General features: G+C 71.8%; 46 protein-coding genes (2 of these 46 cut by a window edge). 23 read left to right on the top strand and 23 right to left on the bottom strand.

What is annotated here, in order from left to right:
- On the top strand, nt 1-89 hold the end of the coding sequence (locus VD659_RS04755) for an MFS transporter (protein ID WP_423259968.1). 1144 nt of this gene lie to the left of the window's left edge; 89 of the gene's 1233 nt are visible here — the last part of the coding sequence; its start codon lies beyond the left edge, outside the window; the stop codon is at nt 87-89.
- A 16-nt stretch (nt 90-105) separates the two neighbouring features.
- Here VD659_RS04755 and VD659_RS04750 read toward each other — a convergent pair whose 3' ends face one another.
- Genes VD659_RS04750 through VD659_RS04740 form a run of 3 tightly spaced genes read right to left on the bottom strand, consistent with a single transcriptional unit; the run spans nt 106 to nt 6675 of the window.
- Complete coding sequence (locus VD659_RS04750) at nt 106-1992, bottom strand: S9 family peptidase (protein WP_423259967.1); 1887 nt, start codon at nt 1990-1992, stop codon at nt 106-108.
- A 16-nt stretch (nt 1993-2008) separates the two neighbouring features.
- Nucleotides 2009-3793 (bottom strand): N-acetylglutaminylglutamine amidotransferase, encoded by a 1785-nt coding sequence (locus VD659_RS04745; RefSeq protein WP_423259966.1) that lies wholly within the window; start codon nt 3791-3793, stop codon nt 2009-2011.
- The gene (locus VD659_RS04740; RefSeq protein WP_423259965.1) at nt 3793-6675 is read right to left on the bottom strand and encodes a glutamate--cysteine ligase; all 2883 of its coding nucleotides are present in this window, start codon (nt 6673-6675) and stop codon (nt 3793-3795) included. The genes VD659_RS04745 and VD659_RS04740 overlap by 1 nt, the downstream gene beginning before the upstream one ends.
- 307 nt (nt 6676-6982) lie before the next feature.
- Here VD659_RS04740 and VD659_RS04735 point away from each other — a divergent pair, with 307 nt between their 5' ends.
- Nucleotides 6983-8137 (top strand): helix-turn-helix domain-containing protein, encoded by a 1155-nt coding sequence (locus VD659_RS04735; protein WP_423259964.1) that lies wholly within the window; start codon nt 6983-6985, stop codon nt 8135-8137.
- Nucleotides 8138-8174: 37 nt separating this feature from the next.
- Here VD659_RS04735 and VD659_RS04730 read toward each other — a convergent pair whose 3' ends face one another.
- From VD659_RS04730 to VD659_RS04720, 3 genes are all read right to left on the bottom strand, one after another.
- Entirely contained in the window at nt 8175-9251 is a 1077-nt protein-coding gene (locus VD659_RS04730) for a cell wall-binding repeat-containing protein (RefSeq protein WP_423259963.1), read from the bottom strand.
- 677 nt (nt 9252-9928) lie between these two features.
- A complete protein-coding gene (locus VD659_RS04725; RefSeq protein ID WP_423259962.1) occupies nt 9929-10696 on the bottom strand; it encodes an IclR family transcriptional regulator in 768 nt (255 codons plus the stop codon).
- 5 nt (nt 10697-10701) lie between these two features.
- Nucleotides 10702-12225, bottom strand: a complete 1524-nt coding sequence (locus VD659_RS04720) for an APC family permease (RefSeq protein ID WP_423259961.1) — start codon at nt 12223-12225, stop codon at nt 10702-10704.
- Nucleotides 12226-12552: 327 nt separating this feature from the next.
- Here VD659_RS04720 and VD659_RS04715 point away from each other — a divergent pair, with 327 nt between their 5' ends.
- The 5 genes from VD659_RS04715 to deoC all read left to right on the top strand — a co-directional run bounded on the left by VD659_RS04715 (nt 12553) and on the right by deoC (nt 19479).
- Nucleotides 12553-14067 carry an APC family permease gene (locus VD659_RS04715; protein WP_423259960.1) on the top strand — a complete coding sequence of 505 codons (1515 nt, stop codon included), beginning with the start codon at nt 12553-12555 and terminating at the stop codon, nt 14065-14067.
- 131 nt (nt 14068-14198) lie between these two features.
- Nucleotides 14199-16286: a primary-amine oxidase gene (locus VD659_RS04710; protein ID WP_423259959.1), complete on the top strand. Its 2088-nt coding sequence runs from the start codon at nt 14199-14201 to the stop codon at nt 16284-16286.
- A gap of 139 nt (nt 16287-16425) precedes the next feature.
- Complete coding sequence (locus tag VD659_RS04705; RefSeq protein ID WP_423259958.1) at nt 16426-17304, top strand: hypothetical protein; 879 nt, start codon at nt 16426-16428, stop codon at nt 17302-17304.
- Between the two features lie 130 nt (nt 17305-17434).
- The gene (locus tag VD659_RS04700) at nt 17435-18505 is read left to right on the top strand and encodes a Gfo/Idh/MocA family protein (protein ID WP_423259957.1); all 1071 of its coding nucleotides are present in this window, start codon (nt 17435-17437) and stop codon (nt 18503-18505) included.
- 266 nt (nt 18506-18771) lie between these two features.
- Nucleotides 18772-19479: a deoxyribose-phosphate aldolase gene (deoC, locus tag VD659_RS04695; RefSeq protein ID WP_423259956.1), complete on the top strand. Its 708-nt coding sequence runs from the start codon at nt 18772-18774 to the stop codon at nt 19477-19479.
- Nucleotides 19480-20050: 571 nt separating this feature from the next.
- Here the strand turns inward: deoC and VD659_RS04690 are convergent.
- Together VD659_RS04690 and VD659_RS04685 are read right to left on the bottom strand one after the other, a co-directional pair.
- Nucleotides 20051-21166, bottom strand: coding sequence for a methyltransferase (locus tag VD659_RS04690; RefSeq protein WP_423259955.1), 1116 nt, complete (start codon nt 21164-21166; stop codon nt 20051-20053).
- Nucleotides 21167-21288: 122 nt separating this feature from the next.
- Nucleotides 21289-21774, bottom strand: coding sequence for a glutathione peroxidase (locus tag VD659_RS04685; RefSeq protein WP_423259954.1), 486 nt, complete (start codon nt 21772-21774; stop codon nt 21289-21291).
- Nucleotides 21775-21860: 86 nt separating this feature from the next.
- Between VD659_RS04685 and VD659_RS04680 the strand changes: the two genes are divergently transcribed.
- Nucleotides 21861-22478, top strand: a complete 618-nt coding sequence (locus VD659_RS04680; RefSeq protein ID WP_423259953.1) for a TetR/AcrR family transcriptional regulator — start codon at nt 21861-21863, stop codon at nt 22476-22478.
- A 75-nt stretch (nt 22479-22553) separates the two neighbouring features.
- Here the strand turns inward: VD659_RS04680 and VD659_RS04675 are convergent, their stop codons facing one another.
- Nucleotides 22554-23747 carry a MarP family serine protease gene (locus tag VD659_RS04675; RefSeq protein ID WP_423259952.1) on the bottom strand — a complete coding sequence of 398 codons (1194 nt, stop codon included), beginning with the start codon at nt 23745-23747 and terminating at the stop codon, nt 22554-22556.
- A 67-nt stretch (nt 23748-23814) separates the two neighbouring features.
- Nucleotides 23815-24561, bottom strand: coding sequence for a DUF4232 domain-containing protein (locus tag VD659_RS04670; RefSeq protein WP_423259951.1), 747 nt, complete (start codon nt 24559-24561; stop codon nt 23815-23817).
- Between the two features lie 172 nt (nt 24562-24733).
- Here VD659_RS04670 and VD659_RS04665 point away from each other — a divergent pair, with 172 nt between their 5' ends.
- On the top strand, nt 24734-25165 hold the full coding sequence (locus VD659_RS04665) for a VOC family protein (protein ID WP_423259950.1): 432 nt from the start codon (nt 24734-24736) through the stop codon (nt 25163-25165).
- A gap of 87 nt (nt 25166-25252) precedes the next feature.
- Here the strand turns inward: VD659_RS04665 and VD659_RS04660 are convergent, their stop codons facing one another.
- Both VD659_RS04660 and VD659_RS04655 read right to left on the bottom strand, forming a co-directional pair.
- The gene (locus tag VD659_RS04660; RefSeq protein WP_423259949.1) at nt 25253-25540 is read right to left on the bottom strand and encodes a hypothetical protein; all 288 of its coding nucleotides are present in this window, start codon (nt 25538-25540) and stop codon (nt 25253-25255) included.
- A 171-nt stretch (nt 25541-25711) separates the two neighbouring features.
- A complete protein-coding gene (locus VD659_RS04655; protein ID WP_423259948.1) occupies nt 25712-26347 on the bottom strand; it encodes an Ig-like domain-containing protein in 636 nt (211 codons plus the stop codon).
- 116 nt (nt 26348-26463) lie between these two features.
- Here VD659_RS04655 and VD659_RS04650 point away from each other — a divergent pair, with 116 nt between their 5' ends.
- A complete protein-coding gene (locus VD659_RS04650; RefSeq protein WP_137838511.1) occupies nt 26464-26970 on the top strand; it encodes a DinB family protein in 507 nt (168 codons plus the stop codon).
- A gap of 28 nt (nt 26971-26998) precedes the next feature.
- On the opposite strand, the gene purQ is transcribed toward VD659_RS04650, so the two are convergent.
- The 3 genes from purQ to VD659_RS04635 form a co-directional block, all read right to left on the bottom strand.
- Entirely contained in the window at nt 26999-27697 is a 699-nt protein-coding gene (purQ, locus tag VD659_RS04645) for a phosphoribosylformylglycinamidine synthase subunit PurQ (protein WP_423259947.1), read from the bottom strand.
- Entirely contained in the window at nt 27694-27987 is a 294-nt protein-coding gene (purS, locus tag VD659_RS04640; protein WP_137838509.1) for a phosphoribosylformylglycinamidine synthase subunit PurS, read from the bottom strand. Before purS ends, purQ begins: the two co-directional genes overlap by 4 nt.
- An 82-nt stretch (nt 27988-28069) precedes the next feature.
- Nucleotides 28070-30580: a LuxR C-terminal-related transcriptional regulator gene (locus VD659_RS04635; protein ID WP_423259946.1), complete on the bottom strand. Its 2511-nt coding sequence runs from the start codon at nt 30578-30580 to the stop codon at nt 28070-28072.
- 357 nt (nt 30581-30937) lie between these two features.
- On the opposite strand from VD659_RS04635, the gene VD659_RS04630 reads away from it, so the two are divergent.
- Genes VD659_RS04630 through VD659_RS04615 form a run of 4 tightly spaced genes read left to right on the top strand, consistent with a single transcriptional unit; the run spans nt 30938 to nt 34867 of the window.
- Nucleotides 30938-31642 carry a SipW-dependent-type signal peptide-containing protein gene (locus tag VD659_RS04630; RefSeq protein ID WP_423259945.1) on the top strand — a complete coding sequence of 235 codons (705 nt, stop codon included), beginning with the start codon at nt 30938-30940 and terminating at the stop codon, nt 31640-31642.
- Between the two features lie 38 nt (nt 31643-31680).
- Complete coding sequence (locus tag VD659_RS04625) at nt 31681-32313, top strand: signal peptidase I (RefSeq protein WP_423259944.1); 633 nt, start codon at nt 31681-31683, stop codon at nt 32311-32313.
- Nucleotides 32314-32325: 12 nt separating this feature from the next.
- Complete coding sequence (locus tag VD659_RS04620; protein ID WP_423259943.1) at nt 32326-33108, top strand: hypothetical protein; 783 nt, start codon at nt 32326-32328, stop codon at nt 33106-33108.
- A 1-nt stretch (nt 33109) separates the two neighbouring features.
- The gene (locus tag VD659_RS04615; protein WP_423259942.1) at nt 33110-34867 is read left to right on the top strand and encodes a choice-of-anchor G family protein; all 1758 of its coding nucleotides are present in this window, start codon (nt 33110-33112) and stop codon (nt 34865-34867) included.
- 23 nt (nt 34868-34890) lie between these two features.
- On the opposite strand, the gene VD659_RS04610 is transcribed toward VD659_RS04615, so the two are convergent.
- Genes VD659_RS04610 through VD659_RS04600 form a run of 3 tightly spaced genes read right to left on the bottom strand, consistent with a single transcriptional unit; the run spans nt 34891 to nt 38008 of the window.
- Entirely contained in the window at nt 34891-36180 is a 1290-nt protein-coding gene (locus tag VD659_RS04610) for an ABC transporter permease (protein WP_423259941.1), read from the bottom strand.
- Entirely contained in the window at nt 36177-36956 is a 780-nt protein-coding gene (locus VD659_RS04605; protein ID WP_423259940.1) for an ABC transporter ATP-binding protein, read from the bottom strand. The genes VD659_RS04610 and VD659_RS04605 overlap by 4 nt, the downstream gene beginning before the upstream one ends.
- Entirely contained in the window at nt 36953-38008 is a 1056-nt protein-coding gene (locus VD659_RS04600; RefSeq protein ID WP_423259939.1) for a hypothetical protein, read from the bottom strand. Before VD659_RS04600 ends, VD659_RS04605 begins: the two co-directional genes overlap by 4 nt.
- A gap of 405 nt (nt 38009-38413) precedes the next feature.
- Here VD659_RS04600 and VD659_RS04595 point away from each other — a divergent pair, with 405 nt between their 5' ends.
- The 3 genes from VD659_RS04595 (at nt 38414) to VD659_RS04585 (ending at nt 45728) form a co-directional block, all read left to right on the top strand.
- Entirely contained in the window at nt 38414-43858 is a 5445-nt protein-coding gene (locus tag VD659_RS04595) for an ExeM/NucH family extracellular endonuclease (RefSeq protein ID WP_423259938.1), read from the top strand.
- Between the two features lie 177 nt (nt 43859-44035).
- On the top strand, nt 44036-44551 hold the full coding sequence (locus tag VD659_RS04590) for a hypothetical protein (protein ID WP_423259937.1): 516 nt from the start codon (nt 44036-44038) through the stop codon (nt 44549-44551).
- A gap of 136 nt (nt 44552-44687) precedes the next feature.
- Nucleotides 44688-45728: an NAD(P)-dependent alcohol dehydrogenase gene (locus VD659_RS04585; RefSeq protein WP_423259936.1), complete on the top strand. Its 1041-nt coding sequence runs from the start codon at nt 44688-44690 to the stop codon at nt 45726-45728.
- Here VD659_RS04585 and VD659_RS04580 read toward each other — a convergent pair.
- The 3 genes from VD659_RS04580 to VD659_RS04570 all read right to left on the bottom strand — a co-directional run bounded on the left by VD659_RS04580 (nt 45725) and on the right by VD659_RS04570 (nt 50776).
- Nucleotides 45725-47086: an ion channel protein gene (locus tag VD659_RS04580; RefSeq protein ID WP_423259935.1), complete on the bottom strand. Its 1362-nt coding sequence runs from the start codon at nt 47084-47086 to the stop codon at nt 45725-45727. The genes VD659_RS04585 and VD659_RS04580 overlap by 4 nt on opposite strands.
- 331 nt (nt 47087-47417) lie before the next feature.
- Nucleotides 47418-48458: an aldo/keto reductase gene (locus VD659_RS04575; protein WP_423259934.1), complete on the bottom strand. Its 1041-nt coding sequence runs from the start codon at nt 48456-48458 to the stop codon at nt 47418-47420.
- 632 nt (nt 48459-49090) lie between these two features.
- Complete coding sequence (locus tag VD659_RS04570; protein WP_423259933.1) at nt 49091-50776, bottom strand: DUF222 domain-containing protein; 1686 nt, start codon at nt 50774-50776, stop codon at nt 49091-49093.
- Between the two features lie 495 nt (nt 50777-51271).
- On the opposite strand from VD659_RS04570, the gene VD659_RS04565 reads away from it, so the two are divergent.
- On the top strand, nt 51272-51502 hold the full coding sequence (locus VD659_RS04565) for a hypothetical protein (RefSeq protein ID WP_423259932.1): 231 nt from the start codon (nt 51272-51274) through the stop codon (nt 51500-51502).
- 227 nt (nt 51503-51729) lie between these two features.
- Nucleotides 51730-52389, top strand: a complete 660-nt coding sequence (locus tag VD659_RS04560) for a Pr6Pr family membrane protein (protein WP_423259931.1) — start codon at nt 51730-51732, stop codon at nt 52387-52389.
- Nucleotides 52390-52547: 158 nt separating this feature from the next.
- Here VD659_RS04560 and VD659_RS04555 read toward each other — a convergent pair whose 3' ends face one another.
- Both VD659_RS04555 and VD659_RS04550 read right to left on the bottom strand, forming a co-directional pair.
- Nucleotides 52548-53174, bottom strand: coding sequence for an NADPH-dependent FMN reductase (locus VD659_RS04555; protein ID WP_423259930.1), 627 nt, complete (start codon nt 53172-53174; stop codon nt 52548-52550).
- Nucleotides 53174-53980: an IclR family transcriptional regulator domain-containing protein gene (locus tag VD659_RS04550; protein ID WP_423259929.1), complete on the bottom strand. Its 807-nt coding sequence runs from the start codon at nt 53978-53980 to the stop codon at nt 53174-53176. Before VD659_RS04550 ends, VD659_RS04555 begins: the two co-directional genes overlap by 1 nt.
- Nucleotides 53981-54175: 195 nt before the next feature.
- Between VD659_RS04550 and VD659_RS04545 the strand changes: the two genes are divergently transcribed.
- From VD659_RS04545 to VD659_RS04530, 4 genes are all read left to right on the top strand, one after another.
- Complete coding sequence (locus VD659_RS04545; protein ID WP_423259928.1) at nt 54176-55441, top strand: CaiB/BaiF CoA transferase family protein; 1266 nt, start codon at nt 54176-54178, stop codon at nt 55439-55441.
- Nucleotides 55434-56219: a citryl-CoA lyase gene (locus tag VD659_RS04540; RefSeq protein ID WP_423259927.1), complete on the top strand. Its 786-nt coding sequence runs from the start codon at nt 55434-55436 to the stop codon at nt 56217-56219. The genes VD659_RS04545 and VD659_RS04540 overlap by 8 nt, the downstream gene beginning before the upstream one ends.
- A 107-nt stretch (nt 56220-56326) precedes the next feature.
- Nucleotides 56327-57223, top strand: a complete 897-nt coding sequence (locus VD659_RS04535) for a hypothetical protein (RefSeq protein WP_423259926.1) — start codon at nt 56327-56329, stop codon at nt 57221-57223.
- Nucleotides 57220-57383, top strand: the 5' portion of a protein-coding gene (locus VD659_RS04530) for a hypothetical protein (RefSeq protein ID WP_423259925.1). Its footprint extends 211 nt past the window's final position; only the first 164 of its 375 coding nucleotides appear in the window; the start codon lies at nt 57220-57222; the stop codon falls past the right edge of the window. Before VD659_RS04535 ends, VD659_RS04530 begins: the two co-directional genes overlap by 4 nt.

Here is a 57383-nt window from a genome sequence, read left to right as displayed (position 1 = left end):
TCCTGATGGCGGCAGCCTCGCTCTTCGCCGTGCGCATGCCCGCCCGCCGGCCCGGTCGCCTCCCCCAAAAACAAGGGGATTCTGCGTGACACGCCGCGCCGGATCCTAGCTGGGCCGGAGTGTCGCCAGAATCTCCTTGTTTTTGGTGGGGGTGAGGGACGCCGTCAGGAAGTCGACGAGGGTGTCGATGAGGAGCACCCGTGACGCGGCACGGCGGTACTCGTGCCCCTCGCCTGCGAGCTCGAGGTAGGAGACCGGCCGGCCGAGCTCCTGCAGTGCCGCCACGATCCGGTGCGCCTCGCCGATCGGCACGTTCGTGTCGAGCTCGCCGTGCACCACGAGCAGCGGCACCGCGATGCGTGCAGCCTCCTCGAGCGGCGAGATCGACCGAAGGAAGGCCTCGTCGTCGACCGGATGCCCGTACTTCGTCACCGCGGCCGCCGCGATCCACGGTTCGGTCTCCTCGTAGAAGTGCAGGAGGTGCGACATGCCGCAGATGTCCACCCCGGCCGCGAACACCCCAGGGGTGAACGCGAGCGCCGCAAGCGTGAGGTAGCCGCCGTACGACCGCCCGGTCACGGCGATGCGGTTCGGGTCGGCCACTCCGATCTCCACGAGGAAGCGGGCCGATGCAGTGACGTCGTCGAACGCGCCCTGCCGTCCGCGCACGTCGTCGGCGTGCCCGAACTCGCGCCCGAACCCCGAGGACCCGCGCACGTTCGGCGCGAACACCGTGATGCCCGCGGCGGCGGCCGCTTGGTGCTGTGCGCTGAAGGTGGGCCGCTCCTGCGACTCCGGACCCCCGTGCAGGTGCAGCATCGCCGCTCCCGGCCCGGCGAGCGCGTCGTTCGCGGCCTCGTCGGCGGCCCGGTACAGCCAACCGGTGATCTCGAGCCCGTCGAAGGAGGTGAAGCGCTCGAAGGTCGGCACCACGAGCCGCTCGGGGGGCAGCTCCGGCACGGCGGTCACGCGGGTCCACGCGAAGCCCGCGGTGTCGAGCCGCCACAGCTCGCGCGGGCGCTGAGGCCCCTCCACCGAGAGCAGCACGCTCGACCCGTCGCGGCTCAGCACCGGGTTCGTGGCCACGGCGCCGGGCAGCCCCGGCACGGGCTCGAAATGGCCCGAGTGCGTGTCGTAGAGCTCGAGCTCGCTGCGCCCGGCCACGTTCCAGACGAGCAGCAGCAGGCGCCCGGCGTCGTCGGCGTCGAGTGCCTCGAGCTCGGCGTCGGCCCGCTCGGCGAGCACGACGGTGGGCCGGCTCCAGTCCGCGGGGTCGACCGGGTAGGCGATCAGCTGCCGCCGGGGCAGCCCCACCTCGGTGGCCGCATAGACCACCGCCGGTGCCGACTCCCCGGGAGGCGAGGGCCGGATGAACGCCACCTCGGTCGCGCCCCGCGCCGGGTGCGGCATGACCGGGTGGTCCTCGTCGGACGCCAGATCGACGACCACGCAGAATTCGTGCCCGCGCTGCCCGTCGCGCATGACGAGCATCCGCTCGCCCGCCGAGACGTCGAGCACGTGGATGAGGGAGCCCACCGCCAGCAGCTCGAGCGACCCGGTCACGGGGTCGGCCAGGTAGGCGCGGGTCGGCTCGCCGGGCTCGGATGCCGGGATGCTCACCACCACGCGATGCCCGCTGCGCGTCCACGGCCCGAGTTCGGCGTGCACGGCGGGGTCGCCGGAGATGCGGCGCGCATCCGTCCCGTCGGGCCGCACCACCCAGACTTGGCTGCGCACGCCGCCGTCCGTCGCCACCGCGCAGGCGAGCCACGCGCTGTCGGCCGACCAGCTCACCGAGATCACCGGGTCGTCGCAGAACGACACTCGCCGCGCCTCGGGCAGCTCGACGGCGCCGGGCGCGGGCACGTCCTGCACCCACACCTCGGGCGAGCCGCCGCGGTCGCTGAGGAAGGCGACGCGCTGCGCATCCGGGGTCATCGACGGGCCCCAGCTGCCCCAGGCTCCGACCAGGGAGTCGACGAAAGCACTCATGGTCGCCTCATCCCCCTCACCGGATCCCCCGCTCCTGCAACCACATCTCCAGCAGCGCGAGCTGCCACAGGGCGTTCGAGCCGAGAGTGGTGCGTGTCTCGTTGGGCGCGGAGAGCATCCGTTCGACGACGGCGGGTTCGAAGAGGCCCCGCTCCCGGGCGGCCGGGTCGGTGAGAGCCTCGCGCACGCGGGCGAGGTAGGGCCCCTCGAGCTGCCGGATGGCCGGCACCGGGAAGTAGCCCTTCGTGCGGTCGATCACCTCGTCGGGCACGATGCCGCGGCTCGCCCGCTTGAGCACGCCCTTGCCGCCGTCGGCGAGCTTCAGCTCGGGCGGGATGCTCGCCGCGAGCTCCACGAACTCGTGGTCGAGAAAGGGCACCCGGGCCTCGAGCCCCCACGCCATCGTCATGTTGTCGACCCGCTTGACCGGGTCGTCGACGAGCATCACCGTCGTGTCGTTGCGCAGGGCGGCATCGACGGCGGTGCCGGCCCCGGGCGCGGCGAAGGCGGCCTCGATGAACGTGGTGGCGGCATCCGTGCCGCTCAGCCAGCCGGGCTTCAGGATGCGCGCCAGCTCGGCCCGCGGCCGGTCGAAGAACACCCTGGAGTAGGCGGCGACGGCGTCCTCACGGGCGACCCCGGCGAGCGGCGGGTACCAGTCGTACCCGCCGAGCACCTCGTCGGCGCCCTGACCCGACTGCACGACCTTCACCGATGCCGACACGTCCTGGCTGAGCAGGTAGAAGGCCACGCAGTCGTGGCTCACCATCGGCTCGCTCATCGCGGCGATCGAGCCGTCGATGCCGGGCAGCAGGCGGTCGCTCGAGATCGGGATGCGGTGGTGGTCGGTGCCGAAGCGCTCGGCCACGAGGCTGGAGTACTCGAACTCGTCGCCCGACTCGCCGCCGGCGGAGTCGAAGCCGATGCTGAAGGTCTGCAGATCGTGCTGGCCCGCCTCGGCGAGCAGGGCCACCACGAGGCTCGAGTCGATGCCGCCCGAGAGCAGCACCCCCACGGGCACGTCGGAGACCATGCGCCGCTCGACGGCGGTGCGGAGCGAGCCGATCAGGGCGTCCTCCCAGTCGCGCTCGCTCCAACCGACGCGGTCGGGGTCGCGGTCGAAAACCGGGGTCCAGTAGACGTGGTCGTTCCAGCTGCCGTCGGCCTCGATCATCCGCACCGTCGCCGGCGGCAGCTTGCGCACGCCGTTCAGGATGGTTCGGGGCGCCGGCACGACGGAGTGGAAGGTCATGTAGTGCTCGAGCGCCGTCGGGTCGATCGAGGTGTCGACGTCGCCGCCCTCGAGCAGCGCCGGCAGGGTGGAGGCGAAGCGCAGGCGCCCCGGGCGCTCGTCGAGATAGAGCGGCTTGATGCCGAGGCGGTCACGGGCGAGCATGGCCCGGCCGGAGGCGTGCTCGACGATCACGAAGGCGAACATGCCGAGGAGGTGATCGACACAGTCCATGCCCCATTCGGCATACGCCTTGCCGATGACCTCGGTGTCGGAGGTGGAGAAGAAGCGGTGGCCTTTCGCTTCGAGCTCGGCGCGGAGCTGCCGGTGGTTGTAGATGCAGCCGTTGAACACGATGGTGAGGCCCAGCGGCGCATCCACCATCGGCTGGCCGCCCGCGGCCGAGAGGTCGATGATCGAGAGCCGCCGGTGCCCGAGCGCCACTCGTCCGTTGGCCCAGAGGCCGCTCCCGTCGGGCCCGCGGTCGCGCTGGCAGGCGGTCATGCGGTCGACCGCGCCCAGATCGGCGGAGCGCCCGTCGAAGCGCAACTCTCCCGCGAGCCCGCACATCAGGACACTCCCGCTTCGCCGGGAAGGCCCGCTCCGGATGCGGTGGGCGCGCCGTTCGCAGTCGCTGTCGCCGCGGGCGCCGTCGTCGCGGGCGCGGTCGTCGCGGTCGTCGCGGTCGGCGTCGTCTCGATCGGGCCCGTCATGGGCGCCGACGGCGCCAGGATCCAGGTGTCCTTCGCCCCTCCGCCCCGCGAGGAGTTCACCACCATGCTGCCCGAGGGCGCCACGCGGGTGAGTGCGAGATCGGCCACCGTGAAGCCGCCCGGCGCATCCGGATCGGCGTAGACGAACACCCGCAGATCGACGTGACGGGGCTCGAGCACGGTGCCCTCGCCGGCTCCGGCGGCCGAGGCGAGCCCCGCATCCGGTTCGGTGAAGGTGGGGTGCGACGACAGCGGCACGACCTCCTGCGCCACCCAGTTGGCAGGGTCGGCCGCGATCTCGGCCCGGCGGGTGGCGACGGCCGCGGCACCCGAGGCGGGGCCGATCAGCACGCCCACGCCGCCGTGCCCGTCGACCGGTTTGGTCACGAGCTCGCCCACGCGTTCCAGAACGGCCCGGCGCTCGGCCTCGTCGCTCGTGCGGTAGGTGGGCACCTGCTCGAGCAAGGGGCGCTCGTCGAGGTAGTAGCCGATGAGGCCCGGCACATTCGCGTACATCGCCTTGTCGTCGGCCACGCCGTTGCCCGGTGCGTTCGCGAGGAACACGGCGCCCGCGGCGGCCACGGCCATGATCTCGGCGCCGATGGCCCGGCCGGCCGAGTCGCGCGCGTCGGGCAGCTCCACGTCGAGGCGCACGTAGAGCGCGTCGAGCGGGCGGCCGGATGCGCGCTCCACCACGCGGTCGCCCCGCACGTCGAGCTCGTCGAGACCGAGCAGCAGCAGCCCGGCGCCCTCGGCGAGGGCCTGGTGCTCGAACCAGGCGCCGCTCGCGGGGCCCGAGCTGACCAGGGCCGCGAGCGGCTCGGTGCCACCCTGGCCCGTCCGGTTCGTGCCCCCATCTCCGGCGGTCGCGGCGTCAGTCGAGGCCGTCGCGCCGGCGTCGGGCCCGCTCGTGCCCGTGCTGCCTGCGGCGGCGTCGCCGGCGGATGCGGCACCTGGGCCGGTCACGTCCGGGTCCGGCGCCGTCGCGCCGCCCCTCGGCACCCCCGCGAGCACCGCCCGGCGCAGCACCCCGAAGGCGCTCTCCGGCGACAGCACGCCCTCGGGCCGCGGAACCTCGCCGGCCACGTCGTCCATCAGCCGCCGGATCGCCACGGCGTACGCGGCTCCGCTCGGGTTCCGCACGTTGTCCTCGAGCACCCGCCAGCCGCCGAACTCGTTGCGCACGAGGTCGAAGCCGAGCACAGCGGCGCGCGGCGTGCCCGCGGGGAGCGAGCGGGCGGCCTCGTGCCAGCCCGGCGCATCCCGCACCGCATCGCGCGCGAGAACGCCGTCGTTCAGGATGCGCTGCTCTCCGTAGACGTCGTCGAGGAAGGCCCCGATGGCGCGCGCCCGCTGCGTGAGACCGGCGGTGATCTGCTTCCACTCGTGGGCGTTGATGACGCGGGGCACGAGGTCGACCTCGAAGAGCCGGGTCTCGCCGTCGACGCCGAAGGTCAGCCCGTGCGAGCGTGCCCACTCGCGGCCGGCGCGCATCCGCTGCACCACGACCGAGGGCTCGAGCTGCTCGTAGTGCCCCACGATCTGCTCGTAGGCGGCCCGAGGCCGCGAGCCGGGGCCCACGGCCTCGTCGCCGGCGCGGGTGCGATAGGTGCGCAGTGCCGGAACCGCGGGTGGGATGCCGCCGGCCGGGCCGTGCGTCTCCTCCACCGCGAGCTTCACCACGGCGTCGAGCTCGCCGTGCTCGGCGAAGGCGGCGCGCTGCCGATCGGCCGAGTTGCCGCGCGCGAGCAGTGTCTCGGCCAGCTCGACCACCTCCTCGTGGTCGCCGAGCTCCTCGAGCTGGGGGCGCAGCCGCCGGATCAGGTGCCGCACGGCATGCGCGGCGGCGGTCGGCCGCGGATGCGGGGTGTCGTCGAGCAGGTCGCCCGTGAGTCCCGAGCGCGCGGCCTGCCACATCGCCGCGCGGTGGATGGGGGCGGCGACCGGCGTGTAGGGCCGCCCGGCGAGGATGTCGACCTCGGCCGCCCGCACGGTGGCGCGGAACAGTCCGGCGATCAGCACGGCGTCGTCGACGATGGGGCAGGCGTCGCAGACCCGCAGTTCGAGGGTCGGGGCGTGCGAGGAGGGGCGCACCTCGAAGTAGGCCATCTTGGAGTCGGCGATCACCCCGGTGGCGATCAGGTCGCTCAGCAGCTCGTCGTACTCGGCCGCCGAGCCGATGGGCCCCGTGGCGCCCGCGCTCGGCCAGCGCTGCCAGATGATGGAGCGGATGCTCGAGTAGCCCGTGTCGTGCCCGTTCCAGTAGGGCGAGCTGGCCGAGATCGCCAGCAGCACCGGCAGGTCACGCGAGACGCGCTGGGCGATCTCGACGGCCAGGTCCCGGTCGGAGACGCCCACGTGGATCTGGGTTCCGCAGATCAGCTGCTCGTCGACGAGCAGGCGGTACTGCTCCTGCATCCGGCCGTAGCGCCCGGTGGTGGTGAGCTCGAAGTCGGCGAACTCGGAGCGCGGTGCCGTGCCCACGCAGGCGATGCCCACGCCGTCGGGTGCGGCGGCGTCGATCACGCCCTTGCGGAGCCGCAGGATCTCCTTCCGAAGTCCGTCGAGGCTGCGGGTGACGTCGGTGTTGGTCTCCACCGTCGTGCGCTGGATCTCGGCCGAGTAGTTCTCCCCGGGCAGCCGGGAGAGGATCTGCGGCGCTCGCGCCGACAGCTTCCCGCTCTCGAGATCGATCAGGTGGAGCTCTTCTTCTGCCCCCAGGGTCAGCTCGGCCGCCATGGGCTCACCATACGGCGGTGCGGCGCGGTGCGGCAGAAATCGTCCGGGGTTCCCAGCTGGGCCCCGCCCGCCCCCCGCCGAAACGACGGAGATCCGGCCCCAACCTCGCCAACGACGGACTGACGTGCCTTCCTGACGCAAGAACTCCGTCGTTCCTGACGGGTGCGGCAGCGGATGCGCACCACGGCGCGGCCGGGGGCGCGCAGCCCACGAGGGCTGCTCCGCGTCGCCGCCTCCGCGCGGCTTTCAGCTACCCGCCGGACGGTATCCGGGGTCCCCGGCGGGGGCCGCGTCTAGACTGGCGCGCGTGCTGATCCGCGACGGTTTCCCCGGCCAGCGGCTGCGGGTGCTGTCGCGGCCGAGCGTGGTCGAGGCGCTCGCCGCGCCGGTCACCGGGCGGCTGCTCGTCACCGACGCCGGGCACTTCCCGCACGCCGCCGAGCACGGGCGTTCGCGGCCACGGGGCGCGGCGGAGGTGGTGGTCATCCTGTGTACGGGAGGCGCCGGGCGGGTGGAGTTGCGCTCGCGCCGGCACGAGGTGCGGCCGGGTGACGTGCTGGTCATCCCCGCCGGCGAGCCCCACCGGTACTGGGCCGACCCGCGCGATCCGTGGACGATCTGGTGGATGCACGTGGCCGGCTCCGACGCCGCGACCTTCGTGACCGCCATCACCGGCGCCGGAGCGGGCGCAGGACCGCGCACACCGGGCGCGGGCGCGGGCTCGAGAGGATCGGCGGGCACCGTCGCCGACCTGGCGGACCTGGCGGACCTGGCCGACGCGGCGGACCTGGTCGACCTGGCCGACCTGGCCATCGTCGCCGACCTCGCCGCCACGGTGGACCCGGCCGACGCCGCCGACCCGGCGGACCTGGCCGACGTCGCCGGCCTCGCCGCCCTCGCCGCCGCGGCGGACCCGGCCGATGTGGCCGCCGCATCCGATTCCGATGCCGCGGCCGAATTCTCCCCGGTCATCGCCGCGCACGACCCCTACGCCGCCCGGGCCTCGCTCGAGCACGTGCTCGTCTCGCTCGAGCGCGACGAGACCGTGGCGAGCCTGCGTTCGGCGAGCGGGGCGGCGTGGGCGCTCCTCGCGCAGCTCTCCGCCGACCGCGCGCGCGGCACCCAGGAGGCGGGAGACCCCATCCTCTCGGCGCAGGACTACCTGCGCGAGCACCTCGACACCACCACGAGCGTGGCCGAGCTCGCGAAGATGGCCGGCCTCAGCGTCTCGCACTTCGCGGCCCGGTTCCGCAAGGCCTCCGGCATGGGCGTCGTGGAGTACCACAAGCGCCTGCGCAGCGCCCGCGCCCGCGAGCTGCTGATCACCACCGAGGCCTCGGTGGCCGACATCGCGCACACGGTCGGCTACACCGACCCCTTCTACTTCTCCCGCCAGTTCCGCGCCATCAACGGCACGAGTCCCACCGAGTATCGCGCCGCCTTCCGCGGAAGCGGGGCCTAGCTGATCGGCAGGGCCTCCCCTCGCCCTGGCCGCCCATTCAGCAGGGCTTGAGCGCGGCCACCCCGGCTCCGAGCGTGTTCGGCCCGCCGACCAGCACGATCTTCGTGACGTGCAGCCCGCGCATGGTGTCGAGCGTCGCCTGGGGCACGCAGTCGGGTGCCGCCAGGAACACCCGCGAGCGCTCCTGTGCGGCCAGCGTCGTGGCCGACAGGGCATCGGGGAAGTTCAGCCCGCTCACCAGGTAGGCGGTGCTGGTGAGGGTCGGAGGCGCGAAGTACCCGTTGAGCGTGTTGAGGTTGCGGTTGACGGCGAAGCGGTCCTCGCCGCCGATCCGCGAACCGGGTCCGTCGTACTTGTTGAAACTGCCGAGGTCGTTGACCAGATTGTCCGTGATCGACGCAGGGCCGCCCACGGCGGACCCCGAGATGCCGGTGCTGAAGATGTAGCTGCGCGTGTCCGCGTCGAGCTGTTGCGCGAGACCGTCGACGAGCACCACGGGTGCCCGCCACGCCGCCGCGACCGCGCCGGACGACAGTGCGTCGGGGAAGTTGCGCCCGCTGGCGACCAGGAGGCTCTTGGCCTCCAGGGGAGTGCCGAACGCAGCCAGGTCGAGGGCTCGCGACACGGCGTAGCGATCGGCGCCGTCGATGCGGGTGGTCGTCTGCGCGAGCGGCTGGAGTTGGTGCAGAACGTCGTCGCCGACCGAGTTCCTCCCGCCGACGATCACGATCTCGCGCGGGTCGAGACGCTGGATCTCGGTGCGCACGGCAGCCGGCAGCGATCCGGGCGTCACCAGGAGCAGAGGCGCGTGGTGGTAGGCGGCGGCCGGACCGGCGCTCAGTGCATCCGGCCAATTGAGACCGTTGGCGACGTACACCTGGTCGACCCCCGGCGCGAAGCCGGCTTGCGAGGCTTCGACCGAGACATCGAACCGGTCGGCCCCGGTGAGTCGGGATGCGACAGCCACCGCATACGGGGGGAGCACCGCGTCGACTCCCGAGAGTACGCTGTCGCGTCCCACGTCGAAAGTGCGTGCCGTGCTCGGGTCGTCGCTTCCGGCGAAGGTCACCCCGAAGCGGGTGGGCGTGGAGGAGGAGTCCTGGCTGAACTTCACGATGTACCGACCGGGGTTCGAGGCCGTCGATCGTGTAGCGGCCGTCAGTGCCCGCGCGCGCGGTGGCGGTCGGGTCGCTTTGGTAGCCTGCCGCCGGATCGAACAGATAGGCCTGGGCGATGGAGTCGGCCACCGGGCCGCCGGAGGTCGTGACCGTGCCCGAGATGTGCCCGCCTTGCGGAACGGTCAGGCGGAGGCCGGTGATGTCGTGATCGGTGACCTCGATCACCGTCGCCGCGGTGCGATAAGGGGTATCGCCGTAGTACCACTCGTTCGTGTAGTCGCCGATGTTCTCGAGCCAGATCGACACGCTCAGGAGGTAGCGTCCGGGCGGCACCGAGTCGAATCCGAATCCGCCGTCGGTGCCCACACTCGCCGGATAGTCGCCCACCAGCGAACCGCCGAGCGTCGTGAGACTGGCTCCGCCTCTGGGGAGATGGCAGTTGGGATAGGGGCAGTCGGGTGCCTCGGGGAAGAAAACCGACCCGGAGATGTGGTAGCTCGTGGTCGGCCACGCGGCCTGCGCCGGGGCCGCGACGGCGGCGCTTCCGGTGACGACGGCGATCGCGGCGATGGCGGCGACGAGCGCCGTGATGATCCTCTTCATGTGTACCCCCGACGCACAGGATACTGGTCGCTCGTCGACACGTGGTGACGAAGCCCAGCCCAGCGCCCCCTCAGCGCAGCAGCGGCGCCAGCCGCCGCGCCCCGTCGGAGAGCAGCTCCAGCACGGCGCCGGGCTGCTCGATGCGGATGCGCGGGGCCGAGAGGGTGAGCCCGGCCACGAGCTCGCCGCGCGGCCCGCGAATGGGCAGCGCGAGGCATCCGAAGCCCGGCGTGAACGCGTCCACCTGCCACGAGCGCCCGGTCGCGGACACCTCGCGCCGCAGCGACTCCTGGCGTTCGGGCGAGGCGCGCAACTCCGGGCGCACCGAGGCCGGCAGCGGCGAGCCGGTCTCGAGCAGCTCCGCCACGAGCAGGCGGCCCATCGCCGAGGCGTCGAGCTCGGCGAACAGGCGCGCCTCGTCGGCGAGCGGGAAGTCGGGATCGGGGTCGACCACGCGCATCCGGTCGTGCTCGTAGCGCACGAGGTGCACCCCGCCGCGGATGCCCGACCGCAGCTCCTCGACGACGGCGACGGCGGCCTGGGGTGGCCGCACGGGCGCCACGAGGTGCGCGAGCTCCACCACCTTGCGGCCCAGGGTGAAGCCGCGGAGATCGGGCATGCGCACGAGGTACTCGTCCTGCACGAGCAGATTGATGAGCCGGTAGGTGGTGGCCCGGGGCATCCGGAGATTCTCCGAGACCTCCTGCGCGGTCACGCCGGCGCCGCACCGCGCCACCTCCTCGAGCACCGCCAGGGCGCTGTGCACGGCCTTCGGCTGCCGCGCCCGCAGATCGGCGGGAGGTGCGGGGGAGGGGAGGTGGCGCGCCTCGTCGGTCACCCGCATCAGCTCCCGGTTCGCCCGTCGCCGCCCGGCGCGTCATCGGGATGCGCCGCGCCGCCGAGCACGTCGGCCGCCACGGGCACGTCGTAGACCCCGATGGTCTCGATGAGCCACGGATGCCGGCGCCGGCGCGCGAAGTAGTACGCGCATCCGGCTGCCAGCAGCAGGAGGAACACCACCACACCGATCCAGCGCGCGCTCGCCGACTCCACCACGAGGTACACCACGACCCCCGCCGCGAGCAGTGCCGCCGCCGCGAAGGCGCGCACGGCGACGCCGGCCGTGAGCTCGCCGATGCGCCGCAGGAACACCGGGGCCGCCACGCACACCAGCACGTAGGCGGTGATGTAGCCGGCGGCGGCCACCACGATGAGCGTCTCCATCGTCTCCCAGAGTCCCCAGCCGAGAGCGATGCCGATCATCGGCACGAGCGCCACCACCGGCACGCTCACCGCGGCGGCCACGTGCGGAGTGCTGAAGCGCCGGTGGGTGGCGCCGAAGGCGGGCGGCACAACGCCCTCGCGACCCATCGCGAAGAGCACGCGGGCGAGCGCGGTGGTGGAGGCGATCGCGCAGGCGAGGAAGGAGGTGGCGATGCTCACGTCGAGCAGCAGCCCCATCCATTCGACGCCGTAGGCGCCCGCGAGGTCGTTGACGGGCGAGGCGCTCGAGGTGAGGTCGAGGCCGAGGGCGTTGAAACCCACGATCTGGCTGTAGGTGGCCACGAGGTAGAGGGAGCCCGACACGATCACCGTCCACACGATGGCCCGCGGCACCGAGGCGAACGGACGCCGGGCCTCCACGCCGAGGGTCGACGAGCTCTCGAAGCCCACGAACGCCGTGAGCGCGAGCACCGCCCCCACGGCGAAATTCGCGGGGGTCGAGCCGGCCAGGCTGAAGGCGCTCCAGTCGATCGCGGGCCCCGTCTGAACGAGCAGCGTCACCACGAGCACGAGGATGATGCCCACCGACACCGTCTCGATCAGCAGCGTGAGCCGGGTCGACAGGCGGATGCCCCGGATGATCACCACGAGCACCACGAGCGCCATCGCGGCGATCAGGGCGACGGCGAACAGCGGCGTCTGCGGGATGCCCGGCCAGACCCGCCCGAGCAGGATGGCCAGGTAGTACCCGGCGCCGGCGAGGGCGAACATCGCGATGAAGCCGTAGCCGATGAGCATCGCGCTGCCGGCCACGAAGCCCGCGCCGGTGCCGAGTCCGCGCGAGACGTAGGTGTAGAGCGAGCCGGTCGCGGCGATCCGCCGGGTGAACTGGTTCACGGTCACGGCCACGAGCAGCGAGAGCAGCATGGCCACGCCGAGCGCCCAGAGCGTGGCGCCGCCGGCCACCACCGCGACGAGCATCGGGATGGTCGTGGCCGCCGCCGAGGGCGCCACCGCCGACACCGACTGGGCCAGCACGTCGACGAAGCCCACGCTCCGGCGCTCGAGGCCGTCGACGGGCGAGCGCGTGCCGAATCCGGGAACGGGAGGGGGGTCGGCGATCGCGCGCTCAAGTGCTGTCACGGTGGGCCTCGAATCTGTGGTGCGTGCGCTCATGGTACGAACCATCCATTGCAGCGGCGCGACGGCCGTGTTTCGGGCACGTGATTTCCAAATGAGACGGCGGGCCGGAGCTGTCTCATTCGGGATGCCGTGAAGCTTCACGCGCCGGTGACAGACCCGCAACGCCGGCGGAGCAGTCTGGACCGCAACGCACCTCGCCCCGCCCCACCCCAGAATCGACGGAGCCGGACCCGCATTGCGGCCTCAGCATCCGTCGTTTTCGCCAAAGCCCCCCGATCTCCGTCGATTCGCCAGCCGCCATCCGCCCCCGACCGAAGGACCACGCTCATGTCCGTCACCAAAGACCCCGCCGCCCTCACGGGCGCACCGCATCAGCGCAGCCTCAAGGGCTCGCTCGGCGTGACCGCCATCGTGTTCATGGTGGTGGCCGCCGCCGCCCCGCTCACCGTCGTGGGCGGCGCGGCCCCGCTCGGCATCCTGCTCGGCAACGGCGTCGGGTTCCCGAGCCTCTACGCCATCTCGGCCGTGGTGCTCCTGCTGTTCGCGGTGGGGCTCGCGGCCATGACCCGGCACGTGCCGAAGCCGGGCGCCTTCTTCACCTTCGTCGGCTACGGGCTCGGAAAGCCGGCGGGGCTCGCCTCGGCCTTCCTCGCGCTGCTGACCTACACGGCCATCCAGGTGAGCGTGCACGGCTACGTGGGCTACATCCTCGAGGTGACGGTCACCGGGCTCGGCGGCCCCGACATCCCGTGGTACTTCTACTCGCTCGCCGTGATCGCGATCGTCGGGTTCCTCGGCTACCGCCACATCGACCTCTCGAGCAAGGTGCTCGGCATCCTGCTCGTGGGCGAGGTGGGCATCGTGCTCGTGCTCGTGGCGGCCGTGGTGTTCTCCGGCGGCGCCGAGGGGCTCTCGCTCGCCCCGTTCGAGCCGAACAACATCTTCTCGGGCGCCCCCGGCGTCGGTCTCATGTTCGCCATCGCGGCCTTCATCGGCTTCGAGGCCACCGCGATCTTCCGCGACGAGGCCAAGGACCCCAAGCGCACCATCCCGCGCGCCACCTACACCGCCGTGATCGGCATCGGCGTGTTCTACACCCTCGCCTCCTGGGGGCTCGTGATGGCCTGGGGCCCCGACAACGTGCTCGGGGTGGCCGCCGAAGACCCGGGGGCCATGATCATCGTCACCACCGCGAAGTACCTCGGCGTGGTGGGCGAGATCATCATCAACGTGCTGCTGATCACCTCGATGTTCGCCTGCGTGCTGTCGTTCCACAACGTCATCACCCGCTACCAGCACTCCATGTCGAACGCCGGAGTGCTGCCGAACGTGCTCGGCGACGTGCACCCGAAGCACCTCTCGCCGCACACCTCATCGCTCGTGCAGACCGTCACCGCGGCCGTGCTGATCGTGGTCTTCGCGATCATGGGCCTCGACCCCGTGTTGCAGGTGTTCACCTGGTTCGCGGGGGTGGCGACGCTCGCGATCGCCATCCTGATGGCCGTCACCTCGCTCGCCGTGATCGTGTACTTCGCCCGCACCCGGCAGGACACCCGGCTCTGGAACACCGTGATCGCCCCCGCCCTCGGCTTCCTCGGGCTGATCGGCTCGGCCGTGGTGATCGTGGCCTACTTCCCCCTGCTGGTCGGCGACGTGGATGCCGCGGGCTCGCCCGTTTTCGGAACCGTCAGCCTCGTGCTGCTCGCCCTGATCATCCTGTTCCCCGCGTTCGGGCTGGTTCAGGCCCTCGTGCTCAAGCGCACGAACCCGGCGGTCTACGCCGACATCACCGAGGCGATCAGCGACTCCTCGGCCGCCACCGTCCCGGCCGCCACCGAGTAGCCACCCTCCTCGCCCTCCTCACCCTCCCGAAACGACGGAATTCGCCTGACTCCGCGGACCCAGCCACCGTCGTCTCCTCGAAACCCTCACGACCTCCGTCGTCTCGCACCAACACGTTAGGAACCGCACCCATGACCATCACCGACACCGACCTCACCGCCGCTCCGGATGCGGGCGCCGGCTCCGCGCATCCGCTCGCCAGCCTCAGCACGGCCGAGTTCACGCGCATCCGCGACATCGTGACCGCCCAGCCCGACTTCACCTCCACCACCCGCTTCGCCTACGTGGGGCTCGACGAGCCGCACAAGCGCGAGGTTCTCGCCTGGCAGGCGGGGGAGGGCCTGCTGCCCGAGCGGCGTGCGCGCGTGATGCTGCTCGACATGGCCACGAGCCGCTCCACCGACAACGTGGTGTCGTTGACGTCGGGTTCGGTGCTGTCGACGACCGTGCTCGACGGCTCGGCCGGCCAGCTGCCGATCCTGGTCGAGGAGTTCGAGGCCGTCGGCGCCATCGTGGCCGAGGACCCCCGCTGGGTCGAGGCGCTCTCGCGCCGCGGCCTCACCGTCGACAACGTCATCTGCGTGCCGCTCTCGGCCGGCTACTACGACTTCCCCGAAGAGGTGGGTCGGCGCATCCTGCGCGTGCTGGCCTTCCGCATGGATGCGCCGAACGACCACCCCTGGGCGCATCCGGTCGACGGGCTCTCGGCCTACGTCGACGCGGCCACCCGCACGGTCACCCGGCTCATCGACGCCACCGACCTCGCCGTGCCCGAGACCTCGGGCAACTTCGACGACCCCGAGCTGCAGGGTGCGCCGCTGGCCACCCTCAAGCCGATCGTCATCACGCAGCCCGAGGGGCCGTCGTTCACGGTCGACGGCGAGAACGTCACCTGGGGCAACTGGCAGTTCCAGGTGGGCTTCGACACCCGCGAGGGCCTGGTGCTCCGTCAGCTCGCCTGGGCCGACACGCGGCCGGATGCTGCCACCGGCCTGCCGCCGGCGCCCCGCCCCGTGATCTACCGCGCCTCCATCGACGAGATGCTCGTGCCCTACGGCGACCCCTCGCCGGTGCGGTTCTGGCAGAACTACTTCGACACCGGGGAGTACCTCTTCGGCCGCTTCACGAACTCGCTCGCGCTGGGGTGCGACTGCGTGGGCGAGATCACCTACTTCGACGCCGTGCTGGCCGACGAGCTCGGCAACCCGTTCACCATCGAGAACGGCATCTGCATGCACGAGGAGGACTTCGGCACCCTCTGGAAGCACTCCGACATGTTCACCGGCTCCAACGAGGTGCGGCGCTCGCGGCGTCTCGTCATCTCGTTCTTCACCACGGTGGGCAACTACGACTACGGCTTCTACTGGTACCTCTACCTCGACGGCACGATCGAGTGCGAGGCGAAGCTCACCGGCATCCTGTTCACCTCGGCGTACCCCGGGCTGTCGGCCGACGGCTCCGACTACCCGTACGCCTCCGAGGTGGCCCCCGGGCTCGGCGGCCCGTACCACCAGCACCTGTTCTCGGCGCGACTGGACATGACCGTCGACGGCGTCTCGAATGCGGTCGACGAGGTCGACGTCGTGCGGGTTCCGGTCGGGCCGGGCAACGAGCACGGCAACGCCTTCACGAAGGGCGTGACGCGGCTCACCACGGAGGGCTCGTCGGGCCGGGTGGCGGATGCCTCGGTCGGCCGGGCCTGGCACATCACCTCCACCTCGGAGACCAACGCGATGGGCCGACCCACCGGCTACGTGCTGCTGCCGCAGGAGGCGCCGACGCTGCTCGCCGACCCGTCTTCGTCGATCGCGAAGCGTGCCGAGTTCGCCACGAAGCACCTCTTCGTGACGGCCTACGACCCGGCCGAGCGCTACGCGGCGGGCGACTTCGTGCACCAGAACCCGGGCGGCGACGGCATCACCAAGTTCATCGCCGATGACGCCTCGATCGACGGCGAGGACATCGTGCTGTGGCACACCTTCGGGCCCACGCACTTTCCTCGCCCCGAGGACTGGCCCGTGATGCCGGTCGACTACGCCAAGTTCACCCTGAAGCCCTACGGCTTCTTCGACCGCAACCCGGCCCTGAACGTGCCGGCGCCGGCCGCGGCCGAGGGGGCGCACTGCGCGCACCACGGGTCGGATGCGGGCGCGGCGGCGTCGGGGGCGGCGGCAGCGGGCGCGCACGACCACGGGTCCCACGACCACGCGGGGCACTAGCCCCTCATCAGCCGGCGAGACGTCACTCTCCGCGCCAGCTCGGGTGCTTTGGTTCGGGAAGTGACGTCTCGCCTTCACCGCTTTGCCCGGTGGTCGGGACCGGTCGCCGGGGACGGCCATCCGGGAGGAAGGAGCCCTCATGGCTGAACTTCTGCACGCGGGCGCGCTGCTGCCCGCCGCGGTGGGTGCGTGCTGCACCCTCGGTTCGGTGCGCTCGCGCCGGCTGGCGGCGGCGCTCTCGGCGATCGTCATGCTGCTCGCGATGGTCGATGCGACCACGGGCCTCCTGCGCGTGCCCCCCTTCGTCTGGACCGCCGTCCTCGTGGCCGCGGCCCTCGCGGCCGCCCTCGCGGGCCGGCTCGCCTCGGGCGCGCCGGGTGCGCCGCACCCTGGCGGAGCGCGGGCCCTCGCCCACCCGTCCGCGCGAACCGGTTGGCCCGGCCTTCGCCCCGCGCCGGATGCGGCCGTCCGGGCACGCGTTCCCGGGCGCCGCCCTGCCGCGGCCGTTCGGGCGCCGGTTTCCGGGCGCCGCCTCGCCGTGGGTGCAGCCGTTCGGGTGGCCTATGCTACGCGTCGCCCCGCCGCGGTCGGGGCCGTTGCCCTGCGCCACCCCACCGCCGATGCGTCCGGGCGAACGGGCGTGCTCGGGCGCCGCTCCGCCGCGGTCGGGGCCGCCGTGCCCGTGCCCGCTCGCCACGCCGGTGCCATGGCCGCCCACGGGAGTGCCGGGCTGCTCGTCACCGCGGGGCTGCTCGCCGCGATGGGCGGGGCGGCAGGCACCTCCGTGGCGGGGGCGAGCTGGGGTGCCGGCCTGGCGGGCTCGATGCATCACGCGGGGAGCGCATCCGGTGCTCTGCTGACGATGTGCGGGGTCGGCGCGCTCGTCTACATCGGCCTGAGTGTGGTGCTCGCGCTCCGGCTGCCGCGCACCACGCTCCGCGACCGGATGGCCGTGGCCGAGGTCGCGAGCATGGCCGCCTCGACCGCCCTCATGCTCGCCGCCGCCCTGATTCCGTAGCTCGCCGGTCGGCGGCAGCATCCGGTGCACTCCACCTCGGAGAACGGAATGAGATTCGGGGGGTTCGTGGACGAAACGCCGCCGTATCGGCCGAATCTCATTCCGTTCGACGCCGCGTATCGTGAAACCCATGGCCACCACCGCGCGCACCGCTCCCCTCCGCACCGCCGTCATCGGCTACGGCCTCGGAGGTTCGGTGTTCCACGCGCCGCTCGTGGCGGCCGACCCCGCATTCGAGCTCGTGGCCGTCGTGACCTCGAACGCCGAGCGGGCGGCGGAGGCGAACGCGCGTTACGGCGATGGCGTGGTCGTCCCGGATGCCGGCACCCTCCTCTCGCGGCCCGGCGCCGGCGAGCTCGCGCTCGACCTGGTGGTGATCACCACCCCCAACGCCACGCATGCGCCGCTCGCCCACCGCGCCCTCGACGCGGGTCTCGACGTGATCGTGGACAAGCCGTTCGCCTTGTCGGCAGCCGACGCCGGCGAGCTGGTCGCTCACGCCGAGCGGGCCGGCCGGCGCATCGCGGTGTTCCAGAACCGGCGCTGGGACGGCGAATTCCTCACCGTCCGCGCCCTCGTCGACGCCGGGGAGCTCGGCGAGGTGCGCCAGTTCGAATCGGCCTTCGAGTGGTGGAAACCGGCTCTGGGCGCCAAGAACAAAGACGTCGACCCGGCGGCCGAGGGCGGCGGCATCCTGTTCGACCTGGGTCCGCACCTCATCGACCAGGCCCTCCAGCTGCTCGGTCCCGTCGACATCGCGGCCGGAGCCGTGCACGCCGAACTCGACGCGCGTCGCGACGGCGCCGTCAACGACGACGACAGCTTCGTCACCCTCCGGCACGCGAGCGGCGCCCGCAGCCGCCTCTGGATGAGCGCCGTGGCGCCCGCGAACCGCCCGCGCTTCCGTGTGGTCGGTTCGAAGGCCGTGTTCACCACGTGGGGCCTCGACCCGCAGGAGCGGCAGGCCAAGGCCGGCATGGACGTCGGCGATCCCGAGTTCGGTGTCGACGACGTCAGCCCGACGGGGTTGCTCGAGACCCCCGACGGCTCACGCGAGATCCCGCTCGAGCGCGGCGACTACGCCGCCTTCTACCGCGGTGTCGCCGAGGCGCTCCTCACCGGAACCCCGATGCCCGTCGACCCGCACGACGCCGTGGCCGGCCTCGCCATCATCGCCGAGTGCCACCGCCAGAACCCCTGACCCCACGTCCCCGCCCCACACCGCCACCCTCCCAAAAACAAGGAGTCCGCCCAAAAACAAGGAGTACTTTTCCGACACCCCGCCGAGAGGGATGGTGACCGCGGCGTGTCGCCGCTCACCTCCTTGTTTTTGGCGAGGTGAGGCCGCGGCATCCGGGGCCGGCTGCCGGAACGCCTGGTCGGGCGGGTATTCTTGAAGGGTCTTCTTCCGCAGCGCCGCGGTCAGTGATCCCTCAGCCCATCACCCCGCCGGAAGGTCCCGCACGCATGTCCCTCACCGCCACGCCCGCTCTCGCCCTCGCGCGCCTCGTCGACCACACCCTGCTGAAGCCCGAGGCCACCGAGGCCGACGTCGCCGCGCACGTCGCCGAGGCGATCGAGCTCGGCGCCTACTCGGTGTGCGTGTCGCCGTCGTTCCTGCCGCTGGCGGTGCCCGCCGGCGCCGAGCTCAAGGTCGCCGTGGTGTGCGGCTTCCCCTCCGGCAAGCACACCTCGTCGGTCAAGGCCGCCGAGGCGGCGCAGTCGATCGCACGCGGTGCCGACGAGATCGACATGGTCATCGACCTCGGCGCAGCGAAGGCGGGCCGTTTCGATCTCGTCGAGGCCGACATCGCGGCCGTGCGCGCCGTCATCCCGGCCCCGCACGTGCTCAAGGTCATCATCGAGTCGGCCGTGCTCACCGACGACGAGATCGTGGCGGCCTGCCGCGCCGCCATGGCCGCCAGAGCCGACTTCGTGAAGACCTCCACCGGGTTCCACCCCGCCGGCGGAGCCACCCTCGAGGCCGTCGCGCTCATGGCGAAGACCGTCGACGGAGAGCTCGGCGTGAAGGCGAGCGGCGGCATCCGCACGCTCGAGGCCGTGGAGGCCATGATCGCGGTCGGCGCCACGCGCCTCGGCCTCTCGGGCACGCGCGCCATCCTCGCGGAGGCGGCAGGCCTCGCCGTCGAGCCCGAGGCTCCCGGCTCCTACTGACGGTCCTCCGCGTGCCCTCGCCCGCGGGCGACGCGGGTCGCGGATGCGGTGCGCCATCGCCCCGCGCGCCGGGAGCTCCTGCGCTTGCTACCCTGGGGTGACTCGAGATTTGGGAGACATTGATGGCTGGAGTGCTGCTCGGCGTTGTCGGTTTGATCACCCTGGTCGGCGGTGTGCTCGGCATCATGGCGCTCGTCGCGATGGTGCGATCGCCCTACAAGGGCTGACCCTTCGCGCGCTGACCTGTCGCGCGCGCTGACCTGTCGCGCGGGCAGATCCGGCCTCGCCCGTCGATCCGGCCTCGCGGGTCGATTCGGCCTCGCCCGTCGATCCGGCCTCGCCCGCTGATCCGGCCGCGCCCGCTGATCCGGCCGGCCGTCGTGCCGGAGGGCTCGCGTGCGGTCTGCCCGGTACCGTGCGGCGGAGCCCCACGCCGGCTCTCGCGCTGCGCCGTCCGGCTTCGCGCTCGCACGATCGGGTAGCCGACGAGCTCGCGCCCGCACGGCTGAGCTGACCCTGCACCGCCTGACCCCGCACCGCCTCACCCCGTGCCGCTCTGCGCGCCCGCGCCTCAGGCGCGCGTGCCGATGACGACGGTCGCGTCGAGCTCGTCGGAGCGCTCGATGCGCGGATGCAGTCCCGCCTCCGCGAAGACGGCCGCCGTCGTCGGGGCCTGCGCTTCGCTGGTCTCGATCAGCAGTGTGCCGCCGCGCGCGAGCCAGCCCAGCGCGTCCGCGGCGACCCGCCGCTGCACGTCGAGGCCGTCGGCGCCGCCGTCGAGTGCCACGCGGGCTTCGTGCAGTCGCGCCTCGGGCGGCATGGTGGCGATCGCCGCGGTCGGAACGTAGGGCGCGTTCACCACGATCACGTCGATGCGCCCGCGCAGAGTCCCGGGCAGGGCGTCGTAGAGGTCGCCCTCGAACACACGCTCCGGCCGTGGGATGTTGCGCCGCGCACTCCGCACCGCCGCCGGATCGATGTCGGCCGCATAGACATCGGCCCCCGCGACGGCCGCGGCCATCGCGGCGCCGACCGCCCCCGACCCGCAGCAGAGGTCGAGCACCACGACCCCCGCCGCCGGATGCGTGTCGCCGGCCTCGCGGTCCGCGGTTCCGCCCTGGGTCCTGCGGTGCTCTGGGTGCTCGAGTGCGCTCGCCCCGTCCCCCGGGTGCGCGCCGCCGGCCTCGCGGTCCGCGGCTCCACTCGGGCTCGTGCGGTGCTCGGGCCGCTGGGCCGCGCTCGCCGCCTCCGCCGCCGGATGCGCGTCCCGGCCATGCGCGAGGGCGGCGACAGCGTGCTGCACCAGGAACTCGGTTCGGCGCCGCGGCACGAACACGCCCGGATCGACGGCGATCCGCAACCCCGCGAACTCCGCCCACCCGAGGATGTGCTCGAGCGGCAGCCCCGCCACCCGCTGCGCGATCAAGCGCTCGAGCGCGACCGGGTCTGGCGCATCCACATGCCGTAGTCCGGCGTGGCCGGCGGAAGTGCCGGGCTCCGTGCGAATGATCCCGCCGGCCTCGTGCTCACTCGCCTCGTCGAAGCCGCCCTCCGCACCGAACCCCGCCGCCTCCAGCAGCAGTGCGGCCTCCTCCTCGGCGAACACGCATCCGGCGGCACGGAGCCGGGCGGCGACCGCCGCGTTGCTCCACTCCCCGCCTGCCGCCGCTCCGAAGCCGTCGCTCATCTCGGCGGCAACTCTACTCGCGCCCCTCAGCTGCTCCGCAACGCGCAACGCGCAACGCGCAACCGGCAACCCGCAACCCGCAGCCTGCGCGCGCCTCGGCGCCCCTCCCGCGCGCCCGACCCCTACGCCGGCAGCGACGACTCGATCAGCGCCACGATCTCCGGCGCATCCGGCTCCACCGTCGGGCGGAAGCGGTGCACCTGGCCGTCGGGCGTCACCACGAACTTCTCGAAGTTCCACTTGACGCGCCCGGCCTTGCCCGCCGCATCCGGCGTCTTGGTGAGCTCGGCGTAGAGCGGATGCGCCGAGCGCCCGTTCACCTTCACCTTGTCGAACATCGGGAAGGTCACGCCCCACGTGGTGGAGCAGTACTCCTTGATCTTGTCGGTGTCGGAGAGCTCCTGCAGGAACTGGTTGCTCGGGAATCCGAGCACCGTGAAGCCGCGGTCGCCGTAGGTCTTCTGCAGCTGCTCGAGCTTCTCGTACTGCGGCGCGAGCCCGCAGCGCGAGGCCACGTTCACGATGAGCTTGACGGGCGCGTAGTCGGCCAGGGTCGAGGTGGAGCCGTCGATGGTGGTGAGGGGGATCTCGTTCAGCTTGTCGCTCATGCGCGCATCCTTCGGGTCGAGGTCGTCGAGGTCGTTTCCAGTAGACTTACCAGTAACTCTACTGCGAGCGACCACGGGAGGTGACGGTGAATCCGAGCGACGAGACCGTCGTGTCGATGCGTGAGCGCCTGCTCCAGGCCGCGTCGCAGCTGTTCTACACCGAGGGCTTCCGGGCGGTGAGCGCCGAGCGCATCATCGCGCTCGTCGGCACCACCAAGGTGACCTTCTACCGCCACTTCCCCTCGAAAGACGAGCTCATGGTGGCCTACCTCGAGCGGCACGCGGCCCTCGAGCGCGCGGTGATCGGCGACGTGCTCGAGCTCGCCGAGGCCGACCCCGAGGCGGGTCTGCGCCTCGCCGTCGACGCGCTCGCCGCCGCGAGCTGCGCGCCCGGGTACCGCGGCTGCGCCTTCATCAACGCCGCAGCCGAGTACGCCGACCCCGCGCATCCGGTGCGCCTGGTGGTGCTGAGCCATCGCCGGTGGCTCACCGAGGCCTTCTGCGCGCTCCTCGGCGCGCTGGGCCTGCCCGAGGCGGATGCGCAGGATGCGGCGGTCGAGCTGATGATCCTGCGCGACGGTGTCACGGTGGGTGGCTACCTCGACGACCCGGCCGCGGTGACCCGTGCCTTCGCTCGCGCGGCCGACGCCGTCATCGGTGCGCACCGCATTGCCGCCTCCGAATGGAATGACATTCGGGCCTGAAGCCCGCGTTTCGCGCGCGAGACCCTCGAATCTCCTTCCATTCGGGGGCCGTGGCATCGGCTGCGAGCCCGGGGGCTACGCCGCGCACGCCCCCGAGTCCACGGGCTCCGTCGCGCCCGCCTGCGCGAGCACGGGTGCCGCCTCGTCCAGCGTCAGTGCGTAGCCCGTCTCCGAGTCGATGGTGGAGCGCGCGAACACGACTCCCACCACGGCGCCGCTGTCGTCGAACAGAGGGCCGCCCGAGTTGCCCGGCCGCACCACCGATCGCAGCGAGTAGATCGAGCGCGTGACCGGCGCCTTCTGGTAGATGTCGAGCCCCACCGCATCGAGCATCTCGCGCACGCGCGCCGGCACCACGGAGTAGGCGCCGTTCTCGGGGTAGCCGGCCACCACGGACGAGTCGCCCGCCGCCAGCGTGCTGCCGAGTGGCAGCGGGGCGAGCGGCAGGCCCGGAACGTCGAGCACGGCCAGGTCGCGCGAGGGGTCGAACACCACGAGCGTCGCCGTGTAGAGCTGCCCTGCGCCGCCCGGCTGCACGAACAGCTGCGAGGAGCCCGCCACCACGTGGGCATTGGTGACGATGCGGTCGGTGGCCACGACCCACCCGCTGCCCTCCGCATCCGACGAGCACGACGGCGCCGAGGAGAGCACGCGCACGACGCCGCTCGCGGCCGCGTTGACGGCGGCCGGGATGCTCGGGTCGGGTGGCTGCGCGCCCTGGATGGTCTCCGAGCCGAAGGCGAACACCTGCGGGAAACCCGAGTCGCCCAGCGCCGTGTTGATGGTGCCGAGCGCCGTCGACGAGGGGATGGGCGAGATCGCGTTGAGCGTCGACACCACCTTCGACGACGACACCACCTGGGTGATCTGCGGGATGCCGGTGGTCTGGAGGAACCCGGCGAGCAGCCACACCACGACGCCCCAGGTGAGGGCCCCGAGCACCGCGCCGCCGGCCGCATCGAGGCCGCGCCCGATGCGCACCACCCCGATCACCCGGCGCAGCAGCCCGGCCACGAGGGAGAGCACGCCCACCGCCACCACCATGCAGAGCACGAGCACCACGCCCGCGGTGATGGCCCGCTGCACGGGCGCGTTCCAGCCGAAGCCGCCCACCCAGTCGGCGATCGGGGGCGCCAGAAGGGTGGCGAGCAGGGCACCCGCGATGATGCCCACGAGCGACGCGGCGGTCACCAGGGCGCCGCGGCGCCACCCGCCGAGCACGGCGAGCAGGCCGATCACGATCAGCACGATGTCGACGATGATGTCCATTGGCGTCATGCTATTCAGCACAGCTGGGAGTCGTGCACCGGATGCGCCGGGCGCGTCCGCGACAGCCTTACGGAACCGTCGTCACGGCCCCCACCCTGAGCAGCGCGTCGCTGGTGTTCGTGCAGGCGTCGTAGGCGGTGGTGGGCACGAAGATCGCCCCGGAGGCGTTGGGCGGGAACACCCGGAATCCGTTCGCGGTCTGCACCGAGCAGTTCGGGAAGTTCGAGGCGGTCGCGATCTGCAGCAGCGCCTGGGCGGCGCCGCCGGGGGCGAGTTCGAGGCTCGCCACCGCGCTGTTCTCGTCGGGCACCGCGGCGGCGCCGAGCTGGGTTCCGTTGTCGTCGCCGACGAACGCGATCTGCGGGTAGCCCTGCAGCGTGCATCCGGTGGTTCCCGTGTTGGTGAACACGAGCGGAACGACACTGCTGCCGGCCGTGCCCTCCGCCTGGCCGAGGGTGATGCTCAGCTGGTCGGCGGTGCAGGCCGTGGAGGCGGCGTTCGTCGGAGTCGGGGTCGGCGTGGCGGTGGGCGTCGGGCTCGGCGAGGCGGTGGCGGTGGCGGTCACGGTGACGGTGGGCGCCGGCGCTGGGGCCTTGGTGGCGGCGAGCACACCCCACGCGACGGCGCCGATGAGGGCGAGGCCCAGCACGATCGCCACGACGATGAACGCGATCTTCCAGCCGTTGCGCCGTGGCGGGTTCGGACCGGCGGGCGGGAGGCCGTTCGAGCCGAACGGCGGCGTCGGGCCGCCGGGCAGTTCGGGCGGAACCGCGGCCCCGGGCTGCACGGGTGGCTCCGGTGTGAACTCCGACATGATCGAACCCTCCTCGACCCGGCCGAACGGATGCTGCCGGTCACTGTCAGTAAATCAGTCCGGGAGCGGTCCAGGACGGAACGGAATCATGTGTACACCGTCCACATCAGTCTGTTATCGTGCTCTCGTCGGCACCGGATCAGCCGGTCGCCGCATCCCGGAGGAGACGGCCATGACCACCAATCTCAACCCTTACATCAGCTTCACCGGCGAAGCGCGGAGCGCCATGGAGTTCTACCAGTCGGTGTTCGGGGGCGAGCTCACGAGCAGCACCTTCGGCGACTTCGGCATGGCCCACGATCCCTCGGAGAGCGGGCTCGTCATGCACGCTCAGCTCGTGTCGCCGAACGGCCTGGTGCTGATGGCCTCCGACACCCCGGCGTCGATGGAGTACAAGCCCGGCACGAACGTGAGCGTGTCGCTGAGCGGCACCGACGAGGCCGAGCTGCACGGCTACTGGGACAAGCTGTCCGAGGGTGCCACCATCGCGCAGCCGCTCGAGAAGGCGCCGTGGGGTGACAGCTTCGGCATGCTGGCCGACAGGTTCGGCATCAACTGGCTCGTCAACATCGGCGGTACGCCCCAGGAGCCGACCGCGCAGTAGCCGACCGCGCAGTAGCCGACCGCCCAGTAGCCGACGGCGCGGCAGCCGACCGCCCGTCAGGTGGGCGCCTGGTGACGGCGCCGGCCGTTACTTCTCGGGGTGCTTGGCCTTGTGGCGCGCGATCAGCGCATCCTTCTCGGCCTTGAGCGACGCCACCGTGTCGGCGTCGAGCCCGGGGTCGGGGATGTCGAGGAACGGGCTCTCGCTGCCGGTGCGCGAGTGCAGCACGGAGGCGTAGCCGATCGCGGCGGCGTGCACCTGCGCGGTGGCGCGGTCGCGCTTGCCGCGGTTGCTCTTCGGGTCTTCGAGTACTTCGACGTGCTTCTCGAGAGCCTTGATGAGCTCTTTCAGCGCGGTCTTCGTCTTCTTCGCCATGCCGGTCATTATGCCGGTCGAAGGTGAACAGGGCCATGCTGGGGGCCATCCTCGGGACCGCCACTCCCCGAGCGCGTTCGAGATCATCGGCGGGCGGGCGGATTTCGTGCGGGTGACGGCGTTCGCTCCGGGCGCGGCCCCTCCGCTGACCGCTGCCGGCGGGCTCTCCGGCTACCGGACCGTGATCGTCACGTGCGCCACGTTCGAGTATGCGCCGTCCTTCGTGGAGAGGCGGTACAGGAATCCGTCGACCCCGGTGAACTCGGGCTCCGGCTGATAGATCATCTCTCCCGTGTACGCGTTGACACTGAGGGTGCCGTGCGCCGGCGGGGTGGTTCCGGCCTCGACCATCCACTCGCCGCCCGGCATCGGCAGGAGCGTCGAGCGAAGAGTGCCGTTCGCGGCCACAGTGAAGGCCTGATCCGCGGCCGTGGCCGGCCCGTCCACGGCGATGGCGATGGTGCTGGTCAGGTCGCCGCTGCCGTCGCGGCGGATGCTGGCGCGCACGGTGATGGTGTCGGCGCCGTGGTAGCCGGCTTCGCTCGTGTAGGTGATCCAGCCGTAGTGGTCGATCGTCGTCGCGCCGTGCTCCGCCGACACCGTGATCGCCCACGCCGACGACAGGCAGTACGCGTCTAGGCGGGTGGACACGCCGGCGACGACCTTCTGGGTGCCGCTGGTGAGGTTGTGACAGTCGAGCGTGAGGGGCGGAGCGGCCGAGGCGCCGACCGCGGGCCCGGCGAGAGCCAGGGCTGCGGTGGCCACGAGTACGACGGCCACGCGCCGGGAGAGCGGGTTGCTGAGCATGGGAGAACCTTTCGATCAGGCATCCCGTCCCCCCGGGGGAACACTAGCCCTCTCGGACGGCAAAGTGAAGCAAACTCGGGATGTGCGTGAGATCATCCTCGCGGCAGACTGGAGACATGACACTTCTCCCCGACGAGCGCCCCCAGCCGCCCGAGCGCGGCGGCGAGCGCGAGAGCATCGAGGGCTTCCTCGAGCTGCAGCGCGCATCCGTGGTGTGGAAGGCCACCGGACTCAGCGACGCGGATGCGGCGCGCCGCCTTCTGCCGAGCCTCACGACGGTCTCGGGGCTGGTGCGGCACCTCGCCGACGTCGAGCGCTCGTGGTTCCGCGAGGACATGGCCGGCGAGACCGGGCTCGTGTACCGCTGGAGCGAGGAGGACCCCGACGGAGAGTTCCGCGTGACAGAGGCCGACAGCCTCGCCGAGATCCTCGCGGACTACGAACAGGCCTGCGCCGAGTCGCGTGCGGTGGCCGCCCGCTTCGCGCTCGACGACCGCAGTGCGGCCCAGGACGGCCGCTTCACTCTGCGCTGGATCCTGCTGCACCTCACCGAGGAGACCGCGCGCCACCTCGGCCACATCGACATCCTCCGCGAACTCCTCGACGGCGCCGTCGGCGAGTAGCGAGTAGCGAGTAGCGAGTGGCTGGTGGCTAGACCGCCAGGAGGCTCTGCAGCGCCGAGGTGAACATCGCGAGGCCGTCGACGCCCGAGCGCATGGCGACCGGGGTGTCGGGGCCGAAGCCGGCCTCGATGGCGTGCTCGGGGTGCGGCATGAGCCCCACCACGTTGCCGCGCGCGTTCGTGACGCCGGCGATGTCGTTGAGCGAGCCGTTCGGGTTCACGCCCACGTAGCGGAACGCCACCAGGCCCTCGCCCTCGAGCCGCGCCAGCGTCTCGGCCGAGGCGATGTAGCCGCCCTCGCCGTTCTTCAGCGGGATGGTGATCTCCTGGCCGGGCTCGTAGGCCGAGGTCCACGCGGTCGAGGTGTTCTCGACCCGCAGCACCTGGTCGCGGCAGATGAAGGATCCGTGGTCGTTGCGGATGAGGCCGCCGGGGAGCAGGTGCGCCTCGGTGAGCATCTGGAAGCCGTTGCAGATGCCGAGCACCGGAACCCCGCGCTCGGCGGCCGCGACCACTTCGCGCATGATCGGCGAGTGCGACGCGATGGCGCCGCAGCGCAGGTAGTCGCCGTAGCTGAACCCGCCCGGCAGCACCACCGCATCCACGCCCTGCAGCTCGTGGTCGCCGTGCCAGAGCGCGACCGCCTCGGCGCCGGCGAAACGCACCGCGCGCTGGGCGTCGCGGTCGTCGAGCGAGCCCGGGAAGGTGACGACGCCGACGCGCGTCACGCGAGGGCTCCGGATGCGGCCGAAGCGCTGTGTGCGCCGGCCTCGTCGACGACGGTGATGTTCACGACGTCTTCGATCACCGAGTTCGACAGCAGCTCGTCGGCGATCTCGCGCACCGAGGCGAGCACGGCGTCGTCGACGGGACCGTCGACGGTCAGCTCGAAGCGCTTGCCGACGCGTACGCCAGAGAAGTGCTCGTTGCCGAGGCGGCTGAGGGCGCCGGCCACGGCCTTGCCCTGCGGGTCGAGAAGTTCGGCTTTGGGCATGACGTCGACGACGATCTTCGGCACGTGTTGCTCCTGCGTTCGGCCCCTGCGATGGGCGGGAAAGATGGCTCCAGTCTACCGGCTGCCACGGGGAGCCGGTCGGCGGTCAGCCACGGCCGCCGGTCTCCGCCACGAGCCGCCCGAGCTCGCGCCGGGACGTGGAGCCCGTCTTGCCGCGGGCCGTGTACACGTGCGACTCCACCGTGCGCACCGAGAGGAACAGCCGTTGCGCGATCTCCTTGTTGCTGAGGCCCTGCGCCACCAGCCGCGCCACCTCGTGCTCGCGGTCGGTGAGCTCGTCGGTGAGCGCGTTCCCGCCGGTGTGCGCAGCGGCGCCGGGTTCGCCGGGCCGCCATGCGGCGGAGCTCCCCGCCGCGATGACCGCCGTCCCGGCCGCGGGGCCGGTGGCGAGCGCCACGGCGAGGGCGGCGAGCGCCCGGTCGCGAGCGAAGGCGAACACCGGGTAGTCCGCCATGAGGTGATCGTCGATGTCGGCCACCACCTCCCGTGCCGCGCTCGCGCGCCCGAGCCGCGCGAGCGCGATGGCCCGCAGGTAGCCGATCATCGGGCGCCACGCGGCGAACTCGAGCCGGTCGAATCGCCGCAGGGCCGCATCGAACTCGATGCTCGCCCGCTCGGTGTCCTCGGTGGCCAACGCCACCACTCCGGCCACGATGCCGCCGAGCGAGAGCGCCGTGCGGTCGTCCTGCTCCGCGGCGACGACCAGCAGCCGGTGGAGGCGGTCGCGATGCCCTCCCGGCGCGAATCCGCCGATCATCGCCAGGAACGACTCGGCGCAGAGCACCGAGAGCCCGAGCGTGGGGTTCACGGTCTCGCCGGTCACCGGATCGCGCGTGAAGGCGTCGGCGACGCGGTAGCGCGGAAGGCTCTCGTGCCAGCCGATCAGCATCGTGCTCGCCACGGCCGCGGCGAGCGCTGCGCGCAGCCGGGCGAGCGGATGCGCCGCCCCGCCGGCGAGGATGCTGTCGGCCAGCGAGAGCGCGCTCTCCCAGCGCATCTCGAGGATCTCCTGTTCGAGGCGCTCCACTTCGATCTCCGCGAGGACCGAGGGGTCGTCGACCGCCGAGGCCGCCAGCCACTCGCGCGCCGACGCGGACCCGGCAGCCGGAGCCGGTTCCTCGCCCGCGGCGCGGCTCGGAGTGGGCATCCAGGTACTCAGGCTTCCCCACCAGCGCACGCCGCGCCGCAGCTGGTCGATCCGCATCGTTGCGAGGTCGAGCTTCTCGAGTTCCTCTCGTGCCAGATCGAATCGACGGAGACCAGCGAGTGCGCGCGAGGCCTCGAGGGTGAGGTCGGCGCACCTTCCGGATTCATCACCGAGCCGACTGAACGCGAGCGCGAGGTCGGGTTGCGCCTCGTCATTGGCGCGGTGGGCGGCGCTCGCCAGGATGCGACAGCGGGTGTCGGCGTCGACCGTCGCCGGGCCCGGCACCGTGGGCCGCATCGAGAGCCAGTTGGCCGCGATCAGGCGGTTCAGCGCGACGCCGGCCGTCATCCCGGGCGTGGTGAGCGCGCGTCGCATCGCCTCGTCGAGGGCGCGGTCGAGTGCGCCTGGCTCGAGTCGGCGTTCGGCCTCGCGGGCCAGCAGGCGGTTGGCGAAGAGCTGGCGAGCCGGGGTGTGCCCGGTGTGCACGGCTCGGCCGAGCATCAGGGCGCCGATCGTCGACGGTTCGATCGTGCGGCACGCCTCGGCGTACTCGATCCCCGGCAGCCGGCCGATCATCGCGAGGGCGAGACGCTCGTCGGCCGAGTACTCGCCGAGGGCGGAGGCGACGGCATCCGAGGAGCGCGAACCGCTGTGCACCTCGTGCAGGGGATCGAGAGGATCGTGGCCGGCGTCGAGCTGGGCGACGGCGTCGAGGGTGAGCTCGCGCAGCAGCATCCGTGAGCCGCACGAGCGCGCGAAGAGCGCTGCCGTGGTCGCGGTGTCGAGACGACGGCCGCCGGCGAAGACCTGCATCAGCTCCGAGGCTGTCGCAGCGTCGAACTGGTGCAGGTCGTAGCGGTTCGCGCCGCCGGCGAGCCAGAGCTGGGTGATGGCCCGCATCACGGGAGCGCTGTCGGCACTCGCCGTGCGGTCGCTGTCCCGATCGACCGCCAGGGAGAGGAGCACCGTCATGCGGCCGTCGTAGCAGGCTCGCCCGACGAGGCCGAAGGCACTCTCGTCGAGGGCCTGGGCGTCGTCGATCACGACGATCAGCGCCCCGCCGGCGGCCTCCGGCTCTGACTCTTCGGAACCATCACCCGCGCCGCCGTGCGCGTCACGCGCCCTGAGCACCGCGAGCCGGGGGTCGCCCGTCGCATCGAAGGCGCCGAAGGCCGTCCGCGAGAGCGGCAGGCCGGCTCGCACGACCACCGGATCGCTCCCGCGCTCGCGCAGCGCCGCCACGATCGCCCGCGTGAAGTGGCTCTTGCCGGAGCCGAGCATGCCCGCCACGATCGCATTCGTGCCGGAGAGCAGATCGGCCACGACCACCTCCACGCTGCGGTCGGGCCCGATGACGTCGTGGGCGGCCGTCGTGCCCCGCTCGGACTCGCCCAGCTCGGGTTCGCCCCGCTCGGACTCGCCCTGCCCCGTCTCGTTCCCGGTGCTCATCATCGTTGATCCCCCCGCCGATGCCGGGTAGCGCCTGACCTCCCCACGGTCGGCAGTTACCAGGCTGTCCTACTCACTCGGTGGTCTCCCACACTACTCAGCAGTACGACAGTTGACTATCAGTGCCCGCGCGGTCGCTACCGACTTTTCCGGCACTGACTACCGAGAACTACCGACCATCCGGAAGGCCTCGGCGAAGCGGGCCCGGCGGACTGCTGAGTTTGCACCGAAGAGTGCGCTCAGCCCGTGCAGCCGACCTCGGGCCGCGCTTAGCGTGCGGAGCAGATCCGACGAAGAGGATCGCCGGATGCGCATCGACGCCGATGCCCCGGCTCACGGATGAATGGGGTGACGAAGATGACATCGCACGCTTCGACGGCAGCGACGACAGGCAACAAGCGCAGGAAGGTCTTCGCTCTGGCGGCTGCCGGCGCGGTCCTCGGGATCGGGGCCACGGCGACGCTGGCCGCCTGGACCGACACGGAATGGGTGTTCGGCGGCAACGGCTCCGGGGGGCCGGGCATCGGAACCTCGACCTTCGAGGTGCAGCAGAACACGACCGTGCCTCTGGACGGAGCGGCCTGGGTGAGCGAGGACGCCAACCCGGGTGGGGAGATCACCTTCGGGGCCGCCGCGCTCGCTCTCGCGCCCGGCGACTCGGTCTACGCGCCGGTCGCGCTGCGCACCTCGGCCACCTCGTTGGCCGGCGACGTGCTGCTGCAGCCGGCGGTCGCCGCGGCCGGTGTGACCGTGAACGACCCGGGCGGCCTGCTCACCGACGCGCTGGACGTGCGCGTGGTGACGAGCGCCACGGCCTTCACCTGCGACGCGACCGCGTTCTCGGGGGCGCCGGGTGCTCCGACCCTGATCGCCGACGGACCGCTCGCGAGCACCGGCGGCTCGGTCAGCCAGGCGCTGGCTGCGGCATCCGGATCGACGCAGTTCTACTGCTTCGAGGTGACGCTGCCCGACCCGCTGGTGCCGGCCCCGGGCTCGACCGTGGACGACTACATGGGCCGCACCGTCGCACCCGCCTGGGTGTTCGACGGCGAGACGCTCTGACAGGCCCAGCCAGGCCACCGCGAGATGACGAGCCGACGATGACCGACGTGATCCACACAGCGACGGACACCCCTGCGGATGCCGGTGCGGGCGACGAGCAGACCACCCCCGGTCGGCCTATCGCTCCGGCCGTGCCTCCCGTGCCCGCCCGGCAACGGCGGTTCTCGCCGCGGGACGCAGTGGTCACGGTCGTCGGCGTCGTCGGCATCCTCGCGGTGGTCTGGCTGCTCGCATCCTGGTTGTTCTCGCTCTCGGTGATCGTGTTCGTCACCGGTTCGATGGCTCCCTCGATGCCGACGGGGTCGGCAGCCGTCACCCAGACCGTGTCCGCGGCGCAGCTGCGGGTGGGGGACGTGGTGACGGTGCCGAAACCCGTGAGCCGAATTCCGGTGACCCACCGCATCGTCGCGATCGACGCGGTGGCGGGCTCGCCGGACGAACGCGCCCTCACGCTCAAAGGCGATGACAACCCGGCCCCCGACCGCGAGCGGTACCTCGTGTCGGAGGCGGGCCGCGTCATCGTGTCGGCGCCGGTCGCCGGCTCGGTCATCGCGTGGTTCAAGACCCCGGTGGCCATGGTCTCGATCACGATCGCGGTGGCCGCCGTCGCCGCCTGGGGGCTCTGGCCCGGCGGTCGTGGCCGGTCCGCGCGAACACCCAAACGTCACTGACAGGGGAACCTCATGCACCACCCACCTCCGGCCCGCCGCCGTTCGCGGGCGCTCACCGCGCTCGTCGGCGTCGCCGCGGTCGCCGCCCTCTCCGCCGGTTCGCTGCTGCTCGCCGACTCCGCCCGGGCGGCCTTCATCGATGTGCCGGAGACCGGCACCGCCGGGCGGCTCGTGCTCTCGGCCGACCCCTACCCGGCCGAGTTCCTGAACATCAGCCCCGGTGATCCCGCCTACTGGCAGGTCGACGCCCGGCTGCAGGATGCGACCCGCGCCACGCTCTCACTGGAGCTGCGCAAGAACGGCGGGATCGCCACCCACCCGCGGGGCCTCACCATGACGGTGGACCGCTGCTCCGTGCCCTGGACGGACCCCACCACGAACCCGAGCTGCTCCGACGGCTTCGCCCGGATCGTGGTCGCGACCCCGGCGGACGACGACGCGAGCTCGAGCCCCACCTTCACGTTGCAGCCCCTCGTGGCCGGATCGCCCGAGCACCTGCTCGTGACCTTGGCCGTGGAGGACTCGGCGGCGGCCCGCTCCGACGACTCGCTGATGGGCCTGACCGGGAACATGGGGCTCGGCCTCACCGCGACGGCGATCGACGACCAGCCGATCACCCCCGTCACACCCGTGCCCGCCGGCTCCGGGGGAGGGCTCGCGAAGACGGGCCTCGACACCGGCCTGCAGAACGTCCTGGCCTTCGGTGCGCTGACCGCCGGCCTGCTCGGGCTCGTGCTCGTGGTGGCGAGGGCGCGCGGAACCCGGCGCGACGCACGAAGCAGCGAGGAGAACTGACATGCGACGACTCACCACGACCATCGGCCTGCTGAGCGCCACCGTGCTCACCGTCGCCCTCGTGCCGTCGACGATCGCGTCGACCACGGCATCCTGGCCCGACTCCGAGTGGGTGCACGGGAACGTCGGCACCTCCTCCTTCGACTGCGGAGCCGACACCGGCTACGCCACCACCTCGTTCGGGAGGTTCTTGTCGGGCGAGCTGCTCGGCCAGAACCTCGACGGCGTCGCCGCGCTCGAGGGCATGACCCAGAGCATCGACGCCGGGGGCGCCGTGACGGTGACGCCACCGGATGCGGTCGACCTCGGTTCGGTGCCGCCCACCTCCACCTACGCGAACCCCCTCGACGTCTCGGTGCTCTCGGGCATCGTGGGGCTCGACCTCACCGGCCTCACCGTCGGGTTGCCGCTCGGCTCGGCCGGCGCGGTGAACCAGTACTCGCAGGTGTCGGGCTTCGGCACCGCGGCGGGGGCGTCCGGACTCGTGAACAACTCGGGTGGTGTGATGGTGACGCCCACCACACCGCCGTCGGACCTGCCGGGGCCGGCCACGATCGCGCTCAGCGATCTGCTGCCCTCGGTGGCGGGCATCGCGGATGCGCAGCTGCAGGTGGGCGCGGTCGCCGCGAGCTCCACGCTCGACTGGTGCGCGGCCCTCAAGTCGGCGCTCTGGGGCGACGGCTCGGTCACCGGAGTCGTGCGCGACTACGGTGTCGCGGGCCTCGGGCTGCAGCTCGACAGCCCGTTGCTCGGCACTCTCGTGACCGACGTGAACTCGGGCGTCCCGACCATCCAGTCGGCGGTGAACTCCCTGCTCGGCACGAACGGGCTGATCGCGCAGACGATCCGCAACAACATCCTCGGGACGCTCGTGAGCGGGCTGGGCCTCGGCACCTTCACCGGGAACGTCTCCCTCTCCGGGCTGAACCTGACGGGAGCGCTCGGAACGCTGTTGACGGATCCGCTGTCCGACGGCGTGGTGACGATCGATCTCGGCGCAGGCACGATCGACGTCGATCTCGAGGGCCTGCTCGGAACGGGGCCCGACGGGTTGAACAACCTGGCGCCCAACACCGAGCTGGTGCTGAACGCGGCGGTTCTCGACCCCATCGTCACGCGGGTGGGAGACCTGCTCGACGCCCGGCTGTCGGAGATCACGAACGCGCTCACCACGGCCATCGAGAACGCGGTGCTCACCGTCGACCTCACGGCGAACGTGAGCGTGCTGAGTTCGGCGCTGCAGATCGTGAAGGTGCACGTCGCTCTCACGGCGCCGCTGTCGAGCCTGCTCTCGCCGCCGCCCGGCTTCCAGTTCACCGTCGACCTCGACGTGCTGGGCCTGGTGTCGGTGCTGAACATCGCCCTCGGCCTCCTCGGAACGAGTGTGGCGGCCATCCTGTCGGGCTTGTCGGGTCTGGCGACGGGGTTGATCGTGCCGGTCGCCGGCGTCGTCACCTCGACGGCGATCGCGGCGGTGAACACGCTCGGCTCGACGCTCGCCGGGGTGGTGACCGATCTCGTCGACGCGCTGTCGCTCGTGGTCGACGCGCTGCCGAACGTGCTCTCGGTGATGGTGAACGTGCAACCCGACCAGGCCGGGGCGCCTCCGGGATCGAGCTACACCCCCGCCACCGGCAGCTCGAGTGCGCAGTACCTCGTCTCGGCGCTGCGGATCGGGTTGGCCGACTTCCTGGTTCCGGGCGACGTCGCCCACGTGGTGTTCGGAACGGCCTCGGCCGGGCCGGCCACCGGGCCCTGACACAGCGGGTCCTCCTGCCGTGCTCAGTACCGGATGGCGTCGATGACCTTGACGCGCACGGCGACGAGCGCGGGCAGGAGGCCCGCGACCGCACCGACCGCGGTGGCGGCGGCGAGGCCGAGCAGGGCGGCGTCCATCGGGAAGGGCGGGAAGTCGCTCACCAGACCCTGCCCCACGGCATCGTGCACCCACGGGCTCTGCACGATCAGTATCGCCGCCGCCACGCCCGCCGCTCCCGCCGCGATGGTCGCCACGACGCTCTCCATCATCACGGCGAAGAACACCCGGCCCGCAGTCGCTCCGAAGCTGCGCCGGATGCCGATCTCGCGCACGCGCTGTTTCACGGTCACCAGCGCGATGTTCACCAGGCCGAGCGCCCCGAGGAGGAGCACGAGCACGGCGATGCCCCCCACGACGAGCTTCGTCACCAGGAATGGATCGTCGCCGTACTGCGCGTAGTCCTGCCGGAGCACGTCGACCGTCACGGAGTCGCCGAGGGCGGCCTGCACGTCGCGTCGCGCCGCCGCCATGAGGTCATCGGATGCCGCGGGCGGCACCCACATCTCGTACTGCGTCTGAGAACCCCCGTCGAACGGGCCGCTGGAGACCCCCGTCGACCCGGATCCGCTCGCGGCGGCCTCCTGCAAGGCCTGCAGCTGCCCCGCCAGCATGAACATCGAGGGCTCGGTCTCCCAGCTCGCGGCGGGCGTCACGCCGACGATCACCGCTGTCGTCCCGCCGGCGGCGACTCCGGATGCCCCTCCCACGATTCCCTGCCCGCCGAGCGCCACCGTGGGGTGCGTCGCCAGATCGGGCCGGCCGATCCGGTCGTAGAACACCTGGTTCACGACGAGTCGCGGTGCGAGCTGCTCGGCGTCGGACGGAGAGAACCAGGCTCCCTCGGAGAGACGCACCCGGTGCATCTCCCCGTAGGGCTGGTCGACCGCCTGGGTCATCACCGGCACTCCACCGGTCGCGAAGGGCACGAGCAGGCTCGACTGCATCACCCGGCTGGCGTAGGAGATGTCGTAGCGGTCGAGCATCTCGTCCCAGACCGCTTCCATCTTCGCCGGGTCGACGGTGCTGCCGTCGGTCGTGTACGCCGACACGTACAGCGTCGCCGGCCGTCCGCTCGAGCGTTCGCTGAGCTCCTCGTTGGACTGCTGCAGAATCGCGCCCAGGGCCACGACCGTGGTGAGGGAGCACACGGCCACCGCCACGCCCACGAGCGAGAGCAGCACGCGGGTTCGGTGCACCCTCAGCTCCTGCCACGCCTCCAGCACGGCGCCGACGAACCCGGTCACGGCCCTCATGCGCCGCCCCCGGACGTGTCGGGGCGCTGGTCGAGTTCGAGGGTGGCGGCCATGGCGCGGAGCTCACGGCGAGACGCCGGCTCGAGCTCGGGATCCGCCACCCGCGTCAGAACGCCGCGGTCCAGCCGGAAGTGGTCGCGGGCCCGCCGGGCGATCGCCGGATCGTGCGTGATGGTCACCAGCGCCGCTCCCGTGCGCGTCGCCACGTCGTCGATCAGCTCCATCACGCTCTGCCCCGTGTCGAGGTCCAGTGCGCCGGTGGGCTCGTCGGCGAGGATCAGATTCGGCCCGCGTACGAGCGACCGCGCGATGGCCACGCGCTGCTGCTCGCCGCCCGAGAGCCGGTCGGGCATGCTCTCGAGCCGGTGCCCGAGCCCGACCTGCTCGAGCATCTCGGCCGCGAGGGCGCGCCGGCGCCAGAACTGCCGTCCGGTGGCATAGAGCAGCGGCATCGCCACGTTCTCGAGCGCCGTGCGCCCGGGCAGCAGATTGAATTGCTGGAACACGAACCCGATCCGTGCGCCCCGGACGCGATCGCGCTCGGCGCCCGAGTAGCTCTTCACTGGCCGGTCGTCGAAGGTGATGGTGCCGCTGGTGGGCAGATCGAGCAGCCCCAGGAGGTTCAGCAGCGTGGACTTGCCCGATCCGGACCGGCCGACGATCGAGATGCGGTCGCCGCGTTCGACCGTGAGATCGACGCCGCTGAGGATGGTGAGGGCCGGCTGGTCGGGGGGAATGACCGTCCGTGTGACCTCCTCGAGCCGGAGGAGGCTCACCGCACGATCACCGCGCCGCCGCAGCCCGCGCTTCCGGGCGGCACGGCGCCGCAGTCCCCACCCGCTCCGCCGGGGTCGGCGAGCGCTCCGGGAGCGAACTGGAGGATCTCCTCGCCCTCGCTCAGCCCGCCGGTCACCTGCACCTGGCTGCCGTCGCTGAGTCCCAGTCCCACCGCGCGCTGCTCGGTGCTGCCGTCGGCGGCCGAGACCCACACGGTGCCGGTCTGGGCTGCGCCCCGCACCGCGGTCGTCGGCACGACGAGGACGTTCTCCGCCTTGCCGCCGGTGATGGTCATCTGCGCGGCCAGACCCGAGAACACGGTGACGTCGCCGGGGACCGGGCAGCTCACCGTGGTGCCCGACCCCGTCCCACCGCCTGTGCCGCCCGCGGCGCCGGATCCGCCGGTGGAGTCCTGGCTGCTTCCCGGCAGCGGCGTCGTGATGCGCAGCCCCGTGCAGGTGAAGGGTGCCGGTCCGCCGGTGATGGCGACGGTCGCCTCCGTCGGCTGCGTGATCAGCCGGTACTGCTGAGCGGGCTGCAGCGCGCCCGACACCGAGAAGGTCGGAGGCGCGATCTGCCCGGCTGCGAGCCCGATCGTGACATCCTGTCCCTCGATCACGGAGAGCGAGCTGAGAATCCCCGAGCTCGGGGCCGTGACCTCCTCGTAGCGGAAGATCGCGGGCAGCGGCTTGCCCTCCGCATCCACGCTCTGGGCCGGATCGCGTTCGATCGGCACCTTCACGTCGAAGACGACGTCTCCGGCCGCCACGGCGGCGCCTTGCGCCACGAAGATCTCGTCGACCGTGCCTGCCGCCGTCGACTTCACCGGCACGGCCGGGTCTGCGGAAACCGACGCCTGCAGCACCACGTCGTTCGTGATGGTGCCGAGCGCGACCGTGGTGCGAGGCTCGACGATCTCGCCCGTGGGAACCGCAGGACTCGCTTCTTCGGCCCGGTCGGGGAAGAACGCCAGTTTGCCGAGGGCCACGGCGATCGCGGCGACCAGAAGGATCCGGATGATGGGGAAGACCCAGGTGCGTGTGATTCCCACTGACATCCTCTCGTTGCCCGACAGCTGTCGTCAGGTCGATCGGTCATACCCTATGCGATCCCCCTCGACGGCGATCCTTCGGAAGCGGCATCCGCGGCGCCCTCGAACATTAATTCTTTGTGAACCTGCCGGCCGCCGCCCTCGACGGGCCGACCGTCGCGTGCGAGGGTGAAATCGGCCGGATGTGCCCCGATCGAGGGTGAAATCGTCTTGTCCGACGGCTGTGGCCTTGCCAGCCGGGGGTGAGTTCGCTTAGTCTTGCGACCCCCATTCGGGTGACAATAGTTCAGTTTCTCTGAATTTACCCGAACGAAATGTTCAGCTTCCCTTTCGTGGTTTGAGCCTCTTAGCATTGCCGGATCCGTGTGACCCGTGAGTTCTAGGAGATCCATGTCGAAGAAAGCTATGAGAACCGCAAGAGCGGTTCTCGCGACGATCGTGGGGGGAGCGCTGTTCGCCGCGCCCCTGATCGGCGTCGCATCGTCCGCATCCGCCAGCGTCGACGGCACCGGCGTCGTCATCAACGAGGCCTACCTCAAGGGCGGGAGCGCGAGCGCCCCCTACAACAAGAAGTTCGTCGAGCTCTTCAACCCCGGCAGCGCCGCCGTGTCGCTCGACGGCTGGTCGCTGCAGTACCGCTCGGGCACCGGCTCCGCGGCCGCCAACGGCGTCGCGGCGCTCAGCGGCTCGATCAAGGCCGGCAGCTACTTCCTCGTGCAGTTCAACGGGAACGGCTCCACGCCCGTCGGTGCCGACCTCCCGGCGCCGGATCTGGACCTCGCCGGCGCACTCAATCCGAGCGGAACCACGGGCACCCTCTTCCTCGCCGACGTGGCCACGCCGCTCACGCCCGCCACCGGGTCGGTCACCGGCAACGCCGACATCGTCGACCTGCTGGGCTACGGCACCTCGAACACCTTCGAGGGCTCGGTCGCCGCGGTCGACGGGGCCAACGGAGTGCCCAACTCCCTCGCGCGCACCGACCACGCCGACACCGACGTCAACAGCGCCGACTTCACCTCGACCGGCACCGTCACTCCGCAGAACTCCTCGACCCCGGCCGAGGGCACCCCGACGCCGACGGATTCCCCGACGCCCACCGACTCTCCGACCCCCACGGACTCGCCGGTGCCCACCGACGCCCCCGTTCCCGGCGCGCACACCATCGCCGAGCTGCAGGGCACGGGCGACACCTCGCCCTTCGCCACCGCCGACAAGCCCGAGGTCACCACGACCGGTGTCGTCACCGCGGCCTACGGCAGCGGCGGCTTCAACGGCTACTACATCCAGACCGCGGGAACCGGCGGAACGATCGACCTCGCCACGCACACCGCGTCGGACGCGATCTTCGTGTACTCGCCCTCGACCGCCGCATCCGTCGCCGTCGGCGACTCCGTGCAGGTCACCGGCTACGTCTCCGAGTTCAGTGGCCTCACCGAGTTCAACGTCACCTCGGCCGCCGGCCTGGTGAAGCTCGACACCCCGCTCACGCCGGTGCAGCCGGCATCCGTCGCCCTGCCCGGTGACGCGACGCAGCGCGAGAGCCTCGAGGGCATGCTGCTCGCTCCGCAGGGCGCGTTCACGGTCTCGAACACGTACTCCACCAACCAGTACGCCGAGATCGGCCTGGCCTCGGGCACGACGCCGCTGATCAGCCCCACCGAGATCGCCCGCCCGGGCACGCCGGAGTACGCGGCGGCCGTGGCCGACAACGCGGCCCGCTCGGTGGCACTCGACGACGGCTCGAGCCTCAACTTCCTCGGCTCGAACGCCAACAAGGGCATCGCGCTGCCGTTCCTCACGCAGAACCCGCACATCACGGTCGGGTCGGCCGCGACGTTCACGCAGCCCGTGGTCTTCGACTTCCGCAACAACGTCTGGAAGTTCCAACCCACCACGCAGCTCACGGCCGCCGGCACCCCGCCGGTGACGTTCAGCGACGTGCGCCCCGCCGCACCGGATGCGGTGGGCGGCGACATCCAGATCGCCGGATTCAACGTGCTGAACTACTTCACCACCACCGGTGACCAGCTCTCCGGATGCTCGTTCTACACCGACCGCGACGGCAACAAGGTCACCGTGAACACCGGATGCGACGCCCGCGGCGCAGCCGAGGCCGACGACCTCGCCCGCCAGCAGGCGAAGATCGTCTCCGCCATCAACGGGCTCGGCGCCGAGGTCGTGTCGCTCGAGGAGATCGAGAACTCGGTGAAGTTCGGCCTCGACCGCGACGCGAGCCTCTCCACGCTCGTCGACGCCCTGAACGCCGCGCTGCCGTCCGGTGCAGGCCCGTGGGCCTTCGTGCCGTCGCCGGCGGCCGACCAGCTGCCCGCGCTCGCGCAGCAGGACGTCATCCGCACCGCCTTCATCTACAAGACGGATGCGGTGGAGCCGGTCGGCGCCTCGCACGTGCTGATCGACCCGGCCTTCGCCAACGCCCGCCAGCCGCTCGCGCAGCAGTTCAAGCCGAAGGGCGGCGCGGACAGCCAGTCGTTCATCGCCATCGTGAACCACTTCAAGTCGAAGGGCTCCGGCTCGGGGGCCGACGCCGACCAGGGCGACGGCCAGGGTGCGTCCAACGCCTCGCGGGTGGCTCAGGCCAACGCGCTACTCGCCTTCTCGACCTCGCTGCAGAGCCAGCTGGGCACGAGCGACGTGTTCCTGATCGGCGACTTCAACGCCTACTCGAAGGAGGACCCGGCGGTCGTCATCACCGACGCGGGCTACGTCGACCAGGGCGCCAAAACGGGCCAGAACGGGAAGGCAGCAGAGTACAGCTACTCGTTCAGCGGCCAGAGCGGCTCGCTCGACCACGTCTACGCCTCGCCCTCCGCCGACGCGAAGGTCACCGGCACCGACATCTGGAACATCAACTCGGGCGCGTCGATCGCCCTCGAGTACAGCCGCTACAACTACAACCTGACCGACTTCTACACGGCCGACCAGTACCGCTCGAGCGACCACGACCCCGTCGTGGTGGGCTACGACTTCGCCCCGGTCGCCCCGTCGACGATCGATCTCAACCTGATCGGCATCAACGACTTCCACGGTCGGATCGACGCCAACACCCTGCGGTTCGCGGCGACGATCGAGAAGCTGCGCGCCACCGCGGGCGACGAGCACACGCTGTTCGTCACCTCCGGTGACAACGTGGGCGCCTCGCTGTTCGCCTCGGCCACGCAGCAGGACCAGCCGACGATCGACGTGCTCAACGCCCTCGACCTTCGGGCGGGCGCCGTGGGCAACCACGAGTTCGACCAGGGCTACGCCGACCTGACCGGCCGCATCATCGGTGCGGACGGCGACCGGAACGCCCTGTGGGACTACCTGGGCGCGAACGTCTACAACAAGGGCACGACCACTCCGGCGCTGCCGCAGTACGCCCTGCAGGAGTACGAAGGCCTCACGATCGGCATCATCGGCACCGTCACGCAGGACACCCCGTCGCTCGTGTCGCCCGACCGCATCGCCGGGCTCGACTTCGGCGACCCGGTCGACGCGGTCAACCGCGTGGCCGACCAGCTGACCGACGGTGACCCGTCGAACGGCGAGGCCGACGTGCTGATCGCGACCTACCACGAGGGCGCGGGCCTCGGCACGCCCGACGCGACCCTCGAGCAGGAGATCGCCGCCGGAGGTCCGTTCGCGAAGATCGCGACGCAGACCTCGCCGAAGGTCGCGGCCATCTTCAACGGCCACACCCACAAGCAGTATGCGTGGGACGTGCCGATCCCCGGCCAGGAGGGCAAGACCCGTCCGATCCTCGAAGCCGGCGAATACGGCACCAACGTCGCCAGCGCCGTGCTCACGCTCGACGCCTCGACGGGTGCGCTGAAGAGCTACACCTCGAAGATCGTGCCGCGCATGACGGCCACGGCGACCGACCCCACCGATGCTCAGCTCACCACGCAGTACCCGCGGGTCGCCGAGGTGAAGAGCATCGTGGATGCGGCGCTCGCGCACGCGGCCACGGTCGGCAACACCCCGATCGGCTCGGTGTCGAGCGACATCACGACGGCGTTCAGCGGCGGGAGCTACGGCCCCGACGGAAAGTGGACGGGCGGCACCCGCGACGACCGCGCATCCGAATCCACCCTGGGCAACGTGGTGGCGGACTCGCTCGTCTCGAGCCTCAGCTCGCCCGACCGGGGTGGTGCGACCATCGGCGTCGTGAACCCGGGCGGCCTGCGCGCCGACCTGCTGTTCGCGGCCGACACCTCCACGAACCCGGCGAACACCGCCGGAGTCGTGACCTACGCGGAGGCCAACAGCGTGCTGCCGTTCGTGAACAACCTCTGGACCACCTCGCTCACGGGCGCGCAGTTCAAGACGGTCCTCGAGCAGCAGTGGCAGACGAACGCCGACGGCACCGTGCCGTCGCGCTCGTTCCTGAAGCTCGGTCTCTCGGACAACGTGCAGTACAGCTACGACGAGACCCGGCCGAAGGGCGATCGCATCACGGGCATCTGGGTGGGTGGCACCGCCATCGACCCGGCGGCCTCGTACCGGATCGGGACGTTCAGCTTCCTCACCTCGGGCGGCGACAACTTCCACGAGCTGGCCAAGGGCACGAACGCCCGCGACTCGGGCCTCATCGACCGGGACGCGTGGATCTCGTACATCACCGCCAACTCGCCGCTGGCGCCGTCGTTCGACCGCAAGGCCGTGCAGGTCACGAACGTGGCCGCCCAGCCGGTCGACCCCGCGGCGCACTTCACCGCGACGGTCTCGAAGCTCGACCTCACCTCGCTCGGCAGCCCGAAGAACACCTCGCTGTCCGTGTCGTGGACGGGTTCGGCGGCGACCTTCCCGGCCATCCCGGTCACCGACGGCACGGCTTCGGTCGACGTCGTGGTTCCGCTCGACGCCCCGGCCTCGAGCGAGCTGGTGCTGACCGCGGCTCCCTCGGGAACCGTGGTGCGCATCCCGGTGCAGGTGGCGGAGCCCACGTCGATCACCACCGATCGCATCACCGGCGCCGACCGCTTCGAGGTGGCGGTGAACGCGTCGAAGGACGCCTTCGACCACGCCGACACCGTCTACGTGGTGTCGGGCGAGGTGTTCCCGGATGCGCTCTCCGCGGCTCCGGCGGCCACCCTGGCCGGTGCGCCGATCCTGCTCACCAACCGCAGCTCGCTGCCGGCGCAGGTGAAGGCCGAGATCCAGCGGCTCGCCCCGACGAAGATCGTCGTGGTCGGCGGCACCGACACGGTGACGGCGGCGGTCGCGACCGAGCTCGGAACCATCGCCACGGTCTCGCGCATCGGCGGCGCCGACCGCTTCGAGGCCTCGCGGAACGTCGCCAAGGCGGCCTTCCCCGACGGAGCCGCGGTGGCGGTGCTCGCGACCGGATCGACCTTCGCCGACGCCCTGTCGGCGGGTGCGGCGGTCGACGGGCGCGGGCCGGTCATCCTGGTGAACGGCGCCCAGCCCACGCTGGACGCGGCGACCCTGCAGCTGCTGAAGGACCTCAAGGTCACGGAGATCGCGGTGGCCGGTGGCGCGCTGTCGGTCTCCGACGGCATCCTCGCTCAGGCGCAGACGGTCGCCACCACCGTGCGGCTCGGCGGCGCCGACCGCTACGCGGCCTCGCGGGCCATCAACGAGCACTTCATCACCTCGGCCGGGCGCGTCGTGCTCGTCACCGGTGAGAAGTTCCCGGATGCGCTCTCGGGCTCGGCCTACGCGCCCCAGGTGGGCGGCCCGCTGTTCGCGGTGCCGGGCACCTGCGTGCCGGCCGAGACGCTGACGCAGATCGAGGGGCTCGGGGCCACCCGGGTCACGCTGCTCGGCGGGGAGAACTCGCTGTCGAAGGCGGTGGCGGACCTCACGGCCTGCCCGATCCCGTAGCCGGCTGGGGCGGGGCGGCCTCTCGTCGCCCCGCCCTGCCCCCACCTCACGGCGACGGCCGGCGGATGCGCACCTCACGCATCCGCCGGCCGTCGCCGTTCGCGGGGCAGTTCCCTGCTCGGGTAGGTTCTCCCTACGACTCTCGACAAGTCCGGGGGCGCGACACCGGGGAGACGAATGGCCTGGATCAAGGCGGACCACGCCTCGGTGGCGCGATGGTGGATCACTGCGTCCTTCGCGGCCGGCATCCTCGCGGTTTACTTGATCGTGCCCTTGCGCTTCGGCCAGTCGTGGATCGAAGCGATGGTTTCGCGGGGCATGGCCGATGCGATCGTCGCCGTCATCTTCGCGACCGTGTGGGGCACGTGCGCCTACGGGCTCCACTACGTGGTGACCGAGGCTCCGCCGGGCATTCCGCCGATCGAGGGTGCTGCGCGAATCGCCGTGGCGTGCGGCTTTACCCTGATCGGCGTCGTTCCCGCATGGGTCTTCTTCGACATGCCGGCGGCCGGGCTCCCTGATCCCGAGGTCGATCCGCAGATCTATGCCGATACGGGGGCGTGGTTCCTTCCCTTGGTGGAAGTTGCTGTCCTCGGCGTCGCCTTGGTGGTGATCGGTCTCGTGACTGGTCTGGCGATCAACATTCGGCGTCTGCTCAGCGCTCGTAGACTTCGCGGCGGCGGCCTATTGTGACAACGACAATCACGAGCACGCCGTCGTCGATCGTGTAGTTCCCCGATTGCCGGCGCGACGGTATTCCCTCGAGAGGGGTCCGGTCGTTACCTGTCTCGCGGCGGTCAGGCGGGCGGGGGTCTGCGAAAATCGAGGGGTGCTGACTGTCAACGCCTACGCTGCCCCCTCCGCCACCGAACCCCTCGTCAAGACCACCATCGAGCGCCGTGACCTCGGCCCGAGCGACGTGCTCATCGAGATCGCCTACGCCGGCATCTGCCACTCCGACATCCACACCGTGCGCGGTGAGTGGGGACCGATCGCCTACCCGCAGGTCGTCGGCCACGAGATCGTGGGCGTCGTCACCGAGGTCGGCTCCGCGGTCACGCTGCACGCCGTCGGCGACCGCGTGGGCGTGGGCTGCATGGTGAACTCCTGCCGCGAGTGCGAGAACTGCCTCGCCGGCGCCGAGCAGTACTGCCTGAATGGCAACACCGGCACCTACGCCTCCGTCGACCGTGACGGAACCATCACGCAGGGCGGCTACTCCACCCACGTCGTGGTGGTCGAGGACTTCGTGCTGAAGGTGCCAGAGTCGATCCCCTACGAGGCTGCCGCGCCGCTGCTGTGCGCCGGCATCACCACCTACTCCCCGCTCGCGCACTGGAACGCCGGCCCTGGCAAGAAGGTGGCCGTCGTCGGCATGGGCGGGCTCGGCCACATGGCCGTGAAGATCGCTCACGCCATGGGCGCCGAGGTCACCGTGCTCTCGCAGTCGCTCAGCAAGCAGGAGGACGGGCTGCGCCTCGGCGCCGACCACTACTTCGCCACGAGCGACCCCGAGACCTTCACGACTCTGGCGAACTCGTTCGACCTCATCATCAACTCGGTGAGCGCCCCCATCGACATCAACGCCTACCTGCGCCTCCTGCGCCTCGACGGCACGCTCGTGAGTGTGGGCGCGCCGCCCGAGGCGCTCCCGGTGCAGGTGTTCACGCTGTTCGGCAACCGCCGCTCGTTCGCGGGATCGGGCATCGGGAGCATCCGGGAGACCCAGGAGATGCTCGACTTCTGCGCCGAGCACGGCATCGCACCCGAGATCGAGCTCATCGACGCCGCCTCGGTCAACGAGGCCTATGAGCGCGTGCTGCGCTCGGATGTGCGCTACCGCTTCGTGATCGACGCGGCGACGATCTAGTCCGCAGCGCCGGCCCGGGCTGCTGGTGCAGGCTGGGCCGGCGCGTCCTCCGGGTGATGCACGATCATCTCGGGGGCGCGGGAGACCAGCAGCCAGGCCGGGAGCACCGCGATGCACAGGAGCGGCAGCACCACCACCGAGCCGGTGACCGCCACGCCGACGAAGAGGGCGATCCAGCCGTCGCGCGAGATCGCGAGCGTCATGCCGAGCACTCCGGCCGCCACGGCGACGGGGAGCGGGATGCCGGGCAGCACCGCGTTCGCGAGCACCCCGACGGCCGCGCCGATGAAGACGGCCGGGAAGATGCGGCCGCCCCGGAACCCGGCCGCGGCGCTGATCACGAGGGCGACGACCTTCACCGCCACGATGAGCGCGAGCGTGCCCACGGTGAGCTGATCGCGTTCCCCCACGAGCTGGGCCATCTGCGACAGCCCCTTGAACAGGGTGATCGGCCCGCCGATCGCGCCGAGGACGCCCAGGATGACGCCGCCCAGGCCCACGTACAGCAGGGGGTTGCGCAGCATCCGGAACGCCCCGTGCACGCGGGGGAAGACGGTGGCTGCGAGGATGCCGAGCGCGGCCGAGACGGCGGCGACGACCACGGCGGAGAGCAGGTCCCACGGCGCGATGGCGGTGTACGCCGGCATCGCGATGGCGAACGAGGGATGCCCGAGGAACATCATCGTGATCGACCCGGCCGCTGCCGAGACCAGCGGAAGGAAGAGCTTGTCCCAGAGCGCCCCGGGCATCTTGAGGGCGCCCACCACGCCGGTGAACACGAGGGCGGCCGCGACGGGGGTGCCGAAGAGGGCGCCGATGGTGCCGGCGGCCACGATCAACACGACGAGCTGCCTCGGGACCTTCGGGAAGAGCCGTCCGATGAGCCACACCAGGATGCCCGTGTTGATCGCGATGATCGGTCCTTCGGGGCCCAGGCTCACGCCGCCGGCGAGGCCGAGCACGGTGACGAGCAGCAGCGACGGCAGCACCGCCAGGGCGGGCGCCGGGGCGATGAGTTCGGTGGTCGCGGAATCCCGGCCGCCGTGCCCGGGCACGAGCCACAGCACGAGGCCCACGGCCACGCCCGTGGTGGTGAGGATGGAGAAGATCCACCAGCCGGAGTCGGGGTCGATGCCGAGCGCGTGGGGGAGTCCGTCCCAGAGGCCGTGCTCGAGCAGCGCGGCGACCTCTTCGACCGCCCACAGCACGAGGGCGCTGACGACGCCGATGATGATCGCGGGCAGCGACAGCCGCACGAGGGTGCGTACGGTCGAGGCCGGCGGCTTGTCGGCGGGCACCGGCCCGCTCGAGGGGGAGCCCGGCGCTGCTTCCGGGCTTCCTGCGGTGTTCGTCGACATGGTGGCCTCCCCGTGCTCGCTCGCTCCTCCGGCATCGCGATGCACCCAGCATGGCAGGCGCGGGGGCGGGGGCGTGGGCGCGGGCGTGTGGGCGCGGCGGCGCAGGCGTGGCGGCGTGGGCGCGGGGCGTGCACGGCGGCCGGGGCCGGGCGGGAGGGGCTGCGTGGTGTGGCCGGAGCGAGGGGGCCCGGTGTGCGCGTGCCGGATGTGCGTCACCCGGTCGGTCGGGTCGGTCGGGTCGATCGGCCTCGTCGGCTCCGGCGCGCGTCGGGCCGGGTGAGGCCGCGTCAGTCGAGGGTCAGGATGGCTCGGCCGCCGGCCTGTGGCGCCGTCAGGTCCAGGCGCGGGCGCTGCGCTCGGCCCAGTAGCGCTCGGGCGGCTCGGCGAGCGAGGCGATTCGCGCTTCCGGGAGGCCGGGCACCCGGGCGGCGAGGTTCTCGCGCAGCTGCCGGCGGGTGACGGCCCCGGTCAGCACGATGTCGGCCCAGGGATGCGCGACCGCGGCGCCGATGGCCAGCCCGTCGAGCGGTTGGCCGTCTGCGCCCGCCGCGGCCACGGCATCCGCTTCGTTCGGACCCGCCCCCTCGGGGGTGAGCCGGCCGTTCGCGAGCACTTCTTTCACCACGACGAGCCAGCGGGCCTCGTTGGCGGCGGCGAGGGCGTCGCCCGCGGAGGGTTCGAGCAGGTTCCAGGTGGTCTGCACCGCGGAGAACGGCGAATCGGGAAGGGCGAGGGCGCGTTCGATCACGGTGGCCTGCTCGGGTCCGCTGGTGGAGAAGCCGACGCGCACACCGCGCGCAGCAATCTCGCGTAGGCGTTCGAGGAGCGGTTCGTCGGCGAGTGCGGGGCTGTCGGGCGTGAGCGAGTGGATGAGGTACACGTCGGGGTCGGTGCCGAGCGCATCCTGGGTCTCGGGCCATTGGCGGTCGAGCATGGCGAGGCTGTGTTCCTTGCGCTCGTGTGCGGCGGCCTGCATCTGCCAGTCGCCGATGTACTCGTAGCCCCACTTCGAGCCGATCGTGAGCTCGTCGCGGCGGCCCGGATGCGCGGCGAGCCACGATCCGAGGAACTGCTCGGCGAGCCCGTAGGAGCGGGCCGCGTCGACGTAGCGGATGCCCAGCCACCAGGCGGCGTCGAGCTGGCTGTGGGCGCGGGCGCGGAGGGCTTCGACGGAGCGGTCGGTGCTCGCATCGGCGCCGAGGTCGGCCGTGCGCCCGGTGGTGATGTAGGCGGGCCGGCCGAGGGCGGCGAGCCCGAGACCGAGCCGGGAGGCGAGCTCGCCGGCGGGTTCGGTGTCGGGGGTGGTGGTGGGGGTGGGGGCGCGCGAGTCGGTGTTGGCGCGTGGATCGGGGGTGGTGTGCTGATCGGTCATGGTCGTCCTGTTCACCGGAATCGTGTGCCTCTCGATTCTCGCCGATGGCCGAGGGGAGCGCTTGGCGGATCGGCGTATGTGGTGGAAGGATGCACGGCGTCCCGGTGAGTGGGCGCGTGTGGTGTGGGTGCGGGCAGGGGTGTGGTGCCCCCCTGGAAGCGGAAGCGGAAGCGGAAGCGGTCGCGGTGGAGTGGATGCGCTCTGGGTCAGGGGCGAGGGGGTGCGACGGAGAGGCCCGGGACTGAGAGCAGGTGGTGTGCGGCAGGAGCTTGGGCTACCGGGGGACGGGAGGCGCGGGTGGGTGGGCGCTGAGAGGGCGCGGTTGGGAGGGCGCGGGTGGGTGCGCGCCGAGAGGGCGCGGATGGGTGGGCGCTGAGAGGACGCGGGTGGGTGCGCGCCGAGAGGGCGCGGTTGGGAGGGCGCGGTTGGGTGGGCGCTGAGAGGGCGCGGTGGGGAGGGCGCGGGTGGGCGCTGGCAGGGCGCGAGTGGGTGGGCGCTGAGAGGGCGCGGTGGGGAGGGCGCGGTTGGGTGCGCGCCGAGAGGGCGCGGCTGGGAGGGCGTGGACTGGCGGCCGCTGGTTGGTACGGATTGGTGCGGGGCGGACCGGCGCGCAAGCGGAAGGGCGCCGAGCATCACGGAGGGGACTCGAAAGTGGGGGTGCCTGCGCGGCGGGGTGGCGTGGAGGGGTGGCTCGAGGGCCGGGTGGGCGGCCGGAAGACGGGGCGGCCCATGGGCTGGGTGGTGTGCTCGCGGCCGGTGGGGGAGGTCCAGGTGAGGGTGCGGGCGGGGCCGGGGCGCACGGTCCAGGCGGTGTCGTGCTTGAGATGGTGGTGCTTGGGGCAGAGGTGGGCGAGGTTGTCGCGGGAGGTGGCGCCGCCGGTGGCCCAGTCGTGGGTGTGGTCGAGTTCGCAGCGAGCCGCTCGGCGCCGGCATCCCGGAAAGCGGCAGGTCTCGTCTTCGGCGATGAGGGCGAGGCGCAGATCGGCGGGTGGTCGGTACCGCTCGCGGCCGACCGAGAGGGTCTCGCCCGTGTCGGGGTGCGTGAGGATGCGAAGGAACGAGGGCGCCCGCGCTGCCAGCCGCCGGGCCGTGGAGGGTGGGATCGGGCCGTAGCCGTGCAGCTCACCCGGCTCGTCGGCGTGCTGCAGCAGTGTCAGCACCGGCACGGTGACCATGAGGTTGGGTGCGACGGTTCGGGCCAGCGCCGTGGCGCGGCTCTCGCGGCCGAGCAGCAGGTCGACGAAGGCGTCGGCCCGGCGCTGGGCATGCGTTCGCCGCTCGGATCCGACAAAGCGCGGGGAGCCATTTCCATGCACTGGGGCATCGTCTCCCCGCGAGGGGACTTCGTCTCCACCCAGCAAGCCCCCGTGGGTATCCGCCGGGGCCGCGTCGGCGCCTATGGCGGTCGCGTTTCCCCCTGCCGGGGCGGCAGCTCGCCCTACCGGGCCCTCGACTCCACCCACCGGGGCCTTGTCCCCACCCACCGGGGCCTCGTCCCCACTGATCGGGGCATCCTCGCCGCCGGCCGGAGTGTTCTCGCAGACGGTCGGGCCGTCGTCGGCCTCGCGGAGGGCTCGCGCGATCTGGTCGAGGGCGTCGTCGATGGCCAGCGCGTCGACAGCCGGGAGCAGGCAGTGCAGAGCGGCCATGCCGTCGCGCTCGGGATCGAGCCACACCCCGCGCTCCTCGCGGGCGGCTCGGTGCCGCACCTCGATGGACTCCGGATGCGTCGACTCACGCAGCACCCGCACCCGCTGGGTGAACTGGGCCGCGGTGAGTGCAGCGGCCTCGGGAAGTGCTGCGGCCTCGAAATCGCCGTGAGCGGATGCCGGCAGCGATCGGGCGTTGCCCGCCATCGTGCGCGCATGCCGGAGCGAGATCGTGCCCGAGCGAAGGGCCGTGAAGGTCTCGGGCAGGGATGCCGCGAGTGTCTCGGCGTCGTCGAGCAGGCCGCACACCGTGGCTTCGGAGAAGTGCAGAGCGGTCGCGATCTCGGCCACGAGCGAGCGCCGCTCGAGCTCCCGCCGGCGCGCTTCGGTGGCCGAGAGGGATGCCGTCGGCGGCGCGGTGTCGGAACCTGACGATACGGGTTCACTCGATGCCGACTCACGCAGGGCGGCGCCGATCTCGGCGGCCTGCTCGGCGGTCAGGGCTGCGAGGGCCAGCAAACGCATCCGCTCTCCGTGCAAGGCGTCGACGCGGCGCTCGTTCGCCTCGAGGGCAGCGATCACCGACGAGCGCGAATCAGCCGCGCGCGCGTAGGCGGCAGCACCCTGGTGTGGGGCGGGCTGCAAGCCGGGATCGCGGTTCTGCTTCATGAGGATCAGTCAATACCATGCCACCGACATCGGGTGTGATGGGGGCACGCCGGGGTGTAGCTCGATCGCCGCGCAGCCGTCGCATCGAGCCGTATGGGGGGGTGAGGCGTCGAGAGGCGCGCGCGGTGGGAGCGGGCATCGAGCGGAGCGGGGTGGCCGTCGAACGGAGCAGAGCGGGGTGGCCGTCGAGCGGAGCGGCGCGGCCGTCGAGTCAAGCTGGGCGGCGCGACCGTCGAGTCAAGCCGGGCGCTTTGGCGGTCGAGTCGAGCGGAGCCGGGTGGCGGTCGAGTCGAACGGAGCGCTGTGGCGGTCGAGTCGAGCGGAGCGGGGTGGCCGTCGAGAGGAGCGGAGCGTCGAACGGAGTGGCGCGGTGGTCGAGTCGAGTCGAGCCGGGCGGCGCGGTCGTCGAGCGGAGTACGCGGCGGTGGGTGCCGAGCGGGGCCGGCATCGAAGTGCGGGCACGAGGCATCCAGCCGTCGGTGGCAGAATACGGGCGTGGACCACAACCGACTCACCCGCCAGTTCCTCGGTTCGCTCATCGTCGCCGTGCTCGGCTGCCTGGGAGCGCTCGCCTCGCTCGTCTTCAATTACACGGCGACCACCGACGGCCTGCGCATCACTCTCGACATCACGCTCGCCGTGAGCCTCGCGGTGATCGTCGCGGCTGCCGCGTTCTGCATCGTCGTGGCCGCACGCATCCGCAAGCTCCCTCGCCAGCGCCGCTGATCGCGCGCTGACGGCGCCAGGCGAACGGATGCCGCCCCACCGACCGGTCCGCCCGCCCCGTCAGCCGGCCCGAACGCGAGGCAAAACGAAGGAGCATCCGCGCGCCACGCCGCTTCGACGGAGGTTTCAGCGGCGTGTCGCACCTCAACTCCTTCGTTTCGTTCGGGCGCGGTGCTGACGCCCCCACCCCACCCATCCGGCGCGCGCCCCCGCTCCGAACCACTGCCGTGAACAGACGCATCGCCGGCGCGCTCCGGATGCTCGCCGGGCTCGGCCTGGCCGTCACGGTCGGCATCCAGATCGGCGACCGTGCCGCCAACGGCGCCTTCGACCCGTGGGAGTACTTCAGCTACTTCACCATCGAGACCACCCTCCTCACCATCGCCGTGCTGATCGCCGGCGCGGCGCTCGCGCTCAGGACCGCGCGCGACCCGGTGGCCTTCACAGGCATCCGGATGGCGGTGCTCACGTACTCCCTCATCACCGCCGGCGTGTTCAACCTGCTCCTGCGCGGGCAACCCGCCCACGGCTACGCAGGCCCCGACTGGCCCAACGAGGTGATGCACGTCTGGGCGCCCTTGCTGCTCGTGCTCGACTGGCTGCTCGCCCCGGGCCGCCCCGCGCTGCCCTGGCGATCGCTCTGGATCGTGCCCGCGTTCCCGGTGGCGTGGGCCGGCTACACCTTCCTCCGGGCGGCGGCGAGCGGGGGCACGATCTACCCTTACCCGTTCCTCGACCCGGCGACCGCCGGCTGGAGCAGCGTATTCGGCTACATCGGCGCGCTGCTCGTGGTGCTCGTCGGCCTCGGGGCGCTCGCCGTGCTGTTCTCGAGGCGGATGCGCACCCGCGGGGGCGGGGTTGCGCATGCGCGCGCGGCCCGGTCATGATCCCATGACGCTGGCCTGAGCATCCTGGACTGAGCATGCTGGCCGGAGCGCGGTAGCCTGAGCGGGCCGCAATCCTCGGCGCCGCCGCGGACGGCGTGGACTGCCCGGGGCGGCGCGACGCCCGGCGCGGATCGCGCGGCCGCACCGCCGGGTTCGCGCTAGGCGCCCGGAGCAGACGCCCCGGCCCCGGCCGCGGCCGCGAGCTCGGCGAGCTGGGCGGCGAGCGCCCGCTCGTGCCGCTCCGTGGCGGTGAACACGCCCGCGGAGACGTGCTCGGCCACCCAGGCGATCTCGACGTTGCTGTGCACGCCGAGCATCCCGAGGTTCGCCAGCACGGGCTGCAGCGCCACCACGGCCCGGGTTCCGCCCGAGAGCCCGCCGTAGCTCACGAGCCCCACGCGCTTGCCGTCCCACTCCTGCACCAGGAAGTCGAGGGCGTTCTTCAGCGGCGCAGTGAAGCTGTGGTTGTACTCCGGCATCACGATCACCACCGCGTCGGCGGCGTCCACCTGCGCGCTCCAACGGTGAGTGTGGTCGTGCTCGTAGCGGCGGAGCCGCGGATGCGCGGCCTCGTCGAGAAAAGGCAGCCGCAACTCGGCGAGATCGGCGACATCGACGTCGAACGCACCGGACTCCTCGGCCCGCGCGCGCACCCAGTCGCCGACGGCCCCGCCCACGCGCCCCGGCCGGGTGCTCGCGACGATGACGAGCAGCCGCGGCACGCTCACCGGCCCGGGGCTCAGCGGTGCAGGCCCAGGCGCGGCGCTCACCGGCTCGCCGCCCATCAGCTCACCTCCGCGAGCGGACGGCTCTGCCAGCGCGCCCAGTCGGCGCTGAGGGCGCTCGCCGTGGTGAGCAGCTTCGGCAGGTAGTCGCCGACCAGCGTCTCCACGCTCGTCTCCATCGCATGCGCGTTCACGTTCACCGCGGCGACGACCCGGCCCGATCCGTCGCGCACGGGCGCGGCGATCGAGCGGATGGCGGGCGCCAGCTGCTGGTCGGTGAGCGCCCAGCCGGCGGCCCGCACCTCGCGCAGCGCCGCCTCGATCTCCTGCGCATCCGGATTCCACGACGGGGTCACGGATGCGCGCGACGGCACGGCGAGCACCCTCTCGAGCTCGTCGGCCGGCAGGGCGGCGAGCAGCACCTTGCCGAGCGAGGTCGCGGCCGCCGGGAACCGCGTTCCGATCGTCACCGACAGTGCCACGAGCTTCGGCACCGCGACGCGGGCCACGTAGACCACGTCGGAGCCGTCGAGCTCGGCGAGCGAGCAGGACTGCCCGACCGAGCGGCTCAGCTCCTCGAGGTGCGGGCGGGCGATCTCCCAGATGCTGCTCGCCGAGACGTAGGCCATGCCGAGGTCGAGCACGCGCGGGGTGAGCGAGAACGTGCCGTCGGCGGCGCGCACGTAGCCGAGCTCGTCGAGGGTCAGCAGGATGCGCCGCACAGTGGGCCGGGCGAGGCCGGTCGCCGCGGAGAGCTCGCTGAGGCTGAGGCTCTGGCCGAGCGTGCCGAAGGCGCGGATGACGTCCAGTCCGCGGGCGATCGCCTCGATGAACTCCGGCCCTGAGGTCTCCCGGGTCTCGCGCATGGTCCTCCGTTTGGGTCGGCCGGTCGGCGTCTTCGCCCACGCGGTCACTTGTCCACTTCGCTGTTGTCTCATTCCTAGCCTATCCACGAGTGCATTCACAGTCTTCGACGGGCATCTTGACCACGGGCATCCGATGGGTATTGGATACAAGCATCCGCACAGCGGACAGTTGACCGAATTCGATGAGGAGTCACCGTGACCTCGACCACCGCCCCGACGAGCGGAGCTCTCGACGGTCTGCTCGTGGCCGATTTCTCGCGGGTGCTCGCGGGTCCGTTCGCCACCCAGGGGCTCGCCGACCTCGGTGCCACCGTCGTGAAGGTCGAGAGCCCGGCCGGCGACGAGACGCGCTCCTGGGCGCCGCCCGAGCGCGATGGCGTCTCCACCTACTACCTCGGCATCAACCGCAACAAGTACGACGTGGTGCTCGACTTCCGCGACCCCGGCGACCAAGCCCTCGCCCTCGAGCTGGCGCGCCGCGCCGACGTGGTGATCGAGAACTTCAAGCCCGGGGGCCTGCGCAAGTTCCGTCTCGACTACGACGCCGTCGCCGCGGTGAACCCCGGCGTGATCTACGCCTCGATCAGCGGATTCGGCACCGAGGGCGGCGCCGCCCTGCCGGGCTACGACCTCATCGTGCAGGCCGCCTCGGGCCTGATGAGCCTCACCGGCTCGCCCGACGGTCCCGCCTACCGCAGCGGTGTCTCGGTGTTCGACATCATGACGGGGATGCAGGCCTCGCTCGGCATCCTCGCCGCCCTGCACCACCGCTCACGCACCGGCGAGGGGCAGCACGTCGAGGTGAATCTGCTCTCGACCGCGCTCGCGGCCATGGCGAACCACAGCTCGACCTTCGTCGCCGGGGGCAGCGTGCCGTTCCGCATGGGCAACGCGCATCCGAGTCTGTTCCCCTACGAGCCCCTGCCGGCCAGCGACGGCGAGATCGTGGTGGTGGCCGCCAACGACGGGCAGTTCGTGAAGCTCGCCGAGGCGCTCGGCCGCCCCGAGCTCGCGAGCGACGACCGCTTCGCCCGCACCGAGCAGCGCAACCGCAACCGCGAGCTGCTGAGGCCCTTGCTCGTCGAGGCGCTGGCCGAGCGCACGGCGGCCGAGTGGTTCGAGGTGCTCACCGCCGCCGGCATCGCCTGCGGACCCATCAACACCATCGACGGGGGAGTCGCCCTGGCCGAGCGCCTCGGGCTCGATCCCGTCGTCTCGGTGGGGGAGGGGCCGGATGCGGTGCCGATGATCCGCAACCCCATCCGGTTCTCGCGCACCCCGCCGCGCTACGACTCGCCGCCGCCCGCGCTCGGCGAGCACGACTCCCTGATCCGCGCCTGGCTCGAGGAGCCGGTCTCCGCCTCCGCCGCCCTGCCCGCGGATGCCTCCACCGCCCTGCCCGCGGATGCCTCCACCGCCCGGACCACCACCGCCACCGCCGAAGGAGCCGCGCATGCCTGAGTACCCCACTGCCATCGGCACGAGCACGGTAGACACCATCTCGCTGCTCGGCCACGACCTGGCGGGCGAACTGCTCGGCCAGATCTCCTTCGGCGAGCTGGCCTACTGGCTCGCCACCCAGCGCCGCCCCACGCCCGGCCAGCTGCGCGTGTTCGAGGCGGTGCTCGTGTCGCTCGCCGACCACGGCTTCACCCCCACGGCCATCGCCGCCCGCCTCACCTACTACAGCGCACCCGACTCGCTGCAGGGTGCCATCGCCGCGGGCCTGCTCGGCGGCGGCTCGCGCTTCCTCGGCGTCACCGAGGACACCGGAAAGTACCTGCACGACATCGTGCTCACCCTCGGCGACACGGATGCCTGGACCGCGGCGCAGTGGGACGCGGCGGCTCGCGACGCGCTCACCGCCACCCGGGCGGCCGGCGGCAAGATCCCCGGCCTCGGGCATCCGGTGCACAAGAACGGCGACCCGCGCACCCCCGTGATCATCCGCATCGCCGAGGAGTCCGGTGTGAAGGGCCCGCACCTCGAGCTGTTCGAGGCCGTCGGCCGCGTGCATCCCGAGGTCCTCGGCCGCACGCTCCCGCTGAACGGAGCCGGCGTGGCCGGTGCCGCGCTCGCCGACGCCGGGCTGCCGATCGACTTGCTGCGCGGCTTCGCTCTGCTGGCCCGCACGGCCGGGCTCATCGGGCACCTCGCCGAGGAGCGCCAGAACCCCATCGGCCCGGCGGTGTACGCCGAGGTCGACCGCAACGCGGTCTATACGCCGCCGGCCGGCTGAGCCGCCCACCGCATCCAGGCCCCACCCGCATCCAGATCCCACCCGCATCCAGATCCCACCCGCATCCAGACCCGACCAGCATCCCGACCCGACTCGAAGGAGAGACGATGGCAGAACTGAGTGCCGTTCTCGCGACCACGCACCACCCGTTCTTCCTCAAGGCGACCGAACTGACCCCGCCCGAGGAGCGGATGCCGCAGGCCGCGGAGTGGAAGCGCAAGGTCGAGGCCTACCGCGAGACGCTCACCGCGGCCGAGCCCGACATCCTGGTGATGGTGGGGGCCGACCACTTCCATCAGTTCTTCCACGACAACTACCCGACCTTCCTGATCGGCAAGCAGCCCAAGTACGACGCGACCTTCTACAACGAGGAGCGGGAGTTCTCCCTCCCGAAGTACGTGCTCGACGGCCACGAGGAGCTCTCGGGCTTCATGCTGCAGGGCCTGCTCGACCGCGGCTTCGACTTCTCGGTGAGCCACGAGCTGAAGATCGACCACTCGATCATCTGCCCCATCATCACCACCCGGCCGGATGCCGACCTGCCGATCGTGCCGATCTACACCAACATCTTCGCGCCGCCGCTTCCGAGCCCGAAGCGATTCTGGGACCTGGGGCGCGCCATCCGCTCCATCATCGACGAGTACCCCTCCGACAAGAAGATCGCCGCCGTCGGCAGCGGCCACCTGTCGCTGGAGCTGGGCGGACCGCGCCAGTTCGGCGAGACCGGGCCAGACCCGGAGTTCGACCGGCAGGCCATCGAATGGCTCTCGAACGGCGACATCGAGGGCATCCTCGCCAACGTCACCCACGAGTCGATGACCGGCGCCGGCAACGCCACCCACGGGTTCATGGACCTCATCCTGATGATGGGCATCGCCGGACCCGAGAAGGCCGACTACGTCGACAACCTCGACCTGTTCCACACGATGGAGGCCTACTTCACCTGGTACCCGAACGGCGACCCCCGCGGTGCCGGCCTCGGAGAGGGAGGCGCGCGGCGATGAGCAAGTACTTCGTGAACAAGTTCCTGTTCCAGGTCGACCGCGACCCGGAACTGCTCGCGGCCTACAAGGACGACCCGGGCGCTCTCGTGGAGCAGTGGGAGGCGAGCCTCGGCCGTCAGCTCGGCAACGGCGACCCGGTGGAGCGCACCACGTGGCTCTC

Origin of the sequence: Herbiconiux sp. 11R-BC, assembly GCF_049472555.1 — a bacterium.
Taxonomy (GTDB): domain Bacteria; phylum Actinomycetota; class Actinomycetes; order Actinomycetales; family Microbacteriaceae; genus Herbiconiux.
Note: the sequence above shows the minus strand (reverse complement) of the source record. Positions and strands in the feature narration are given on the sequence as shown.

What these genes read in the sequence shown, in the direction of transcription:
- VD659_RS04610 (WP_423259941.1), bottom strand. Translation starts at nt 36,180, where the DNA reads ATGAGGGCCGTGACCGGGTTCGTCGGCGCCGTGCTGGAGGCGTGGCAG.
- VD659_RS04750 (WP_423259967.1), bottom strand. Translation starts at nt 1,992, where the DNA reads ATGAGTGCTTTCGTCGACTCCCTGGTCGGAGCCTGGGGCAGCTGGGGC.
- VD659_RS04535 (WP_423259926.1), top strand. Translation starts at nt 56,327, where the DNA reads ATGGCAGAACTGAGTGCCGTTCTCGCGACCACGCACCACCCGTTCTTC.
- VD659_RS04700 (WP_423259957.1), top strand. Translation starts at nt 17,435, where the DNA reads ATGGCCACCACCGCGCGCACCGCTCCCCTCCGCACCGCCGTCATCGGC.
- deoC (WP_423259956.1), top strand. Translation starts at nt 18,772, where the DNA reads ATGTCCCTCACCGCCACGCCCGCTCTCGCCCTCGCGCGCCTCGTCGAC.
- VD659_RS04635 (WP_423259946.1), bottom strand. Translation starts at nt 30,580, where the DNA reads ATGAGCACCGGGAACGAGACGGGGCAGGGCGAGTCCGAGCGGGGCGAA.
- VD659_RS04550 (WP_423259929.1), bottom strand. Translation starts at nt 53,980, where the DNA reads ATGCGCGAGACCCGGGAGACCTCAGGGCCGGAGTTCATCGAGGCGATC.
- VD659_RS04575 (WP_423259934.1), bottom strand. Translation starts at nt 48,458, where the DNA reads ATGACCGATCAGCACACCACCCCCGATCCACGCGCCAACACCGACTCG.
- VD659_RS04540 (WP_423259927.1), top strand. Translation starts at nt 55,434, where the DNA reads ATGCCTGAGTACCCCACTGCCATCGGCACGAGCACGGTAGACACCATC.
- VD659_RS04740 (WP_423259965.1), bottom strand. Translation starts at nt 6,675, where the DNA reads ATGGCGGCCGAGCTGACCCTGGGGGCAGAAGAAGAGCTCCACCTGATC.
- VD659_RS04625 (WP_423259944.1), top strand. Translation starts at nt 31,681, where the DNA reads ATGACCGACGTGATCCACACAGCGACGGACACCCCTGCGGATGCCGGT.
- VD659_RS04590 (WP_423259937.1), top strand. Translation starts at nt 44,036, where the DNA reads ATGGCCTGGATCAAGGCGGACCACGCCTCGGTGGCGCGATGGTGGATC.
- VD659_RS04675 (WP_423259952.1), bottom strand. Translation starts at nt 23,747, where the DNA reads ATGGACATCATCGTCGACATCGTGCTGATCGTGATCGGCCTGCTCGCC.
- VD659_RS04650 (WP_137838511.1), top strand. Translation starts at nt 26,464, where the DNA reads ATGACACTTCTCCCCGACGAGCGCCCCCAGCCGCCCGAGCGCGGCGGC.
- VD659_RS04630 (WP_423259945.1), top strand. Translation starts at nt 30,938, where the DNA reads ATGACATCGCACGCTTCGACGGCAGCGACGACAGGCAACAAGCGCAGG.
- VD659_RS04670 (WP_423259951.1), bottom strand. Translation starts at nt 24,561, where the DNA reads ATGTCGGAGTTCACACCGGAGCCACCCGTGCAGCCCGGGGCCGCGGTT.
- VD659_RS04615 (WP_423259942.1), top strand. Translation starts at nt 33,110, where the DNA reads ATGCGACGACTCACCACGACCATCGGCCTGCTGAGCGCCACCGTGCTC.
- VD659_RS04595 (WP_423259938.1), top strand. Translation starts at nt 38,414, where the DNA reads ATGAGAACCGCAAGAGCGGTTCTCGCGACGATCGTGGGGGGAGCGCTG.
- VD659_RS04705 (WP_423259958.1), top strand. Translation starts at nt 16,426, where the DNA reads ATGGCTGAACTTCTGCACGCGGGCGCGCTGCTGCCCGCCGCGGTGGGT.
- VD659_RS04745 (WP_423259966.1), bottom strand. Translation starts at nt 3,793, where the DNA reads ATGTGCGGGCTCGCGGGAGAGTTGCGCTTCGACGGGCGCTCCGCCGAT.
- VD659_RS04620 (WP_423259943.1), top strand. Translation starts at nt 32,326, where the DNA reads ATGCACCACCCACCTCCGGCCCGCCGCCGTTCGCGGGCGCTCACCGCG.
- VD659_RS04655 (WP_423259948.1), bottom strand. Translation starts at nt 26,347, where the DNA reads ATGCTCAGCAACCCGCTCTCCCGGCGCGTGGCCGTCGTACTCGTGGCC.
- VD659_RS04665 (WP_423259950.1), top strand. Translation starts at nt 24,734, where the DNA reads ATGACCACCAATCTCAACCCTTACATCAGCTTCACCGGCGAAGCGCGG.
- VD659_RS04710 (WP_423259959.1), top strand. Translation starts at nt 14,199, where the DNA reads ATGACCATCACCGACACCGACCTCACCGCCGCTCCGGATGCGGGCGCC.
- VD659_RS04660 (WP_423259949.1), bottom strand. Translation starts at nt 25,540, where the DNA reads ATGGCGAAGAAGACGAAGACCGCGCTGAAAGAGCTCATCAAGGCTCTC.
- VD659_RS04555 (WP_423259930.1), bottom strand. Translation starts at nt 53,174, where the DNA reads ATGGGCGGCGAGCCGGTGAGCGCCGCGCCTGGGCCTGCACCGCTGAGC.
- VD659_RS04570 (WP_423259933.1), bottom strand. Translation starts at nt 50,776, where the DNA reads ATGAAGCAGAACCGCGATCCCGGCTTGCAGCCCGCCCCACACCAGGGT.
- VD659_RS04715 (WP_423259960.1), top strand. Translation starts at nt 12,553, where the DNA reads ATGTCCGTCACCAAAGACCCCGCCGCCCTCACGGGCGCACCGCATCAG.
- VD659_RS04580 (WP_423259935.1), bottom strand. Translation starts at nt 47,086, where the DNA reads ATGTCGACGAACACCGCAGGAAGCCCGGAAGCAGCGCCGGGCTCCCCC.
- VD659_RS04690 (WP_423259955.1), bottom strand. Translation starts at nt 21,166, where the DNA reads ATGAGCGACGGCTTCGGAGCGGCGGCAGGCGGGGAGTGGAGCAACGCG.
- VD659_RS04685 (WP_423259954.1), bottom strand. Translation starts at nt 21,774, where the DNA reads ATGAGCGACAAGCTGAACGAGATCCCCCTCACCACCATCGACGGCTCC.